General features: G+C 71.2%; 43 protein-coding genes, 1 tRNA gene, 2 rRNA genes and 11 pseudogenes (2 of these 57 running past the window's edge). 28 read left to right on the top strand and 29 right to left on the bottom strand.

The window, feature by feature from the left end:
• A protein-coding gene (locus LRS04_RS14605) for a hypothetical protein (protein ID WP_257816979.1) crosses the window boundary here: on the top strand, positions 1-213 show its 3' portion. The gene continues 21 nt to the left of window position 1, outside the view; the window shows 213 of its 234 coding nt (coding positions 22-234); its start codon lies beyond the left edge, outside the window; it ends in the stop codon at positions 211-213.
• A 45-nt stretch (positions 214-258) separates the two neighbouring features.
• Here the strand turns inward: LRS04_RS14605 and LRS04_RS14600 are convergent, their stop codons facing one another.
• A complete protein-coding gene (locus LRS04_RS14600; protein WP_257816978.1) occupies positions 259-2,118 on the bottom strand; it encodes a phosphoenolpyruvate carboxykinase (GTP) in 1,860 nt (619 codons plus the stop codon).
• 333 nt (positions 2,119-2,451) lie between these two features.
• On the opposite strand from LRS04_RS14600, the pseudogene LRS04_RS14595 reads away from it, so the two are divergent.
• From LRS04_RS14595 to LRS04_RS14560, 8 genes and pseudogenes are all read left to right on the top strand, one after another.
• Positions 2,452-2,643, top strand: a pseudogene (locus LRS04_RS14595) (RNA polymerase sigma factor); the annotation flags it as partial.
• Positions 2,644-2,753: 110 nt separating this feature from the next.
• A pseudogene (locus tag LRS04_RS14590) lies at positions 2,754-2,996 on the top strand (RNA polymerase sigma factor); the annotation flags it as partial.
• Between the two features lie 96 nt (positions 2,997-3,092).
• A complete protein-coding gene (locus LRS04_RS14585) occupies positions 3,093-4,076 on the top strand; it encodes a FecR domain-containing protein (RefSeq protein ID WP_257816977.1) in 984 nt (327 codons plus the stop codon).
• A 378-nt stretch (positions 4,077-4,454) separates the two neighbouring features.
• Positions 4,455-4,799, top strand: a pseudogene (locus tag LRS04_RS14580) (TonB-dependent receptor plug domain-containing protein); the annotation flags it as partial.
• Between the two features lie 77 nt (positions 4,800-4,876).
• Positions 4,877-6,529: a TonB-dependent receptor domain-containing protein gene (locus LRS04_RS14575; protein WP_308238345.1), complete on the top strand. Its 1,653-nt coding sequence runs from the start codon at positions 4,877-4,879 to the stop codon at positions 6,527-6,529.
• A gap of 96 nt (positions 6,530-6,625) precedes the next feature.
• Complete coding sequence (locus LRS04_RS14570) at positions 6,626-7,000, top strand: hypothetical protein (RefSeq protein WP_257816976.1); 375 nt, start codon at positions 6,626-6,628, stop codon at positions 6,998-7,000.
• Positions 7,001-7,115: 115 nt separating this feature from the next.
• On the top strand, positions 7,116-7,391 hold the full coding sequence (locus tag LRS04_RS14565; protein ID WP_257816975.1) for a hypothetical protein: 276 nt from the start codon (positions 7,116-7,118) through the stop codon (positions 7,389-7,391).
• Positions 7,392-7,503: 112 nt separating this feature from the next.
• A complete protein-coding gene (locus LRS04_RS14560) occupies positions 7,504-7,713 on the top strand; it encodes a hypothetical protein (RefSeq protein ID WP_257816974.1) in 210 nt (69 codons plus the stop codon).
• Here the strand turns inward: LRS04_RS14560 and nagE are convergent.
• The 5 genes and pseudogenes from nagE to LRS04_RS14535 all read right to left on the bottom strand — a co-directional run.
• Positions 7,710-9,416 (bottom strand): N-acetylglucosamine-specific PTS transporter subunit IIBC, encoded by a 1,707-nt coding sequence (gene nagE / locus LRS04_RS14555; RefSeq protein ID WP_257816973.1) that lies wholly within the window; start codon positions 9,414-9,416, stop codon positions 7,710-7,712. The two genes, LRS04_RS14560 and nagE, sit on opposite strands and share 4 nt — an antisense overlap.
• Entirely contained in the window at positions 9,413-11,887 is a 2,475-nt protein-coding gene (ptsP, locus tag LRS04_RS14550; RefSeq protein WP_257816972.1) for a phosphoenolpyruvate--protein phosphotransferase, read from the bottom strand. The genes nagE and ptsP overlap by 4 nt, the downstream gene beginning before the upstream one ends.
• Positions 11,884-13,962: a family 20 glycosylhydrolase gene (locus tag LRS04_RS14545; RefSeq protein ID WP_257816971.1), complete on the bottom strand. Its 2,079-nt coding sequence runs from the start codon at positions 13,960-13,962 to the stop codon at positions 11,884-11,886. The genes ptsP and LRS04_RS14545 overlap by 4 nt, the downstream gene beginning before the upstream one ends.
• 95 nt (positions 13,963-14,057) lie before the next feature.
• Positions 14,058-15,131, bottom strand: coding sequence for a TonB-dependent receptor (locus LRS04_RS14540; RefSeq protein ID WP_257816970.1), 1,074 nt, complete (start codon positions 15,129-15,131; stop codon positions 14,058-14,060).
• A 263-nt stretch (positions 15,132-15,394) separates the two neighbouring features.
• Positions 15,395-16,717: pseudogene (locus LRS04_RS14535) on the bottom strand (TonB-dependent receptor); the annotation flags it as partial.
• 261 nt (positions 16,718-16,978) lie between these two features.
• On the opposite strand from LRS04_RS14535, the gene LRS04_RS14530 reads away from it, so the two are divergent.
• From LRS04_RS14530 to LRS04_RS14515, 4 genes and pseudogenes are all read left to right on the top strand, one after another.
• Positions 16,979-17,725, top strand: a complete 747-nt coding sequence (locus tag LRS04_RS14530; protein WP_257816969.1) for a GntR family transcriptional regulator — start codon at positions 16,979-16,981, stop codon at positions 17,723-17,725.
• A 16-nt stretch (positions 17,726-17,741) separates the two neighbouring features.
• The gene (locus LRS04_RS14525) at positions 17,742-18,803 is read left to right on the top strand and encodes an SIS domain-containing protein (protein WP_257816968.1); all 1,062 of its coding nucleotides are present in this window, start codon (positions 17,742-17,744) and stop codon (positions 18,801-18,803) included.
• Positions 18,803-19,944, top strand: a pseudogene (gene nagA / locus LRS04_RS14520) (N-acetylglucosamine-6-phosphate deacetylase). Before LRS04_RS14525 ends, nagA begins: the two are co-directional and overlap by 1 nt.
• A 79-nt stretch (positions 19,945-20,023) precedes the next feature.
• Positions 20,024-21,550: a flavin-containing monooxygenase gene (locus tag LRS04_RS14515; RefSeq protein WP_374577203.1), complete on the top strand. Its 1,527-nt coding sequence runs from the start codon at positions 20,024-20,026 to the stop codon at positions 21,548-21,550.
• Here the strand turns inward: LRS04_RS14515 and LRS04_RS14510 are convergent, their stop codons facing one another.
• Entirely contained in the window at positions 21,551-22,303 is a 753-nt protein-coding gene (locus LRS04_RS14510) for a sulfite exporter TauE/SafE family protein (RefSeq protein WP_257816967.1), read from the bottom strand.
• A gap of 160 nt (positions 22,304-22,463) precedes the next feature.
• On the opposite strand from LRS04_RS14510, the gene LRS04_RS14505 reads away from it, so the two are divergent.
• The 4 genes and pseudogenes from LRS04_RS14505 to LRS04_RS14495 all read left to right on the top strand — a co-directional run bounded on the left by LRS04_RS14505 (position 22,464) and on the right by LRS04_RS14495 (position 25,785).
• Positions 22,464-23,807: a dicarboxylate/amino acid:cation symporter gene (locus LRS04_RS14505; RefSeq protein WP_257816966.1), complete on the top strand. Its 1,344-nt coding sequence runs from the start codon at positions 22,464-22,466 to the stop codon at positions 23,805-23,807.
• Positions 23,808-23,838: 31 nt separating this feature from the next.
• A pseudogene (locus LRS04_RS14500) lies at positions 23,839-24,748 on the top strand (ROK family protein).
• A 25-nt stretch (positions 24,749-24,773) separates the two neighbouring features.
• A pseudogene (locus LRS04_RS26925) lies at positions 24,774-24,935 on the top strand (NAD-dependent epimerase/dehydratase family protein); the annotation flags it as partial.
• Positions 24,936-25,011: 76 nt separating this feature from the next.
• Positions 25,012-25,785 carry an NAD-dependent epimerase/dehydratase family protein gene (locus LRS04_RS14495; protein WP_308238148.1) on the top strand — a complete coding sequence of 258 codons (774 nt, stop codon included), beginning with the start codon at positions 25,012-25,014 and terminating at the stop codon, positions 25,783-25,785.
• 3 nt (positions 25,786-25,788) lie between these two features.
• Here LRS04_RS14495 and LRS04_RS14490 read toward each other — a convergent pair whose 3' ends face one another.
• Positions 25,789-26,280, bottom strand: coding sequence for a thermonuclease family protein (locus LRS04_RS14490; protein WP_257816965.1), 492 nt, complete (start codon positions 26,278-26,280; stop codon positions 25,789-25,791).
• 121 nt (positions 26,281-26,401) lie between these two features.
• Here LRS04_RS14490 and LRS04_RS14485 point away from each other — a divergent pair, with 121 nt between their 5' ends.
• On the top strand, positions 26,402-26,857 hold the full coding sequence (locus LRS04_RS14485; RefSeq protein ID WP_257816964.1) for a hypothetical protein: 456 nt from the start codon (positions 26,402-26,404) through the stop codon (positions 26,855-26,857).
• Here the strand turns inward: LRS04_RS14485 and dgcA are convergent.
• The 6 genes from dgcA to LRS04_RS14455 all read right to left on the bottom strand — a co-directional run bounded on the left by dgcA (position 26,854) and on the right by LRS04_RS14455 (position 33,496).
• Positions 26,854-27,834 carry an N-acetyl-D-Glu racemase DgcA gene (gene dgcA, locus LRS04_RS14480; protein WP_257819122.1) on the bottom strand — a complete coding sequence of 327 codons (981 nt, stop codon included), beginning with the start codon at positions 27,832-27,834 and terminating at the stop codon, positions 26,854-26,856. The genes LRS04_RS14485 and dgcA overlap by 4 nt on opposite strands.
• A gap of 960 nt (positions 27,835-28,794) precedes the next feature.
• Positions 28,795-30,540: a hypothetical protein gene (locus tag LRS04_RS14475; RefSeq protein ID WP_257816963.1), complete on the bottom strand. Its 1,746-nt coding sequence runs from the start codon at positions 30,538-30,540 to the stop codon at positions 28,795-28,797.
• 198 nt (positions 30,541-30,738) lie between these two features.
• Positions 30,739-30,981, bottom strand: coding sequence for a hypothetical protein (locus LRS04_RS14470; RefSeq protein WP_257816962.1), 243 nt, complete (start codon positions 30,979-30,981; stop codon positions 30,739-30,741).
• A 132-nt stretch (positions 30,982-31,113) separates the two neighbouring features.
• Positions 31,114-31,641, bottom strand: coding sequence for a methylated-DNA--[protein]-cysteine S-methyltransferase (locus LRS04_RS14465; RefSeq protein WP_257816961.1), 528 nt, complete (start codon positions 31,639-31,641; stop codon positions 31,114-31,116).
• The gene (locus tag LRS04_RS14460) at positions 31,622-33,193 is read right to left on the bottom strand and encodes an AlkA N-terminal domain-containing protein (protein WP_257816960.1); all 1,572 of its coding nucleotides are present in this window, start codon (positions 33,191-33,193) and stop codon (positions 31,622-31,624) included. Before LRS04_RS14460 ends, LRS04_RS14465 begins: the two co-directional genes overlap by 20 nt.
• Positions 33,194-33,235: 42 nt before the next feature.
• Entirely contained in the window at positions 33,236-33,496 is a 261-nt protein-coding gene (locus tag LRS04_RS14455; RefSeq protein ID WP_257816959.1) for a hypothetical protein, read from the bottom strand.
• A 235-nt stretch (positions 33,497-33,731) separates the two neighbouring features.
• Between LRS04_RS14455 and LRS04_RS14450 the strand changes: the two genes are divergently transcribed.
• From LRS04_RS14450 to LRS04_RS14435, 4 genes are all read left to right on the top strand, one after another.
• A complete protein-coding gene (locus tag LRS04_RS14450) occupies positions 33,732-34,049 on the top strand; it encodes a hypothetical protein (RefSeq protein WP_257816958.1) in 318 nt (105 codons plus the stop codon).
• Positions 34,049-34,807: a hypothetical protein gene (locus LRS04_RS14445; protein ID WP_257816957.1), complete on the top strand. Its 759-nt coding sequence runs from the start codon at positions 34,049-34,051 to the stop codon at positions 34,805-34,807. Before LRS04_RS14450 ends, LRS04_RS14445 begins: the two co-directional genes overlap by 1 nt.
• A 32-nt stretch (positions 34,808-34,839) precedes the next feature.
• Positions 34,840-36,447: a hypothetical protein gene (locus LRS04_RS14440; RefSeq protein WP_257816956.1), complete on the top strand. Its 1,608-nt coding sequence runs from the start codon at positions 34,840-34,842 to the stop codon at positions 36,445-36,447.
• A gap of 181 nt (positions 36,448-36,628) precedes the next feature.
• Positions 36,629-37,102 (top strand): RcnB family protein, encoded by a 474-nt coding sequence (locus LRS04_RS14435; RefSeq protein WP_257816955.1) that lies wholly within the window; start codon positions 36,629-36,631, stop codon positions 37,100-37,102.
• Here LRS04_RS14435 and LRS04_RS14430 read toward each other — a convergent pair.
• The 9 genes and pseudogenes from LRS04_RS14430 to LRS04_RS14395 all read right to left on the bottom strand — a co-directional run bounded on the left by LRS04_RS14430 (position 37,087) and on the right by LRS04_RS14395 (position 47,327).
• Positions 37,087-38,295: a DUF885 family protein gene (locus LRS04_RS14430; protein WP_257816954.1), complete on the bottom strand. Its 1,209-nt coding sequence runs from the start codon at positions 38,293-38,295 to the stop codon at positions 37,087-37,089. The genes LRS04_RS14435 and LRS04_RS14430 overlap by 16 nt on opposite strands.
• An 85-nt stretch (positions 38,296-38,380) precedes the next feature.
• Positions 38,381-38,761 (bottom strand): annotated as a pseudogene (locus LRS04_RS28000) (DUF885 family protein); the annotation flags it as partial.
• 281 nt (positions 38,762-39,042) lie between these two features.
• The gene (locus LRS04_RS26920; RefSeq protein WP_308238147.1) at positions 39,043-39,858 is read right to left on the bottom strand and encodes an MFS transporter; all 816 of its coding nucleotides are present in this window, start codon (positions 39,856-39,858) and stop codon (positions 39,043-39,045) included.
• A gap of 124 nt (positions 39,859-39,982) precedes the next feature.
• Positions 39,983-40,321 (bottom strand): annotated as a pseudogene (locus LRS04_RS27995) (MFS transporter); the annotation flags it as partial.
• A 323-nt stretch (positions 40,322-40,644) separates the two neighbouring features.
• Positions 40,645-41,214 carry a hypothetical protein gene (locus LRS04_RS14415; RefSeq protein WP_257816953.1) on the bottom strand — a complete coding sequence of 190 codons (570 nt, stop codon included), beginning with the start codon at positions 41,212-41,214 and terminating at the stop codon, positions 40,645-40,647.
• Positions 41,215-41,442: 228 nt separating this feature from the next.
• A complete protein-coding gene (locus LRS04_RS14410; RefSeq protein WP_257816952.1) occupies positions 41,443-43,296 on the bottom strand; it encodes a transglycosylase domain-containing protein in 1,854 nt (617 codons plus the stop codon).
• An 872-nt stretch (positions 43,297-44,168) separates the two neighbouring features.
• A complete protein-coding gene (gene upp, locus LRS04_RS14405) occupies positions 44,169-44,798 on the bottom strand; it encodes a uracil phosphoribosyltransferase (protein WP_257816951.1) in 630 nt (209 codons plus the stop codon).
• Positions 44,799-44,809: 11 nt separating this feature from the next.
• Entirely contained in the window at positions 44,810-45,940 is a 1,131-nt protein-coding gene (locus LRS04_RS14400; protein WP_257816950.1) for a URC4/urg3 family protein, read from the bottom strand.
• Positions 45,941-45,947: 7 nt separating this feature from the next.
• Positions 45,948-47,327 (bottom strand): GTP cyclohydrolase II, encoded by a 1,380-nt coding sequence (locus LRS04_RS14395; RefSeq protein WP_257816949.1) that lies wholly within the window; start codon positions 47,325-47,327, stop codon positions 45,948-45,950.
• 172 nt (positions 47,328-47,499) lie between these two features.
• Between LRS04_RS14395 and guaD the strand changes: the two genes are divergently transcribed.
• Positions 47,500-48,801: a guanine deaminase gene (gene guaD / locus LRS04_RS14390; protein WP_257816948.1), complete on the top strand. Its 1,302-nt coding sequence runs from the start codon at positions 47,500-47,502 to the stop codon at positions 48,799-48,801.
• A gap of 9 nt (positions 48,802-48,810) precedes the next feature.
• A complete protein-coding gene (locus LRS04_RS14385) occupies positions 48,811-49,824 on the top strand; it encodes an adenosine deaminase (RefSeq protein ID WP_257816947.1) in 1,014 nt (337 codons plus the stop codon).
• 217 nt (positions 49,825-50,041) lie between these two features.
• Here LRS04_RS14385 and LRS04_RS14380 read toward each other — a convergent pair.
• A pseudogene (locus LRS04_RS14380) lies at positions 50,042-50,176 on the bottom strand (phosphorylase); the annotation flags it as partial.
• Positions 50,177-50,179: 3 nt separating this feature from the next.
• On the opposite strand from LRS04_RS14380, the pseudogene LRS04_RS14375 reads away from it, so the two are divergent.
• Positions 50,180-50,305, top strand: a pseudogene (locus LRS04_RS14375) (adenosine deaminase); the annotation flags it as partial.
• A 217-nt stretch (positions 50,306-50,522) separates the two neighbouring features.
• Here LRS04_RS14375 and LRS04_RS14370 read toward each other — a convergent pair.
• Positions 50,523-51,422: a 5'-methylthioadenosine/S-adenosylhomocysteine nucleosidase gene (locus LRS04_RS14370; RefSeq protein WP_257816946.1), complete on the bottom strand. Its 900-nt coding sequence runs from the start codon at positions 51,420-51,422 to the stop codon at positions 50,523-50,525.
• A gap of 106 nt (positions 51,423-51,528) precedes the next feature.
• Between LRS04_RS14370 and LRS04_RS14365 the strand changes: the two genes are divergently transcribed.
• Positions 51,529-52,848, top strand: coding sequence for an NCS2 family permease (locus LRS04_RS14365; RefSeq protein WP_257816945.1), 1,320 nt, complete (start codon positions 51,529-51,531; stop codon positions 52,846-52,848).
• 35 nt (positions 52,849-52,883) lie between these two features.
• Here the strand turns inward: LRS04_RS14365 and LRS04_RS14360 are convergent, their stop codons facing one another.
• Complete coding sequence (locus LRS04_RS14360) at positions 52,884-54,116, bottom strand: helix-turn-helix domain-containing protein (RefSeq protein ID WP_257816944.1); 1,233 nt, start codon at positions 54,114-54,116, stop codon at positions 52,884-52,886.
• Positions 54,117-54,278: 162 nt separating this feature from the next.
• On the opposite strand from LRS04_RS14360, the gene LRS04_RS14355 reads away from it, so the two are divergent.
• Together LRS04_RS14355 and LRS04_RS14350 are read left to right on the top strand one after the other, a co-directional pair.
• Positions 54,279-54,635, top strand: coding sequence for a PilZ domain-containing protein (locus tag LRS04_RS14355; RefSeq protein WP_257816943.1), 357 nt, complete (start codon positions 54,279-54,281; stop codon positions 54,633-54,635).
• A 52-nt stretch (positions 54,636-54,687) separates the two neighbouring features.
• The gene (locus LRS04_RS14350; protein WP_257816942.1) at positions 54,688-55,206 is read left to right on the top strand and encodes a hypothetical protein; all 519 of its coding nucleotides are present in this window, start codon (positions 54,688-54,690) and stop codon (positions 55,204-55,206) included.
• Between the two features lie 62 nt (positions 55,207-55,268).
• Here the strand turns inward: LRS04_RS14350 and LRS04_RS14345 are convergent.
• The 3 genes from LRS04_RS14345 to LRS04_RS14335 all read right to left on the bottom strand — a co-directional run.
• A tRNA-Met gene (locus LRS04_RS14345) sits at positions 55,269-55,345 on the bottom strand.
• Positions 55,346-55,400: 55 nt separating this feature from the next.
• A 5S ribosomal RNA gene (rrf, locus tag LRS04_RS14340) occupies positions 55,401-55,515 on the bottom strand.
• 76 nt (positions 55,516-55,591) lie between these two features.
• Positions 55,592-57,218, bottom strand: a 23S ribosomal RNA gene (locus tag LRS04_RS14335); it runs 1,166 nt beyond the window's last position.

Genomic DNA, 57,218 nt, shown 5'->3' with positions numbered 1-57,218 from the left:
TGGCGCGCGCACCGCGAAGCCGTCCACCTGGACCCCGCCGCCGCCGGCGCCGCCCTGGCGCGCCTGAAGGCCTGGAAGAGCGACCACGATCGCGACCGGGCGGCCCAGCCCGGTCCGTTCCTGAGGATGGCCTGGGACGGCGTGTTCGGAGATGAGGACGGCCGGGTCAGCGAGACGATCGCCGAGATCGAGGCCGCGCTCGCGCGGACCTAGCGCCAGACGAAAACGGGGAGGGGTCGCCCCTCCCCGCCTGCAGCCCTACTCGGCCGGCTCCATGGCCGGGCGCTTCGCCGGCTGTTCGCCGAGGCGCTCGACGAGGGCGTCGTACTCCTGCCAGAGCGCCTTGGGCGTATGCTCGCCGAACTTCTCGTAGAACGGCGGGATCAGGGCCGCTTCCTGGCGCCAGATCTCCTCGTCCACGGTGAGCAGCAGGTCGAGCTGCTCCCGGGTGAGGGTCAGCCCGTCCACGTCCAGGCTGCCGGGGGCCGGCAGGCGGCCGATCGGGGTGTCCACCGCCTCGGCGCGGCCTTCCACCCGGTCGAAGATCCACTTCAAGACGCGGCTGTTCTCGCCATAGCCCGGCCAGACGAACTTGCCGCGCTCGTCCTTGCGGAACCAGTTGACGAAGTAGATGCGCGGCAGCTTGGCCGGGTCCTTGGCCTTCGCGCCCATCTCCAGCCAGTGGCCGAAGTAGTCGCCCATGTTGTAGCCGCAGAACGGCAGCATGGCGAAGGGATCGCGGCGCAGCTCGCCGATGGCGTTCTCGGCGGCGGCGGTGCCTTCCGAAGCCACGTTCGAGGCCATGAAGACGCCGTGCTGCCAGTCGCGGGCCTCGTTGACCAGCGGCACCGCGGAGGCGCGGCGGCCGCCGAACAGGATGGCCGAGATCGGCACGCCGGCAGGATCCTCCCACTCGCCGGCGATCACCGGGCACTGGTCGGCCGGCACGGTGAAGCGGGCGTTCGGGTGGGCGGCGGGCGCGCCGCTCTCCGGCGTCCAGTCGCGGCCCTGCCAGTCGGTCAGGTGCGCCGGCGGCTCGGCGGTGAGACCTTCCCACCAGACGTCGCCGTCGTCGGTCAGGGCCACGTTGGTGAAGATGCAGTTGCCGTGCAGGGCGTCCACGGCGTTGGCGTTGGTGTCGACGCCGGTGCCGGGGGCCACGCCGAAGAAGCCGGCTTCAGGATTCACCGCATAGAGCCGGCCGTCCTCGCCGAACCGCATCCAGCAGATGTCGTCACCGACCGTCTCGGCCTTCCAGCCGTCGAGCGTCGGCTGCAGCATGGCCATGTTGGTCTTGCCGCACGCGCTCGGGAAGGCGGCGGCCACGTAGCGGACCTCGTTCTGCGGCGAGGTCAGCTTGAGGATCAGCATGTGCTCGGCGAACCAGCCCTCGTCGCGGGCCATCACCGAGGCGATGCGCAGCGCGAAGCACTTCTTGCCGAGCAGCGCATTGCCGCCGTAGCCCGAGCCGTAGGACCAGATCTCCCGGGTTTCCGGGAAGTGGACGATGTACTTGATCTCGTTGCAGGGCCAGGCGACGTCGGCCTGGCCTTCCGCCAGCGGCATGCCCACCGAGTGGACGGCGGGCACGAAGAAGCCGTCCTCGCCGAGCTGGTCGAGGGCCGCCTTGCCCATCCGGGTCATGATCCGCATCGATACGGCCACATAGGCGCTGTCGGTGATCTCGACGCCGATGGCGGAGATCTTCGAGCCGAGGGGGCCCATGCAGAACGGCACCACATACATAGTGCGGCCCTTCATGCAGCCCTTGAAGAGGTCCTTCAGGTCGGCCCGCATCTCGGTGGGATCGAGCCAGTTGTTGGTCGGGCCGGCGTCCTCCGGCTTCTCCGAGCAGATGAAGGTGCGGCTCTCGACGCGCGCCACATCGCGCGGATCGGATACGGCGTAGAAGGAGTTCGGCCGCTTGGCCGGGTTCAGGCGCTTGAGGGTGCCGGCGGCGACGAGCTCCCCGGTCAGCCGCGTCCACTCCTCCTCCGATCCGTCGCACCAGACCACGCGGTCCGGCTCCGTCATCTCGGCGATCTCGCGAACCCAGCTGACGAGTTTCGCGTGTTTCGTCGGCGCAGGCTCGAGGCCCGGGACGGTGCTAAGGCTCATTCAGTACAACTCCCTGGCCCCTGATCGCCGACCCTACCGGGATTTCGCGATCAAAACACTTCACCCACCGTACGCGGCGGGCCCCAGACCCGCCGACAGCCCCCCGCACATACGCGAGCCGCCCCACAACGCACGAAAGCGCCTTTGGATCAGGTATTTGCGATCACAAGGGCGCCACTCAAGTCCCGTCCATACAGCCCTCACCTTACGTTCCGCCAGCATGTATCGGCGCGAACCGTCTATGACACCGGTGGCAATTGTCCTGCGGACAGAAATTCGGACAATTCCGGGTACGCTTGGCGACGCAACGGTATTCAGGCACATCGTGCGACGGTGTCCGAGGGGCGATCAAAAGCGAATCTGCGGGGCGACGAGGATCCCCTCGTCCAGGCCTTTCTCGCGCGCCGCCCGAACCTGCTGCGGTTCTTCGCGGCCAGGGTCGGGCGCGCGGTCGCGGAAGATCTGGCGCAGGACCTCTATCTCAAGATCGCCGGCCGGCCGGCGGGCGCCGAGACCGACAACCCCACCGCCTTCATCTACCGGATCGCCACCAACCTGATGCTGGACCGCGCCCGCGGCGAGCAAGCGCGGCGGCCCGCGATGGGGCCTGGCGGCGCGCGGCCCACGCCAGCGTCGGCGGGGAGGACGTGGCCGACGAGGTCCCGCCCGACGAGGCGGCGGCGTCGCGCCAGCGGTTGCGCCAGCTCGTCGCCGCGGTCGGCGGGCTGCCCCCGCAGATGCAGCGCGCCTTCCGGCTGCACAAGCTGGAGGGCCTGAGCCACGCCCAAACGGCGGACGTCATGGGGATCTCGGTGAAATCCGTGGAGAAGCACGTCAGCGCGGCCGTGAAAGCCCTGACGGCGAAGCTCGGCGGATGAATCTACCTGAAATTGCAAAATTGGACCGGGGGGTGCGGCTGATCGGCGCCGTCAATTCAGGTGACGGGCTGCGCCGGGGGCGTGGCGGGAACGACCATGAACCAGGCTTGGACACACGGCGGGGAGGCAGTCAGGGCGGCGGCCGCCGACTGGCTCGTGCGCCTGCAGGCCGACGACCTCAGCGAGGACGACGCGCTGGCCTTCGACGCCTGGCTCGAGGCGTCGCCGGACCATGCCCGGGCGTTCGACGAGACACTGGGGGTCTGGACGGAGCTCGGCGGATCGGCCGACGAGGTGGAAACCGCGCTCCGCAGCGAACGCCGGGTGCGCCCGGCTCCGACCCGCCGGTTCTACCTGGCGGCCGGAGCGATGGCCGCGGCCGCCGCGGCGGCGGTGATCGTCATCCCGGCGCTGACGCCCGCCCCGGCTCCGATCGGCTATGAGACGGCTCGCGGCGAACGGGAGAGCGTGACGCTCGCCGACGGTTCGCGCATCGACCTGAACGCCGGCACCCGGATGACCGTGGCGCTCAGCCGCAACGAGCGCCGCGTGGAGCTCGCCCATGGCCAGGCGGTGTTCGACGTGGCCCCCGACGCCGGGCGTCCTTTCGTGATCGCCGCGGGCGACCGCACCGTGCAGGTGGTGGGCACCCAGTTCGACGTCCGCCGGCGCGACGGCAAGCTGTCGGTCACCGTGGCCCGCGGCGTCGTCGAGGTGAGGCCGGCAGATGGCGCGCAGGGTCAGGCCTTCCGGCTGCGGCCCGGCCAGCGGCTCGACCACGTCGAGGGCGCATCCGCCGCCAAGGTCACCGCCGCCGCGCCCGACGAGGTGCTGGGCTGGCGCGCCGGGCGGCTGGTCTATCGCGATCGGCCGCTGGCGGAGGTCGTCGCCGACCTGAACGACCAGTTCGCCACCCCGATCCGCATCGCCGACCCGCGTCTCGCCGAGACGCCCGTCTCCGGCGTCCTGGTGCTCGACGATCAGGACGCGGTCATTCGTCGTCTCGCCCTCCTGGCCCCGCTTGCGGCAGAACGTTCCGACACGGGCGTCGTGTTGCGTTACAAGGACGCCAGACGCTGATGGGGACCTGGGGCCATAGCCCGAGCGGGAGCGTATCTGACCTGTGTCGCGACGGCCGCGGGCGCCTGCCTGCTGGCCGGCCGGTCTGACGCGTCCGAAGCGCGCTACCGCTTCCAGATCCCGCCCAAGAGCTATTCCGACGCCCTGATCGACCTGGGCATCCAGGCCAACGTCTCGGTGGTGGGCACCTCGGCCTGCGGGACCGGCGGACCCGCGACCCTGTCGGGGACCTATTCGCTCAACGAGGCGCTCGGCCGGCTGCTGGCCGGCGCGCCCTGCGGCTGGCGGGTCGTCGACCCGCGCACGGTGCGGATCGCGCCCCCGGTCCCGGCCGCGCCCCAGGACCCGGTCCGAGCGCCCGCCCTCGTCGCCGAGCTGATGGTCACCGCGACCAAGCGCCCGACCAGCGTCGGACGCATCCCGGCCGGGGCCAGCGCCATCGCCCAGGATCAGCTCGAACTCACCGGAGCCACCGACATCGGCCGGACCACCAGCCAGCTCGCCGGCGTCATCACCACCAACCTGGGGCCGGGACGCGACAAGCTGCTCATCCGCGGCCTGTCCGATGGCGCCTTCACGGGCCGCGCCCGCTCGACGGTCTCGACCTACCTCGACGACGCACCGATCAACTTCAACGCGCCCGACCCCGACCTGCGGCTGACCGACGTGGCCCAGGTCGAGGTGGTGCGCGGGCCGCAGGGGGCGCTCTACGGTTCCGGCGCCCTGACCGGCATCTACCGGATCGTCACCAACAAGCCCGACCTGAACGAGGCCCACGCCGGCCTCGCCGGGACGCTGGCCTGGACCGAGGACGGCTCACCCAGCCGTGTGCTCGAGGGCTATGCGAATCTACCCCTGAAGGTCGACGAGGTCGCAGTGCGGGCGGCGGCCTATCACGAGATCCAGGGGGCTATCTCGACAACGTCGCGCTGGGCGAGAACAACGTCGACCGCACCGAACGCGACGGCGGACGGCTGGCCTTCCGGTTCCAGCTCTCCGACGCCTGGCAGGCCGACCTGTCGGCGGCCGGCCAGCGGCTGCGCTCCAACGACAGCCAGTACGTCAGCCAGGGCATGGGCCAGAACCGCGGCAACCGCGTGCAGGAGGCCCACAAGAACGACTTCGCGGTCGGCGCCTTGAACCTGCGGGGCGAACTGCCGTGGGCCAGCCTCACCTCCTCGCTGACCTATGTGCAGCACACCTACTCAAGCCTCTACGACGCCACGCCGGTGGCGATCGCCGGCGGAACCTATGCGAACCTCGGCGGCGACCTCGGCGTGTTCCACGAAACCGCGCGGGTGAGCATGTGGGTGGAAGACTTCGTGCTCCGTTCCTCGCGTCCGGGCCCGTTGGCCTGGCTGATCGGCGCCTACGCCACGAGCGCCATCGAGAAGACGCCCTCGATGATCGGGGTCCGCACGCCCGGCGGCCTGCGCACCGCCTATCGCGAGAACCGGCACGACAAGGTGCGCGAGCTCGCCCTCTACGGCGAGGCCTCCTACGGGTTCGGCGACGGCTGGACCGCCGCGGCCGGGGGGCGGCTGTTCGAAACGCGGGTGAAGACGCTGTCGGACGTCACTACCGTGGCGCCTGGCGTCTCCCGCGCCTTCGAGGGCGAGCGGCGCTTCTCCGACTTCTCGCCGGCCCTGTCGCTGCAGAAGGAGTTCGCCGGCGGCGAGCTCGTCTACCTGCTCTATTCCGAAGGCTTCCGGAACGGCGGCTTCAACACTGGCGGGATCCTGCCGATCCGCGCCTCGCGGCTGACCTTCGCCCCGGACCGCCTGCGCAACTATGAGGCGGGCGCCAAGCTCCGGCTCCTCGACCAGCGGCTCTCGGCCCGCGGCGCGGTGTTCTTCGACAAGTGGTCAAACCTGCAGAGCGACCAGTACCGGCCGTCCGGCGTCGCCTACACGGCCAACGCGGGCGATGCGCGCGTCCTTGGCTTCGAGGCGGAGGCCGCCTACGACTTCGACTTCGGGCTGCAGTTGCAGGCCAATCTGCTGCTGGCCGATTCCGACATGACCCGCACCAATCCGAACTTCTCCGACACAGCGCTGGTCGACGCCCTGCCCGGCGTGCCGGACGTGTCGGGGGGCATCCTGGCGGTCTATGAGCGGCCGCTCGACGGGAGCCTGACCCTGCGCCTGAGCGGCGAGGCGTCCTATGTGGGCGAGTCCACCGTGAGCTTCCTCAGCGTGCGGGCCTACGCCCAGGAGGACTATGTGAGGGGCCCGGCTCGCCGCGGAGGTCTACTCCAACCGGTGGTCGGCGATGATCTTCGTCACCAATCCGGCGGATTCGGCCGGCGACACCTTCGCCTTCGGCAATCCCTTCATCTATGGCGCGGAGGGGCGGCTCGTGACGCCGCAACGCCCCCGCACCCTCGGCGTCAGGCTCGCCGCAGACTTCTGACATCATCGACTGGGGGGCGATCGCGGCCGGCGGCGTCATGAGTCAATGAACGGGCTGTGAACCAAGTCCGCGCGGGAGGCTGGGGAGTCGCCGTGGTGAAGCTATCTGCGCTCGTGTGCGTCGATAATGACGCACCGTTGCTGGGCGAATGCCTCAAGGGGCTGGCGTTCTGCGACGAGGTCGTCCTCGTGGCCGACCGGGCGACTCCGCGCCTCCAGGAGATCGCCCGCCGCGCCGGCGCACGCCTGGTCGCCGGCATCTTCCCGCACGACAGCCAGCGCCGCACCGCCGGGGCCGAGGCCTGCGGCGGCGAATGGATTCTCGAGGTCGAGCCCGACGAGGCGGTGGACTCGGCGCTCGCCTGGGAGATCCGCGCCACACTTCAGATGCGCCCCGAAGGCGACTGGTTCGACGTTCCGGTGGCCAACCATGTGGGCGGCAGGCTCGTCCAGCGGGGCTGGGGGGCCCGCTGGGTCCGGCGCGGGCTGCGCGGCTCTACCGCCGCGGCCTGAAGCGCTGGAGCCCCCGGCGACTGGACGGCGGCACGCTGTCCGGGACGCCGGCGGGCGCGCTCAAGGGGCCCTGCGGCGGCACGCGGCGGCCGACACCGGCGCCTTGGTCGATCGCGTGAACCGCCTCGCGGCCCTCACCGCGGCCGCCCACGCCGAGGCCGGGTCGGCCCGCGCCTTCGCCGGTGGCGTGCCTGCGGGCCTCGCCGAGTTCGCGCGGAGCTATCTGCTGGCGGGAGGCTGGCGCGAAGGCCGGGACGGCTTCCTGCTCGCCATTCTGAGCGGCCTGCACCCCGTGCTCGTCGCCTCCCGGATGCGCGAGGCGCAGGACGGCCGTCGCCCGGCGGCGACGCCACGCCCGCTGACGCCCGTCCTCGAGCTCGGCGCGCGCTGACGCGGCCCCTGAGACGCGCCTCGGGCCTCTAACGGCGTTCGAGTCGCTGTTTCGCCCAATTGATACGAGAGCTTAGGTGCGTCATAGCCGTGGCGTGCCAAGGACGCGTCCCATGAGTCAATCTTCCGACGTCACCACCGACCTGTCGTCGCCCAAGGACCGGGCCGAGGGCTGGCGCATGGTGCAGAACGCCCCGGGTCCCGAGACCCCGGACACGCCCGATCGGAAGGGCCGGCAGAAGGGGATGGCGATCATCCTCGGCGCAGGCGCCACCTTCTGGGGCGCGGTCGGCGCCGTCGCCTGGTACCTGGTGAACCGCTAGCGCAGCGCCGCGGCGACGTCCGCCGCGCCGGGTCCGACGATGACGTGCAGCCGGTCTCCGGTTCGGACCACGCCCCTCGCCCCGGCAGCCTTCAGCTTCGCCTCGTCGACCGCCGCCCCGGCCGGAAGGGCCAGACGCAGCCGGCTGTCGCAGACCTCCACCCCCCATGGCCTCAGCGCCCTCAGCGCCGCGGCCAGACCGCCGCCGGCCGCAGAACCTGAAGCGAGGCTCGCCCGGATCTCGCCGGCCACCTGGTCGGCCTGCGGCCCCAGCACAACCTGCAGCGCCTCCGCCGACGGCCGCACGAAGCCCTTCGCCCCGAGCGCCCGCAACGCCGCCTCGTCGACCGCGGCCTGGTCCGTCACCACCAGGCGCAGGCGCGTGGTGCAGGCGTCCACGGAGGCGAGATTCGCCGCCCCGCCCAGCGCACGGGCGAAGGCCTCGCCCCGGCTGGCCGGCTGCGCCGCGGCGGGCGCAACGGTCGCGGGCGCGTCCTCGCGGCCGGGCGTCTTCAGGTCGAAGGCGCGGATCACCAGGCGGAAGAGGCCGTAATAGACGCCCGCATAGGCCAGCCCGATGGGGATCAACAGCCAGGGCTTCGTCGCCTTGTTGAAGTTGAGCACATAGTCGAACAGCCCCGCGGAGAAGCCGAAGCCGAGCTTCACGCCCAGCGCGTCCATCAGCGCCATGGAGACGCCGGTCAGCACCGCGTGGACCGCGTAAAGCGCCGGCGCCAGGAACATGAAGCTGAACTCGATGGGCTCCGTCACCCCGGTCAGGAACGAGGTCAGGCCGACGGACAGCAGCATCCCGCCCACCGCCTTCCGCCGCTCCGGCCGGGCGGCGTGGTACATGGCCAGACATGCCGCCGGCAGGCCGAACATCATCACCGGGAAGAAGCCGGTCATGAAGGCGCCGGCCGTGGGGTCGCCGGCCGCGAAGCGGTTGAGGTCGCCGGTCACCCCGCCGTGCTCGCCGATCAGGAACCAGGCGAGGTTGTTCAGGATGTGGTGCAGGCCGGTGACGATGAGCAGCCGGTTCAGCACGCCGTAGAGGAAGAGGCCGAGGGGGCCCAGGCCCAGCACGCCGGCGCTGAGCGCGTCCATGCCGCGCTCCAGCACGGGCCAGGCGAGGCCGAAGGCCAGCGCGAGGCCGACGCCGGCCAGTCCGCAGACGATCGGCACGAACCGGCGGCCGCCGAAGAAGGCGAGATACTCCGGCAGGCGGATCTCCGAGTACCGGTTGTAGAGCCCGCCGGCGATGAGGCCCGAAAGGATGCCGGCCGGGATCGAGAGCTTGCCGATCTCCTTGGCCTTCCAGGCCGCCGACGCCAGGGCCTCCGCCCCGGGCGCGACGCCTGCGAGGGCGTCGGGCGGCACCTGCAGGATGGCCTTGGCGCCCTCCGTCGCGACGAGAAAGCAGACGACCCCCGCGAGGCCCGCCGCGCCGTGGTTCTCGCGCGCCAGGCCCACGGCCACGCCGACCGCGAAGATCAGGCCGAGATTGCCGAAGACCGCGCCGCCGGCCGCCGCGAACACCTGGGCCAGGATGCCGAACGCCCCGCCGCCCAGACCGGCCAGGGCCGGCGCGCCCAGCAGGTCGGGCTGGCCCAGCCTGAGCATCAGGGCGGCCACCGGCAGCACGGCGATGGGCAGCATCAGGGCGCGGCCGAGGCTCTGCACCCCGCTCAGGCGAAGCTTCATGGCGGGGCTCCGAACCGTTGACGCGCGAGGGCGCGGACCTCTTCGGCGGCGGTGAGATCGAGCGCCGCCAGGGCCGCCGCCCGGCAATCGGCGATGTCGAGGCTGCGCAGCCTGGCCTTCAGTCCCGGCAGGGCGGCCGGCGCGGCGGAGAGGCTGCGCACGCCCAGGCCGACGAGCAACGGGGCCGCCAGCGGGTCCGACGCCAGGCCGCCGCAGACCGAGGCGGGCTTGCCGGCGGCGGCGCAGGCGTCCGCCACGCGGGCGATCAGACGCAGGACGGCCGGGTGCAGGCCGTCGAGGCGCGGCGCCAGCTCGGCGTGCTCGCGGTCCATGGCCAGCACGTACTGGGTGAGGTCGTTGGTGCCGAGCGAGAGGAAGTCGGCCTCGCGGGCGAGCTGGTCGGCCAGCAGGGCCGCGGAGGGCGTCTCGACCATCACGCCGAGCGGAACGGCGCGCCCGGGCGCGAGCTCGGCCAGCAGGCCGCGGACGGCGCGCACGTCGGCCACGTCGTTGACCATCGGCAGCAGGATGCGGACCGGCCCCTCGACCTCGAGGATCGCGGCGAGCTGGGTCCTGAGCAGGGCCGGCGCGCGCAGGCCCGCGCGCAGGCCGCGCAGGCCCAGGGCCGGGTTGGCCTCGTGCGGCGCGGGCGCGAAGGCCAGCGGCTTGTCCCCGCCGGCGTCGAGGGTGCGGATGGTCAGCGGCCGTCCGGCCAGCGCATCGGCCACCGCCTGGTAGGCGGCGGTCTGCTCGGCCTCGGTGGGCGCGTCCTGCCGGTCGAGGAACAGGAACTCGGTGCGGAAGAGACCGCAGCCCTCGGCCCCCTGCCCGACCGCCGGCCGGGCCTCGGCGATGGCGCCGAGGTTGGCCAGCATCTCGATGCGCGTCCCATCCGCCGTGCGGCCGGGTTCGGCCGCGGCGGCGCGATCGGCCTCGCGGCGCGCGGCGCGGGCCGCCAGCGCCCCTTGCGCGGCCTCCAGGGCGGCCCGGTCCGGCGCGACCCGCAGGCAGCCGGCGTCGGCGTCGAGGATCACCGTCGCGCCTTCGGGCGCGTTCAGGATGGCCTCGCCCATGGCCGCGAGCGCCGGCACGCCCATCGCCTGGGCGAGGATCGCCACGTGGGACGTCGCGCCGCCGCGCGCCGTGCAGAAGCCGGCCGGCTGCTGGCCTTCGAGCGCGATGAGCTGCGACGGCAGGAGTTCGTCGGCGACGACAATCGCCCCGCCGGGCAGCCGGGGCGCCGGAGCCTCCTCGCCGGACAGCGCGAACAGCACCTGGCGCTCGAGGTCGAGCAGGTCGTCGGCGCGTTCCACGAACCGGGCGTCGCCGAGGCCCTTCAGGGCGGCCACCGTTTCGCGCACCGCCTCGCGCCAAGCCACGCCGGCGCTGCGGCCGGCCGCGACCGCCGCCTCCGCCCGACCGCGGAGATCGGGGTCGGCGAGGAAGGCCTGGTGGGCGGCCAGGATGTCCCGCTGGCTCTGATGGCGTCCGGCGGCGGCCAGGCCCGCCGCGACCCGGGCCAGGGCGTCGCGCAGGGCGCCGGCTTCGACGTCGGAGCCGCGGCTCTCCTCCGCGACCACCGGCTCGGGCGCCGCCAGCCGGTGGGCGACGCCGATGGCGAGGCCCGGCGCCGCCGTCACGCCGCGCAGCACGCCGGGCTCGCTCGCCGCCGCCGGCATCGCCGCCCCGGGCGCGGCGGCGCCGAGCGTCGCCCGCTCCTCCGCCGCGATCGCCTCGAGCAGTTCGCGGATCGCCGCGATCGCCGCTTCGGCGTCCGGACCCCGGGCCGCGAGGCTCAGCGCCTGGCCGTGGCCGGCGCCAAGCGTCATCACCGCCACGGCGCTCCGCACGTCGGCCCGGCGGGCGCCGTGCACGAAGGCCAGTTCGGACCGGAAGCCCTGGGCCCGGGCCGCCAGCCGCGCGGCCGGACGCGCGTGGAGGCCGTGCGGCAGCGGGATCACCACGTCCACGGCGATCTCGGCGCCTTGCGCCTCGAGGGCGGCCGCGGCGCCCGCAAGCGGCCGGAGCCGCATCAGCACCTCCCCCGCCCTCACCTCGCGCCCCGTCACCGGGGCTTCGACGGCGAAGGCGTCGCCGTTGATCAGCACCACCGGCGTCAGCAGGCTGCGCGCCCGGCCGGCCACGAGATCGAGGTCGAAGCTCAGCAGCCGGTCGCCGGCCCGGACGCGGGCGCCCTCCGCCACGTGGGCGGTGAAGCCCTCCCCCGCGAGCGCCACGGTCTCGAGCCCCACATGGATCAAAAGCTCGGCCCCGGCGGCGGAGCGCAGGGTCACCGAATGGCGGCTGGCCGGCAGGCCGATCACCGTCCCGTCGAAGGGGGCCAGCACCTCGCCCTCCACGGGGTCGATCGCGACGCCGTCGCCGAGCATCCGGCCGGCGAACACCGGGTCCGGCAGCTCGTCCAGCGGCGCCGCCCAGCCGGCCAGCGGCGCTCCCACCGCGATCGTCACTTGCGGGGCTCCAGCCAGACGCCGCTCAGCGCCCACATCGGATCGACCTTCGGCCGGGCGAAGGTGAAGCAGAGGTCCTGGCTGCCGGTGGTGGGCGGCAGCTTCGCCTCGAGCGTGGTCACCGCCGGATTGCCGGCCGCGGGCTTCAGCGGGACCACGATCGGCTCGGCCTTGCAGCCGCCGACCCGGACCTCCAGCTCGCCTTCGGGCGTCCGGCTGTTCCCGGCCACGACCTTCTCGATGTCCTTGCCGATCTGGTAGTTGAACGGGAGCTGGCCCACGTCCACGCGGACGGCGCCGACGCCGGTCAGGTCGGCGCCTTCCCAGATCCAGCAGGGGTTCATGATGTCGGTCATGAAGGTGGCGCGCTCGCCCCGCACCGGCGCGTCGTCCTCCAGCGCGATGGCGATGTTCGTGGTGCACAGCTTGAGCTGGCGGCTGTCGCGGTAGAGCGGGTCGGCGATCGTCTCCGGGCCCTTGAACGGCGTCTCCGCGGCGGCGAACCCCAGCCGGCGGATGCGCGCGGTGGCGGGCTCAGCCCGGCGCATGAAGTCCGCGACGTCCCTGGTCCCCACCGGAGACCAGGCGCGCTCGGCCACGGCGAGGCCGCGGGGGAAGAGCATGTGGGCGGCGCGCGCCTCGGTGCGGATGTGCTCGACCCAGAGGTTGCCTTGCAGGCCCAGGACGTGGCGACGCTCGGCCTCGCTGAGCTGGGTCGGCATGGGGTCAAAGGCGTAGACGTCCTCCAGGCGGACCACGAAGTGGCGGCCCGGCGGCTCGTCGCTGCGGCGCGTCTGCCGGTTGTCGAAATAGAGGATCGGCGCCGGCGACAGCACCGTGTCGTGGCCGGCCTTGGCGGCGGCCAGCGCGCCGCCGATGCCGCGCCAGCTCATCACGGTCGCGCCCGGCGCAAGCCCGCCCTCCAGGATCTCGTCCCAGCCGATCAGCCGACGTCCCTTGGCGGAGAGATGCTTCTCCATCCGCTGGACGAACCAGCTCTGCAGAGCGTGCTCGTCCTTCAACCCGAGGGCCTTCATCTGGGCCTGGATGGTCGGCGAGGCCTTCCACTGGTCCTTCACCGCCTCGTCGCCGCCCACGTGGATGTAGGTGGACGGAAAGAGCTCCACGACCTCGTCCAGCACGTCCTGCAGGAAGCCGATGGTCCGCTCGTCGGTGTTGAAGATGTCCGGATAGACGCCCCAGTCGGACGGCACGGCGGTGCGCGAACCTGGTGCGGCCGCAAGGAACGGATAGGCCACCGACGCCGCCGAGGCATGGCCGGGCATCTCGATCTCGGGGACGATGGTGATCTGCCGCTCGGCGGCGTAGGCGACCAGCGCCTTCACCTCGGCCTGGGTGTAGACCCCGCCATAGAGCCGCGGCTTCCCCGTGGCGGGGTCGATGTCGCGGGCGGGCGCCTCGCCGGCCGGCACGCGCCAGCCGCCGACCTCGGTCAGCTTCGGGTACTTGCGGATCTCCAGCCGCCAGGCCTGGTCGTCGGTCAGGTGCCAGTGCAGCGTGTTCAGCTTGTGCGCCGCCATCACGTCGATCAGCGAGCGGATGAAGGCCGGCGACTGGTAGTGGCGGGCGCTGTCCAGCATGAGGCCGCGCCACTTGAAGCGCGGCGCGTCGTCGATGCGCATGCCCTGAAGGGTGACGGTCTTGCCCGGCTCGGCGGTCAGGAGCTGCCACAGCGTCATGGCGCCGTAGAACATGCCCGCCTCGGTGCGGGCGGTGACCAGCACGCCCTGCGAGCTGACCTCCAGGCGGTAGCCTTCCGGATCGGCGACGTCGCCACGGGCGAAGGTGATGACCGCGAGCCGGGGCGCCTGGGACAGCTTGAGCTTCGGGCCGCCCGCCCGCGCGGTGAGGTCGGCGAGGAACGCCGCCGTCTTCCGGTCTGCCGGATTGTCGATCTTCAGCGTGGCGCCGTCCGAGATGCGCAGGGCTCCGGCGGCTTCCGCCATGGAGACCGGCTTCGGCGTGATGTCGGGCGCCGCCTGGACGGCGCTCCCGAAGAGGATCCCTGCTGCGGCGAGCGCCGCTGCGATCCACGGACCGATACTCGCCCGCATCCTTCCCTCCGGCTCCCGGCGCAAACCCTACAATGGAAAAGGAAAAGGGCGCGGGAAAGTGGGGGAGCCGCGCCCTTCAAGTCAGGGGATGAGGATCAGAACTTCAGTCGGGCGCCCACGTAGAACACCCGGCCGTTGCGGTAGTAGGCCCGCGGCCGCGACTCGGTCCCGGAGTAGAACTTCAGGATCTCGTCGGTGAGGTTCACTGCGTCGGCGGTGAGCGCGATGTTCTCCGTCACGTTGAAGCTCGCGGACGCGTCGAGGCTCTTGCTGGACGCGCTGTTGAGCTGGGCCGCCCGGTCGATGTCGACGAAGTACTTGGACCGGTAGTTGTAGGACAGCCGCGCCGAGAACCGGTCGTTTTCGTACCAGCCGGTCAGGTTGTAGCTGTGCTTCGAGTTGCCCGGGATCGGGTCGCCGTTGTTCGCCTTGGCGTCGGAGTAGGTGTAGTTCGCCTGCACCCCGAAGCCGTTCCACACCGGCTGCTGCACGGCGACTTCCAGGCCCTGGTTGCGGCCGCCCGGGCCGTTGACCGGCCGGGTGATGTCGAAGCGGCAGTTGTAGAGCGCGCCCGAGATGCTGGTGCAGCGCGACAGGTCCGGCGTGTTGGTCTCGACCCGCTGCATCTCCTCGTTCGTCTCGTTCACGAGGTAGGACAGGATGTCCTTGTAGAAGACCGCGACCGTCAGGGCCGACTGGGGCGCGTAGTACCATTCGGCCGACAGGTCGAACTGGTTGGCCCGGTAGGGGTCGAGCTGCGGGTTGCCGCCGATGCCGGTGTAGATCGACGGCGTCACCGACACCTGCGGGGCGATCTTGGCGTAGTCGGGCCGGGCCATGACGCGCGCCGCCGCGAAGCGGACGACCAGGTCCTCGGACAGGTCGAACGCCACGTTGAAGCTCGGCAGGACGTCCGTGTAGTTGTTCTTGTAGGTCACCGGCGTGATGTCGCCGAACGGGTTGGGCGTGCCGCCGCCCGCGCCGACCAGCCAGCCGTCCGCCGTCTGCTCGGTGCGCACCACGCGCAGGCCCACGTTGCCGCGGTAGCCCTCGCCCTCGAAGGCGCCCATGGCGTAGCCGCCGAAGGCCTTTTCCTCGATGGTGTAGCTGTCGGTGGGCGACAGGAACTTGTAGTCGGCGCTGCCGGGGGTGGACGGCGTCCATTCCACCAGGGTCTTGGAGAGCAGGAGCTGTTCCAGCTTCTTGCGGTCCACCTGGCGGTAGGCCGAGAGCACGCCCCGCCTCGCGGATGCCCTTCAGGTAGTCGCCCGGCGTCACGTCGCCCGCCACGTCGGCGAGGCCGCAGATGTGGCCGCTGCAGAGGGCCGCCGGTCCACGGATAGAGCGAGCCGAGGCGGCCGGCGATGTGCAGGGTCTCACGCTCGTGGTCGGTGAATTTCACGCCGGCCTTGAAGCTGGTAAACGGACCGAAGTTGCGCGTGTGCTCGATGTCGCCGCGGACGTAGAACTCCTCGTCGGTGTTGCCGATGCTGTCGAGCGAGGTCCAGCCCAGCTCGTTCATCGCCGCCGCGTTGGTCGGGTCGAGGTTGGTGAAGGTGACCCGCGGAACGCCCTGGGTCAGGTCGAAGCTGAAGCCGGTGACGCCGATGGTTTCCCAGAACGGCTGGGCCTCGGTCTCGCCCTCGGCGTCGGTGTAGCCGATCTGGCCGTGCAGCTTCCAGGCGTCAGAGAGCTCGTAAGCCACGTCGAGGTCGATGGAGCGGGTCTCGGTGGACGCGATCCGGTCGATGGCGTCGAACACCGCGCCGAAGCCGCCGGTCTGGCCGAACGTCCCGCGGACGAGCGTGCCGTCGCGGACTTCCGTGCCGGTGAGCGTGGAGCCGGCGCCGACCTTGTTCGAACCCCAGGCCATGAAGTTCTGGTTGAAGTTGTCGGCGTCCATCTGGCTGTAGAGGCCGGTGAGGTTCACCTCGAGCTGGTCGGTCGGGGCGAACTGGACGGCGACGTTCACGCCCTGGCGGTCGCGCTTCTGCTGGAAGAACGACGAGCCGATCAGCGACGGGTAGTCGAGCGTGCCGAGCGTCCCGCCGAAGTTGTTGGAGCCGTAGCCCAGCACTTCCACGCCGTCGCGGCGCAGGTGGCGGACCTGCTTGATGAGGCCGACGAGCACGCCGAAGGTGTCGGCGTCGTTCTTCCACGACAGCATGCCCGAGAGCTGCGGGTCCCATTTGTCGGCGAGCTGGGCGTAGGCCATCTGGGCCGAGGCCTGGACGGTCAGGTTGTCGAGGTCGAGCGGCCGGCGGGTGACGACGTTCACCGTGCCGCCGATGCCGCCCTCCTCCAGGTCGGCCTGCGGGCTCTTCAGGACCTGCACCTGGCCGACGATCTCGGACGGCAGCATCAGGTAGTTGAAGGAGCGGCTGGCGTTGAGCTGGTCGAGGATGAACCAGTCGGCGGTGGCCACGCCATGGCCGTTCAACAGGGTGAGGTTGAGGTTCGGCGCGGTGCCGCGGATCGACACCCGCTCGCCCTCGCCGAAGTCACGGCTGATGGTGACGCCAGTGACCCGCTGCAGGCTCTCGGCCACGTTCTTGTCGGGGAACTTGCCGACGTCCTCGGCGGAGATGACTTCGATCACGCCGTCGGCGTTGCGCTTGGCTTCGATCGACTGCTGCAGCGAGGCGCGGATGCCGGTGACCACCAGTTCGTCCACCTCGGCCTGCGCGTGCGCCGCGCCGGTCCAGGCGAGCAAGGCGGCCAGGCTCGTGGACGCCGCGAGAACGGTTCGCTTCATGCCCATGGATTCTTCTCCCCTACGGCGGCCCATTGGCTCGCCCCCATGTGACCAATTACGTGCCAATACGCCGCACGACTCGGGCAAACTCCTCCCAAGGCACTCGGGAGCGGGGGCTAAGCTGTGACGGAAAAATGAACCGATGCAAGCGAAAAGAGGACCAATTGCAGTTCATTCGATAATTGGTATGGAATTGGTCAGACACGTGACCTATAGAGCAAGGGCCGCCATGGTGCGGCCTGTCATTCGGTCGGGGGCGCCGTGCCAGCGTTTGCAGAACTGATCGGGAGCCTGGATCCGCAAGCGAGGGGGCCGCTGTACCAGCAGCTCCAGCAGCAGATCCGCGTCGCCATCCAGAATCGCGTGCTGGCGCCCGACGAGGCCCTGCCGCCCGAACGGGACATGGCCGAGGAATTCGCGGTTTCCCGCATCACCGTGCGCAAGGCGCTGGACGGCCTCGTCGCCGAGGGCCTGCTGCTGCGCCGGCAGGGCGCCGGAACCTTCGTCGCCAGCCGCGTGGAGAAGAGCTTCTCCAAGCTGTCGTCGTTCAGCGAGGACATGATCTCCCGCGGGCGCACGCCGCGCAGCGAGTGGCTGCAGCGGACTGAAGCCGCCGTGACGCCGGAGGAGTCCATGGTCCTGGGGCTCAGTCCGGGATCGACGGTCTATCGCTTCCACCGCATCCGCTTCGCGGACGACCTGCCGATGGCGCTCGAGTACTCGACGCTGGCGGGCTACGCCCTGCCCTCGCTCCAGGCGGTGGGCTCCTCGCTCTACGAGGCGCTGGAAGCCGCCGGCAATCGCCCCACCCGCGCGCTGCAGCGCCTGCGCGCCGTGCTCTTCACGCCCGAACAGGCGGCCCTGCTCCGCGTTCATCCCGGGGACGCCGGGTTGCTGATCGAGCGGCGCGGCTTCCTCAAGGACGGCCGACCGGTGGAATTCACCCAGTCCTACTATCGCGGCGACGCCTACGACTTCGTGGCCGAGCTCAACGCCCTGACCTCGTAAGCCGGAAGGAGCCGAGTTGCCCCACGTGAGTCCCGAGGCGCCCCGCAACGACGCCCGTGCGTCCAGCCTGATGGCCCAGGAAGCGGCCGAGGCGCCGCGCGTGGTCGGCGACCTGCTGACGCGCAACGCCGAGGCTGTGGGCGAGCTCACCGCCGAGCTGCGCGCCCGGCCGCCGCGCCTGGTGCTGACCTGCGCCCGCGGTTCCTCGGACCACGCCGCCACCTACGCCAAGTACCTGATCGAGACCCGGCTCGGCCTGATCACCGCCTCGGCGGCGCCATCCGTGAGTTCCGTCTATGGCTCGGCGACCGACGCCGGCGACGTGCTGGCGATGGCCATCAGCCAGTCCGGCGCGAGCCCGGATCTGATCGCCACGGCCGAGGCCGCCAAGGCCGGCGGCGCGACCCTGGTCGCCCTCGTCAACGCCCCGAATTCGCCGCTCGCGGCCATCGCCGACGCCGAGCTGCCGCTGTGGGCCGGGCCGGAGCTGTCGGTGGCGGCCACCAAGTCCTACCTCGCCGCGCTCGCGGGCATCGCCCAGGTCGTCGCCGCCTGGAGCGAGGACGCCGCTCTGGAGGCCGCGCTGGCCGACCTGCCCGCCAAGATGGCGGCCGCGCGCCAGTGCGACTGGTCGCCGGCCCTGGAGGTCCTGGAGGACGCCCAGAGCCTCTACGTGCTTGGCCGGGGCCCCGGCTTCGCCGCCGCCCAGGAGGCGGCGCTCAAGTTCAAGGAGACCTGCGGCCTGCACGCCGAGGCGTTCAGCGCCGCCGAGGTCCGCCACGGTCCGATGGCCCTGGCCCGCGACGGCTTCCCGGTTCTGATCCTGGCCCAGGACGACCAGACGCGCGAGGGCGTCGAACAGCTCGCCGCCGAGCTGGCCGCGGCCGGCGCGAACGTCCTGCTGGCCGGCGGGACCGCGCCCGGCGCCATCGCCCTGCCCTCGGTCGCCGCCGACCCGCTGCTGCAGCCGGTCCTGCTGGCCCAGAGCTTCTACGGCATGGTCGAGCGCCTCGCCCGCGAGCGCGGCTTCGACCCCGACCGGCCGCCCGGCCTCGCCAAGGTGACGAGGACCGTCTGATGTCTGTCGCGCTCACAGGCGGCCGCATCCTCAACGGCCGGGGCATCGCCGAGGGCATGGGCGTCGTCCTCGACGGCGGCCGGATCGCCGCTGTCCTGCCGGAGGCCGAGGCCCTCGCGCGGGCCGATGCTCGTCACGATCTGGCCGGCGGCCTGCTGGTCCCGGGCTTCGTGGACACCCAGGTGAACGGCGGCGGCGGGGTGCTGTTCAATGACGATCTCAGCGTCGACGCGATCGCCGCGATCGGCGCGGCGCACCGGAAGTTCGGGTCGACCGGCTTCCTTCCCACCCTGATCAGCGAGGACCTCGCCGCCATCGACCGGGCCATGCGCGCCGTCGAGCAGGCGATCGCGCAGGGCGTGCCGGGCGTGCTGGGCGTCCACGTGGAGGGCCCTTCCTCAGCCCGGCCCGGGCGGGCATCCACGACAAGGCGAAGTTCCTCACGCTCGACGCGGCGGCCATCGAGCTCCTGAGTTCGCTGCAGGCCGGCAAGACGCTCGTCACCCTCGCGCCGGAAGCTACCGATGCGAGTTGCATCGCCCGGCTGACCGCGGCCGGCGTGGTCGTCGCGGCCGGCCATACCGACGCCACCTACGAGGAAACTCAGGCGGCTCTGGCCTCCGGCATCAGCGGCTTCACCCACCTCTTCAACGCCATGTCGCCCCTGCAGAGCCGGGCGCCGGGCGCGGTTGGGGCGGCCCTGGAGGACCAGGGCGCGTTCTGCGGAATCATCGTCGATGGCCGCCACATCCACCCGGCGGTGCTGCGGCTGGCCCTCCGCTGCCGGCCGCTCGACCGCTTCATGCTCGTCACCGACGCCATGCCGAGCGTCGGCCTGACCGACAAGACCTTCGTCCTGCAGGGCCAGACCATCACCGTGCGGGACGGCGTCTGCGTCGCGCCGGACGGCACGCTCGCCGGCTCGGACCTCGACATGGCGCGCGCGGTCCGCAACGCGGTGGAGATGCTGGGCGTCGACCTTGCCGACGCGCTGCGGATGGCCAGCCAGGCGCCGGCCCAGTTCCTCGGTCTCGACCACGAGCTCGGCCGCATCGCGCCCGGCCTGCGCGCCGACCTCGCCCTGCTGGACGACGCGGGCCAGGTCGTGACCACCTGGATCGGCGGTCAACTTCCCGCGTGAGCCGAATATGGCGGCTTGATTCCTTATCGCCGATCAGTTTCGCTTGATCCCGATCAAGGAGGCGTCCGTCCGCGACCCCATGGTGGCGGACAGAGATCGCCCGCAGGGAGGTGGCGGAATGGGCAGCGTGGAGCACTTCGACGTCGTGGTCGTGGGCGCCGGGATTTCGGGCATCGGGGCGGCCTACCACCTCACGCACCAGTCGCCGGGCAAGAGCTTCGTGGTGCTGGAGGCGCTGGAGAGCTTCGGGGGCACCTGGCTCACCCACAAGTATCCGGGCATCCGCTCGGACAGCGACCTCTACACCTTCGGCTACCGCTTCAAGCCCTGGGTCGGGCCGCCGATCGCCACGGCGGCCGAGATCCTCAGCTACATGGGCGAGGTGATCGCCGAGAACGACCTCGCCCGGCACATCCGCTACCGCCACAGGATCATCGGCGCGAGCTGGTCCAGCGAGACCAACCTGTGGACTGTAGAAGCTGTCCGCGGCGATACCGGCGAGACCCTGCGGTTCACCGCCGGCTTCCTCTGGATGTGCCAGGGCTACTACCGGCACGACACGGGCTACACGCCCGACTGGCCGGGCCTTTCGGACTTCAAGGGCAAGGTCATCCACCCTCAGACCTGGCCGGACGATCCCGGCATCGCCGGCAAGAAGGTGGTCGTCATCGGCTCGGGCGCCACGGCGGCCACCCTGATCCCCAACATCGCCGACGACTGCGCCCACGTGACCATGCTGCAGCGCTCGCCGACCTACTTCTTCCCGGGCCGCAACGTCGACGAGCTGGCCGACACCCTGCGCCAGCTGCAGATTGACGAGACCTGGATCCACGAGATCGTGCGCCGCAAGCGGCTGCACGACGGCGCGCTGTTCACCCGGCGCAGCTTCGAGGAGCCGGAGGCCGTGAAGCAGGAACTGCTGGCCGGCGTGACGGCCCTCGTCGGCCCCGAGCTCACGGCCGAGCACTTCACGCCGCGATACCGGCCGTGGCGCCAGCGGATCGCCTTCGTGCCCGACGCCGACCTGTTCCGGGCGGTCGCGGCCGGCAAGGCCTCCGTCGTCACCGACGAGATCGAGCGGTTCGAGGCGGACGGCATCCGGCTGAAGTCGGGCAAGCTCCTGGAAGCCGACGTGGTGATCACCGCCACCGGCTTTGAGCTCAGCGTCATGGGCGACATCCCGTTCAGCGTCGACGGCCGGCCGGTCGACTGGGGCGACACCCTCACCTATCGCGGGATGATGTTCACCGGCGTGCCCAACCTCGTGTGGGTGTTCGGCTATTTCCGGGCGAGCTGGACGCTGCGCGCCGACCTGATCGCCGACTTCGTCTGCCGGCTGCTCGCCCACATGGACGACAAGGGCGTCTCGAAGGTGATGGTGGAGCCCGCGGAGCCCGGCGTGCCCCGGCTCTCCTGGATCGACCCGGAGAACTTCAATCCGGGCTACCTGATGCGCGGCCTCGACAAGCTGCCGAAGCGCGCCGACGCCCCCGAGTGGCAGCACAGCCAGGACTACTGGGGCGAGAAGGACGTCTTCCCGCTGATCGACCTCGATGCGCCGGAGTTCGCCTATGGCGGGGCCCGGGTGAAGCAGGCGGCGGAATAGCTAGCCGGCGATCGCCTTCCAGAGGAGCTGGACCCCGACGGCGGCCATCAGGATGTAGATGAGAGTGTAGAACCGCTCGGCCTCGATCCGCTTCACCAGCCAGACGCCGGCGAAGGTGGACGCGATCGCCACCGGCATCAGCACGCCGGCCGTCAGCAGGTTCGTAGGCGTGAACTGGCCGAGCGCCACATAGGCGGGGACCTTTATCCAGTTCACGAGCGCGAAGAAGATGGCGGTGGTGCCGATCAGGCTGGCCGGCGTCAGGCCGCGCGGCAGCACCCACATCTGGAACGGCGGGCCGCCGGCGTGGGCGATCTGGCTCGTGAAGCCGGCAATGACGCCGAAGATCGCGCCGACCCAGCCCGGCGAGTTGGCCGGGGCCGCGATCCGGCCGCCGCGGGAGAGCCACAGGCGGTGCAGGGCGAAGAGGATCGAGATCGCTCCCAGCACGCCCAGCACCGCAGTGGCCGACACCTTCGCGGCCAGCAGATAGCCGGCGACGATGCCGGCAATGGCGCCCGGGACCATCACCAGCAGGATGCCCCGGTCCCAGTCGCGCCGGAACGCCCAGACGCTGACCATGTCCTGGACGATCAGGATCGGCAGCAGGATGGCCGCCGCCTGCACCGGCGAGATGGCCAGCGCCAGCAGGGGCATGGACATGGCGCCCACGCCGGAGAACCCGCCCTTGGCGAGGCCCATGAGCACCACGGCCGGGATCGCCAGGGCGTAGAACAGGGGATCGGTCAGCATCGCCTCCCGGCCTAGCGGGCGCTCGCTTGCCCGGCAACCGGCGCCGCTTCCGCTGGCTTTCCGGCCGCCTCAGGCGTTCTCATGACGGCTGCAGAATTTCGGCGGCGCTTGAATTCCGACTTGCGCGCTAGAGAAAGTGGACCGGCAGCAAGGAAAGCCCATGGCCGACGCCCGTCCGTCCCGCTTCATCTCGAGCTTCGGCTGGCAGGTCCTGGCCGGCATGGTGCTCGGCCTGGCGCTGGGCCTGTTCGCCCGCAACCTCGGCGCCGAGGAGGGCGAGCCCGGCTTCGCGCTCGCCGAGACGCTGCGGATCGTGGGCTCCAGCTTCGTACAGCTCCTGCGCGCCCTCGTCCCGCCGCTGGTGTTCACGGCCATCGTGGCCTCGATCGCCAACCTCCGTGAACTGCAGAACGCCGCCGGCCTCGTCTGGCGCACGCTCCTGTGGTTCGCGATCACCGCCCTCATCGCCGTCGGCATCGGCATCGCGCTGGGCCTCGCGCTGCAGCCCGGCCTGCACACGGCCGTCGCGGCGGACGCCGCCAAGGCGCCGTCCACCACGGGGAGCTGGCTCGACTTCCTGACCGGCCTGGTGCCGGCGAACTTCCTGGGGCTGACGGCCTCGACCAAGCTCGCCGACGGCTCGGCGACCACCACCGTGTCGTTCAACGTCCTGCAGATCCTCGTGATCTCGCTGGTGATCGGCGCGGCCGCCCTGAAGGCCGGCGAGGCGGGCCGGACCTTCCTCGCCTTCAACGCCTCGGCGCTGGCGGTGGTGCGCAAGGTGCTCTGGTGGGTGATCCGGCTGACGCCGATCGGCACCATCGGCCTGCTCGGCAATGCGGTCGCCAAGTACGGCTGGGACGCGCTGGGCCAGCTCGGCCAGTTCACGCTCGCGATCTACATCGGGCTCGGGCTCGTCCTCTTCGTCGTCTATCCGGCGCTGCTCGCGGTCCACGGCCTGAACCCGCTCCGGTTCTTCCGCGCCGCCTGGCCGGCGATCCAGCTCGGCTTCGTCTCCCGGTCCTCGATCGGCACCCTGCCGGTGACGGAGGCGGTGACCGAGACGGGCCTGGGCGTGCCCCGCGCCTACGCCGCCTTCGCGGTCCCGCTCGGCGCGACGACCAAGATGGACGGCTGCGCGGCGATCTATCCGGCGATCTCGGCGATCTTCGTGGCCCAGTTCTTCGGCGTGCCGCTGCATGCGACGGACTATCTGCTGATCGTGCTGGTCTCGGTCCTCGGCTCGGCGGCGACGGCCGGCCTCACCGGGGCGACGGTGATGCTGACGCTGACGCTGTCGACACTCGGCCTGCCGCTGGAGGGCGCCGGGCTCCTGCTCGCCATCGATCCGATCCTCGACATGGGCCGCACCGCGGTCAACGTCGCGGGCCAGGCGCTCGTCCCGACGATCGTCGCCAAGCGCCAGGGCCTGCTGGACCAGGCCGCCTACGACGCCGGCCGGACGCCCGCCGAGGTCGGCAGCCCGGAGGCCGTCTCGGCCTAGGCGGGGGCGGCGCGCCGGCTATAACGGGCCGATGATCCGGCTCGGCGTGGATTTCGGGGGCACCAAGATCGAGGCCGCGGCGCTCGACGCCGGGGGCCGCTTCCTGTCCCGCCGCCGGCTCGCCAACCCCGGCCGCTACGACGAGGCCCTGGCCGCCGTCCGCACCCTGATCGCCGAGGTGGAGGCCGAGGCCGGCAAAGGCGGTCCCGTCGGGGTCGGCGGGCCGGGCTCGATCTCGCCGGCGACGGGCCTGATCCGCAACGCCAACTCCACCTGGCTGAACGGCCGCGCCTTCCGGGAGGACCTGGAGATCTGCGCTTTGCCGTCCGGTCCGCTACGCCAACGACGCGAACTGCCTGGCGCTGTCCGAAGCGACCGACGGCGCGGCGGCCGGGGCCGCGTCGGTGTTCGGCGTGATCCTCGGCACCGGGGTCGGCGGCGGGCTGGTGCTGGGCGGACGGCTCGTGGAGGGCGCCAACGCCATCGCCGGCGAGTGGGGCCACATCCCCCTCCCCTGGCCGGGCGACGGCGAGCACCCAGGTCCCGCCTGCTGGTGCGGCCAGCGGAACTGCCTGGAGACCTGGATCTCGGGCCCCGCCTTCCGGCGCAACCACCGCGAGGCCACGGGCCGCGACCTCGCCCCCGACCGGATCGCCGAGGCCGCCCGCGCCGGCGACCGGGACGCCGCCGCCGCGCTGGACCGCTACGTCGACCGCCTGGCCCGGGGGCTGGCGGTCATCTGCAATGTCGTCGACCCGGAGGTCTTCGTGCTCGGCGGCGGGGTGTCGAACATCCCGGACCTTTACGACCGCCTGCCCGCCGCGGTCGCCGCCCGGGTGTTCTCCGACCGGTGGCAGGCGCGGTTCGTCCCGGCGCAATGGGGCGACAGCTCCGGCGTCCGCGGCGCCGCGTGGCTGTGGGACGGCCCATCGCCTCCATAAGGCATCCGTGCCATAGACGCGGGCCATGGCGATCCTGGTCACCGGCTCGGCCGGCTTCATCGGCTTCCACCTGGCGCAGCGGCTGCTGGAGCGCGGCGACGAGGTCGTCGGCCTCGACAACCTCAACGCCTACTACGATCCCTCGCTGAAGGAGGCGCGCCTCGCGATCCTGGAGGCGACGCCCGGCTATCGCCACGCCCGCCTCGACCTCGCCGACCGCGAGGGCGTCGCCGCCCCTGTTCGCCGAAACCAAGCCAACCCATGTGGTCCACCTCGCCGCCCAGGCCGGCGTCCGCTACAGCCTCGAGAACCCGCACGCCTATGCGGAGTCCAACCTCGTCGGCTTCCTGAACATCCTCGAGGGCTGCCGCGCGGTGCAGCCGGCCCACCTTCTCTATGCGTCCACCAGCTCGGTCTACGGCGCCAACGGCAAGCTGCCGTTCAACGTGCACGACCACGCGGTGCACCCGATCACCCTCTATGCGGCGACCAAGGTGGCCAACGAGGCCATGGCCCACGCCTACGCCCACCTCTTCCGCATTCCCTGCACCGGCTTCCGGTTCTTCACCGTCTACGGCCCCTGGGGCCGGCCGGACATGTCGCCGATGAAGTTCGCCAAGGCGATCGCCGAAGGGACGCCCCTCGACCTCTATGGCGCCGGCAAGATGCAGCGCGACTTCACCTACGTGGGCGACATCGTCGAAGGCCTGGTCGCCGCGCTCGACCGACCGCCGCAGCCCAATCCCGACTGGGACCCGAAGGCGCCCGATCCCGCGACCAGCGGAGTCGCACCCTGGCGGGTGCTGAACCTCGGCAACAGCCGGCCCATCGACCTGATGCGCTACATCGCGGTCTTCGAAGAGAAGCTCGGGAAGAAGGCGGTGCTCAACATCCTGCCCATGCAGCCCGGCGACGTGACCAACACCGAAGCGGACGTGGCCGAGACCATGGCGGCGCTCGGCTATGCGCCGAACACGCCTCTGGAGGTCGGCGTCGGCCGCTTCGTCGACTGGTACCGCGAGTACTACAAGGTCTGAGGCCTAGCGGCCGAAGTCCATCAGCGAGCGCATGGGCGGCGCGCCGGGCTCGTTCGTGCTGATCGGTTCGCACCACCCGAAGCGGTAACGGTCCGAGACCGCGGCCAGGCCCCGTTCGGCGAGGGCGTCGCTGAGGTCCAGCCTGTCGACCGTCACATGGGTGATGGTCCGGTTGTAGGCGTCCTTGGCGGCGCTCGGCGCGACAGTGATCTCGCTGCCCTGCTGGATGATCTCGCGCATCCTCGCGGTCGCTTCGCGGGCGGCCAGCGCCTCGGCCCAGCAGCGGGCGTCGGGGATCGGCTGGGGCGCCCAGACGCCGGCCAGTCGGATGTGCTGGCCATCGACGACCAGGACATCGGCGTTCAGCACCTTGACCCGCTCGGTGAGCGCCGGCTCGGGCGGCCGGGGCGCGGCCTCGGGCGGCGGTTCCGGCCTGTCGCAGCCGGCCAGGGCCGCGGCGACGGCCAGCGGGAGAAGGACGAGGCGAAGGCGCATGCTTCACCGCACATAGTGCATGGGCCGGGGCCGGCAAGACCGGAGGAAGGCTCCGGAGAACACCCGATACCGCCGCGGCCGGCGGGCCTGCCTAATCCGCACGCAGATTCAGGAGGCCTCCGTGCTCTCGAAGACCTTTCGCCTCACCGTCATCGGCCTGGCCGCCGGCGCGATCGCGGTTCCGGCCATCGCCCAGCCGCCGCCGGCGCCCGGCCTCAGCGTCTACCCCGCCAAGGGCCAGAGCCAGTCGAAGCAGAACCAGGACCGCAGCGAGTGCAACACCTGGGCGGTGAACCAGACCGGCTTCGATCCGGCGCTCGCCCAGGCGCCGCCGGAACAGAAGGGCGCCCGGGCGCGCGGGGCCCTTGCCGGGGCGGCCGTCGGCGGTCTGGCCGGTTCGCTCGGCGGCGAGGCTGGCGGCGGGGCTGCGGTCGGCGCGGCGACCGGCGTCGTCGTCGGCGGCTCCCGCCAGCGACGGGCCAACCGCGAAGCCAAGGCCCGGCAGGAGGCGAACCTGCAGGGCTACAACAATGCCCTTGCCGCCTGCCTCAAGGGGCGTGGATACACGGTCAACTAACCCCAGAGTTCCGGCGGCGGCGCCTCGATCAACGAGCCCGAGATCGGCAGGCCGGGTTCGCGGTCGCGCGCCAGCAGCAGCGGTCCGTCGAGGTCGACCACCCGCGCGCCCTGAGCGACGATCATGGCGGGCGCCATGGCCAGCGATGTCCCCACCATGCAGCCGACCATCAGCTCCAGCCCCAGCGCCCGGGCCTCGGCCGCCGTCGCCAGCGCCTCGCTGAGGCCGCCCGCCTTGTCGAGCTTGATGTTCACGTAGGCGTAGCGCCGCGCGCAGGCCGCGAGCTCGGCGCGGGTGTGCAGGCTCTCGTCGGCGCAGAGCGGCACCGGGCTCGCCCAGCCTTCCAGCGCGCCGTCCTCGCCGGCCGGCAGCGGCTGCTCCACGAGCTGGACGTCGAGCCGCGCGAGGTCCGGGGCGAGCCGGGTCAGGTCGGCGAAGGTCAGGCCCTCGTTGGCGTCGACGATCAGCCGCGTGCGCGGCGCCGCCTGCCGGACGGCCTCGATCCGGTCGAGATCGTCCGGCCCGCCGATCTTCAGCTTCAGCATCGGCCGCCGCGCGTTCGCCCGCGCGACCGCGGCCATGGCGTCCGGGGTGTCCAGGCTGAGCGTGAAACACGTCTTCACCGGATCGAGGCGGTCGCGGCCGGCCAGAGTCCAGGCCCGCACGCCCGCCTGCTTGGCCTCCAGGTCCCAGAGCGCGCAGTCCAGCGCATTGCGCGCCGCGCCCGCCGGCATCAAGCCCTGCAGCAGGTGGCGGCCGGCGCCGGTCTCGATGGCGCCGCGCATGGCCACGATCTCGGCCAGGACGCCGTCGACATCCTCGCCGTAGCGGGCGTAGGGCACCGCCTCGCCGCGTCCGACATGCTGGCCGTCGGTGATCTCGGCGACCACCACATGAGCCTCGGTCTTGACGCCGCGCGCGATCACGAAGGCGTCGCGCAGCGGCCACCGCTCGTCCCGGGCGGCGAGACGCCTCAGGCCGTGTCCCCCACCGCGGCGTCGAGAAGGAGGTAGATCCGCCCGGCGTCGGAGCCGAGCAGCTCGGCCATCAGGAAGCCCTCGGGATCGCGTACCACCGCGTCGTCGACCAGCGCCTGGTGGCGGCCGATATAGGTTGCGACCCGGGCCTTGAGGGCCTCGTCGGTAAAGAGCCGCCGGACGATCCGGCGGGTCGCGGCCGGGGCGAGCTTCTTGACCACCTGGCGGGCGCCGTCTAGGTCGCCGGTCTGGACGGCCGCGGCGATCTCGTCGATCCGCGCCTTGGGCAGCAGCTTGGCGGGATCGACACCCATGCCGGCCAGTTCGGCGGCGAGCCCGGCCTGCAGATCCGCCCCCTCTCCCGGACCGCCGTCCACCGAGGCCAGCAGGTCCTTCCAGGTCCACCCATCGCCCTTGGTCTCGGCCGGGGGCGGGCCGCCGGCGGCCTCGAACACCTGGCTGAACTCCTCGTCCGTCGCCGTCGGCGTCAGTTTCAGGCGCGGGCGCAGCCCCAGGCGCGCGGCCAGCGCGCCGGCTGGATGCTCGGGCTCGGGTTCGGGCTGGGCCTGCGTCTTCCGTCCCTTGGCCGGCTTCTTCGCGGGCTCGGCGATCTCGTCGAGGATCAGGTCCTCGGGCGCGGCGGCAGGCTCCGGCGCAGGCGCGGGCGCGGGCGGCTCGGGTTCGGGAGCCGGCGGCTGCGCACGAGGGGTCTGGGTGAAGGCCGCCGAGGCGGAGAAGGAAGGCGGCGCGGCCGGGCGCGGCGGCGGCACGGCGGCCAGCGGCGCAGGCGCCAGCGGCGGCGGTGGGGACGCGGCGACCGAGCCCATCAGCCGCACCGCCTCGCTCAGCATCTCGAAGTTGCGGCGTACGCGCTCCTGGAAGGCGGCGTCGATGGCCTGGGCCTCCTCCGCCGTGCGGCGGGCGGCGGCCATCAGCTCGTCCATGCCCTGGACGACGGTCTCACGCACCTGGGCGGCCTGACCCTGCGCGGCGGCCGGCAGCAGGCTCACCCGGCTCTCCAGCTCGCCCAGCATCTGTTCCAGCTCGCCGAGCGTCGCGCGGGCGGCGGCGGCGCCCTCCTCCAGCTTCTTCGCCGTCGCCTTGCCGGCCTCCTCGACCATCTGGGACGACTGCTCGACGAGCGCGCGGGCCTCGGCCAGCCTCGCCTCGAACACCTGGTTGGCCTTCTGGCCGGCGCTGAAGGCGGCTTCGGAGAGCTGGTCCACCTGCTCGCGGGCGGTGGCCGCGTGGCTGGCGGCGGCTTCGCGCGTCTCCTCGGCGGCGCGGGCGAGCGCGTCGATCGCCGCGCGGGTCTGGGGACTCGAGCTGCAGGCGCTGTTCCGCGGCCGCGGACGACACGGCGTCCAGCGACTGCAGGGTCGACTGACCGAACTCCTCGCGTTCGGCCCGCGCGGTCTCGGCGAGGTCGCGGAACTGTTCGGCGGCGTCGGCCATCAGGGCCTTCAGCGTCTCTGAGCCGCGCATGGCGCGCTCGTTCATCTCGGCGGCCGAGAGCCGGGCCTGGCTGATGAATTCGCCGAGTTGGGCCGCGTGGGCCTCCGCCTCCGCCGCGAACCCCGAATGGTCGGCCTTCAGCGCCTGGGACAGGGTGACGAGCGCGGTGCGGTGGCCGATCAGCCCGCCCTCCACGGCCTTCACCTGGTCGGCGACACCGGCGCCGGCGGTCTCCAGGCGGGCGATGTGGCGCGTCAGGTCCTCGCCGGCGGTGCGCGCGGCGTCGCCCACCTCGCCCGCAGCGGCGGCCAAGTCGGCGGCCCGGGCCGCCATGACGCCTTCGGCCTCGCGGAGCTGGGCCTCGGCGACGTCGGCGGCCTCGGCGACCATCCGGGCCTGATTGCCGATCGCCTCGGTGATCTTGGCGACGCGGTTGTCCAGGGTCTGGGCCAGTTCCTGCTCGACGATCCGCAGGCGTTCGCCCGCCGCGTCGCTCGCCTCCACGACCCTGAGGGCCTGAGCGCCGATGGTGTCGGCCACCTGCGCGGCGCGGGCGTCCAGGCTGTCGGCCAGGGTGGCGATCTCGGTCCGCTCCTTGCCGAGCGTGCCGGCCAGGTCCTGGGCCGTGCGCACCGAGGTCCGGGTGGCGTCGGTCAGACGAAGCGTCTCGTCGGCGACCGCCTGGCGCAGCGCCATGAGGGTCTCGCGCGCCTGGTCGGCGGCCAGCCCCGCGGCGGTGATCTCGTCCCGGACCGCCTGCACCACATGCCCGGCCCGGGCGGCGGCGACCATGGCGGGCGACAGCATGTCCTCGGCCATGGCCTTGGCGCGGCGCGCCTCGGCGCCGAGCTTCTGGCCCTGACGGATCATGTAGGCGCAGCCCCAGACGAAGATCGCCGGGCCGATCGCCAGCAGGGCGAAGACGGCGAGGGCGAACATGTCCTCAGTCAGCGGCGCGACCCGGTTGCGGTAGCCCACGGCGAACGCGATGGGGCCCACGGCCCAGAGGACGGAGACGGCGAGCGCGGTCAGGTAGACCGGCCAGGCCGGCGGCGCACGGAAGCCATCGGCGGCGTCGGCGAAATCCTCGGTGCGGCGCGCCGGCGGCTGGATCTCGGCGCGGGCGACCTCGCCGCGCGAGGCCGGCGGCTCCAGCGGCGCGGCGGGCATGGTCTCGACGGCTTCCTGGGCAGGCGCGAGCAAGGGATCGTTGATCGGCTCGGGCTTGGCGGCGGCCGGCTGGCCGGTCACGCCGAAATCCGCCGGCGGCTGGCGTCTCCCGATCCTCATACGCGGCCGTCCCCTTCGCTCACGCGCGGTGGCCCCCCACCTCCGCCCGCGAAGGATTACCCGGCTGCCGCGCGGACGCAAACAGCGGCCTGTGGAAAAGGGCGAATCAGTCGCGGATTGTCACGTCGACGCAAGGAGTTGCGCCGGCCACTTCCCGCCCTAGGCGCGGACGACGGCCTGGCGCTGGAGCGGCTTGCGGGTCTCGGGGCAGTCCGAGCTTGCCGTGCCGGTCGACATCTTCTCGATGCGGGCGGCGGTCTTTCGCGGCGTCCGGGCGATCACGCGTTCGGCCGGAGCCGGACGGTCGATCTGCAGCGGCTCCACGGTGACGCCGAAATGGGAGAAGGCCACGGCGGAAGAGTGCATCACCACGGCGGCGACCACGTCCGTCAATGCCGACATCGGTTCCTCCCGCCCTCGATGCGATCCCGTCGACCATGGTTATACGGGAAGCGGCACCGTGATGCGACCTCTGCGAGCATGAAATTTTGGAAAGGTTCGGGCCGGATAGCCGTCCTTTCCGGCCAGGTCTCATCAGGCGGCAAGTTCCTTCCGGACACCCTCATGCGCCAGCAGCCACTGCTTCCGGGGCAGGCCGCCGCCGTAGCCGGTGAGGGAGCCGTTCGTCCCGATCACCCGATGGCAGGGCACCACCACCGCCACCGGATTGGCTCCGTTGGCGAGGCCGACGGCGCGCACGGCGGTCGGGCGGCCGATGCGTTCGGCGAGACCGCGGTAACTCAGGGTCTCGCCGGCCGGGATGCTGCACAGCGTTTCCCAGACCTTGAGCTGGAACGGGGTGCCGGACGCCTTCCACGGAACCTTGTCGAGGGCGGCGGCGTCGCCCGCGAAATAGGCCTCGAACGCGGGTCGGAGCGCCGAGCGGGCTTCGACGAGCCGCGCCTTGGGATAGTGCCTGGCGATCCAAGCCAGCATCTTCGGCTCGTAGTCGGTCCAGTTGAAGGCGCGGAGCACGCCCTGTTCGTCGGTGACGAGCAGCGCCGTGCCGATCGGAGTCGGGAGGCGGTCGAGGGTGAGCGTTTCAGGCTGCGCGGCGGGCATCGGTCTTGGTCCTCTTGGCCTTGATGGCTTGGGTCTGGGGCTGGACCGCGTCGGCGGCCCAGAGGTGCTGGGCGGCATAGGCGCGCCAGGGACGCCACGCCTGGGATCGGGCGAGCAGCTCCGGCGCGGTCGGCCGGCGGCCCTCCCCGTCGGCGAGCGCCCGCTGAAGGGCGATGTCGCCGTGTGGAAAGGCGTCGGGCTCGCGGAGCTCTCGCAGCGCGATGTACTGCGCCGTCCACTCCCCGACCCCCGGCAGGGCCGAGAGCGCCGCGATCGCGCTCTCGAGGTCGGCGCGAGGCGTGAAGATCGCCCGGTCGGCGGCGACCGTGCGGGCGAGAGCCTCCAGGGCGGCGCCACGGGCCCGGGGCATGCCCAGCGCCGCGATGTCCTGGCCGACGAGGCGCTCCGGCGTCGGGAAGACCCGCGTCAGACCGAGCTTGGCCGCGACCGGGTCGTCGATCGGCGCGCCGTAGGCTGTCACCAGCTTGGCGGCGAGGTTGCGGGCCGCGACCACCGTGATCTGCTGGCCGAGGATCGCCCGGACGGCCAGCTCGAAGCCGTCCCAGGCGCCGGGCGCACGCAGGCCCGGCCGGGCGGCGATCAGCGGCGCGAGCGCCGGATCCTGCGACAGGTGCTCGCCGATCAGGCCCGGGTCGGCGGCGAGGTCGAACACCCGGCGGATGCGGGCGATCACCGCCGGCAGGGCCTGGACCTTCGGGAAACGGATCTCGGCGACGAGGAAATCCCCCTCGCCCGGCGTCACCGTGACGACGCCGCAGACGCCGTCGACCTGCAGGGTGCGGGCATAGCGGCGGGGCGTCACGACCTCGACGCCCGGGATCGCCCGGGCGGCGAGGAAGCCTTCGATGGCGTCCCAGTCGTACGGCGGGCGATAGGGCAGTCTCACCGTGATCCCCCCGGCCGCGGAGGACTGTTCGGCCGCCTGGCTCCGGCGCAGGTGGCCCGGCGAGCGGCCGAAGAGTTGCTGGAACGTCTCGTTGAACCGCCGGACGCTGCCGAAGCCCGCGGCCAGCGCCACCTCGCCCATCGGCAGATGGGTCTCGTGGATCAGTTGCTTGGCGAGCAGGACCCGGCGCGTCTGGGCGACGGCGACCGGCGAGGCCCCGAGGTGCTGCTTGAAGAGCCGGCGGAGCTGGCGCTCGCCGACGCCGAGCCGGCTCGCGAGGGTGTCGACGTCGCCGGCGTCCATGGCCCCGGCCTCGATCAGGGCGAGCGCCCGGCTGACCGTGTTCGACGTCCCGCGCCAGGCGCCGAGGTCCGGGGAGCTTTCCGGCCGGCAGCGCAGGCAGGGACGGAAGCCCGCCTCCTGGGCCGCGGCGGCCGTCGGGAAGAACGTCATGTTCTCCGCCTTAGGCGGCCGGGCCGGGCAGATCGGCCGGCAGTAGATGCCGGTCGTCTTCACGCCGCCGAAGATGCGACCGTCGAACCGGGGGTCCCGGGTGAGGAAGGCTTGGCGGCAGGCGTCGAAGGTCATGTCCATGCCGCAGAGGATGCGCGGCGCGGCCCGCGAAGTCTCGCGGTTTTCGGACACACATGACGCCGTGGTGGCGGTTTTCGGACGGCGATCCCGCGGTCAGCGCCGACGAGAGTTCCAGAGCACCGGCGCAGCTCCCTCGCGGCTCCAGGCCCCCAGCCAGCGGACCCGCGTCGGACTGACGAAGCCCACATGCACCTCGATCGTCGGCCGCCCGTCGGCCCGGGGCGCGGCGAGCAGGATCCGCCGGGCTTCGTCGATCGCCGCCAGGTCGTCGGCGAGCAGGAACAGGTGCTCCACAGGCGCGCGGCCCTCCGCCGCGACCTTGATCGCGTAGCTCCTGAGCGTCCTGGGCTCCATCCATCCAGCTAGCCGGTCAACCGGCGCCTTGAACCCCCCATTTGGAGGAGAGGCGCGGAAATGTTTCGGCCACAGGAAAGGCGCCGTTCCGCCCGACGGGTGCAACCCGACGGACACGGAGCGACACACGACAGCGAAGCTGGCGTGATCCCTTCCGGGCGTCGCGAGTTACTGCGCCGGAGTCGTGCGGCGCGCCAGGGCGCCTTCGGCTGCCCACCGAGGAGAGATCGTGAGAGTGACCGAGTTGACCCCCGCGCGCGGCAACTTCCGGCTGGCCCTGCTGGCCTGCGCCGCCGTCGTCGGACTGGCGACCGCCGCCGGGGCCCAGGAGGCCGCCGCGCCCGCCGACGACGTGGACGCCGTCGTGGAGGAACTGGTCGTCGTCGCCGAGACCCGGGAGCAGCCGGGCGCCGTCGTCGGCGACATCCCGCCGGAGATCCAGCTCGGCCCGCGCGAGATCCGCGCACTCGGCGTCAGTTCGGTCACCGAGCTCCTGGACGCCCTCGCCCCGCAGATCGGCAGCGCCCGCGCGCTGGCGGCGGCCGGCCGGTGATGCTGGTCAACGGACAGCGCATCTCCAGCTTCACCGAGATCCGCGACCTGCCGACCGAGGCGATCCTCCGCGTCGACATCCTGCCCGAGGAGGTCGCGCTGAAGTACGGCTACCGCGCCGACCAGCGGGTCGTGAACTTCGTTCTCCGGCCGCGCTTCCGCGCCATCGTCGCCGAGGGCGCGGTGAGCGTGCCCACGGCGGGCGGCCGCGCGGTCTACGACGGCAGCGCCAATGCCCTGAACATCCAGCGTGACACCCGCCTGCAGGTGAACGTGAAGGCGTCGCACACGACCCCGCTCAAGGAGAGCGAACGCGACATCCTCGATAATCCCGACGACCAGCCCTACGACGTGGTCGGCAATGTGACCGCCTCGCCCTTCGGCGCCGGCGAGATCGATCCGGCCCTGAGCGCCGTCGCCGGTCGGCCGCTGACGGTCGTCGGCGTGCCGTCCAGCGGACTGACCCTGCAGGACTTCGCCGCGACGCCGCAGCGCACCACGGACGAGTCGCCCTACCGCACACTGGCGGGCGAGCAGAGCACCGCCTCGCTCAACATCGTCTACACCCGCCCCCTGGGCGAGGGCGTCGGCCTGACGGTCAACGGCGTCCTGGAGAACAGCCAGGGCGAGAGCCTGCTGGGCCTGCCCGACCTCAGCGTCACCGTGCCGGCGGGGACGCCCTATTCGCCGTTCAGCCAGGCGGTGGACGTGCAGCGCTTCGCCGGCCTCAGTCCCCTCACCCGGTCCACGGACTCCTGAACGCCCACCTGGGGGTCACCGCCAACGGCGCGGTGAGCGGCTGGCGCTGGACCCTGACCGGCAACGCCGACCGCACCGAGAACCAGAGCCTGACCACCACCGGCGTGGCGACGACGGCCCTGCAGGAGGCGGTCAACGCGGGCCTCATCAATCCCTTCGCCGCCCTGCCCTCCGACCTCGTTCTCTATCGCGCGCCGGACCAGGCGAAATCGATCGCCACCGGCGCCGACGCAGAACTCCTGCTCAATGGACAGGCCGTCGAGCTGCCAGCCGGACGGATGAATTTCGCGCTCACCGTCGGCGCCGAGACCAACCAACTGGAGAGCCGCTCGATCCGCGGCATCACCGGCCTGCGCTCCTACGCCGACCTGTCGCGCAACATCGGCCGGGCCCAGGCCAATGTCGACGTGCCGCTGACCCGGCGCGGCCAGTTCCTGGACGCGGTCGGCGACCTCTCCGTCAACTTCAACGCCGAGGCGGCGGAGCTGTCGGACTTCGGGACGCTGACGACGGTGGGCGGCGGGCTGAACTGGTCGCCGGTCGACCGGCTGAGGTTCATCGTCTCGTTTACGGCCGAGGACGGGGCGCCGACCATGGCCCAGCTCGGCAACCCGGTGGTGACGACCCAGAACGTCCGGGTCTTCGACCAGGTGACCGGCCAGACGGTCGAGGTCACGCGCATCGAGGGCGGCAATCCCGACCTCATCGCCGACAACCGCGAGGTCTTCAAGCTCGGCGCCAACTGGAAGCCGTTCGACAGCCAGGACCTGAGGCTGCGGGCCGACTACACGAAGTCGCGGACGAGGGACCTGATCTCCGCCTTCCCCTCGCCGACCGCCGAGATCCAGGCGGCGTTCCCCGAGCGGTTCGTGCGCGACGACAGCGGGCGGCTGGCGGTCGTGGACGTCCGGCCGGTGAACTTCGAACGCCAGGACAGCGAGCAGATCCGCTGGGGCTTCAACTACAGCCGGCCGCTGCGCGCCACGCGCCAGCCGCAGCTGTCGCCCGAGGAACAACGCCGCTTCGCCGAGCGCCGGGCCCAGTTCGAGGCGCGGCGTCAGCAGGGCCAGCAGGGCCAGCCGACTCCCGAGGGCGGTCCGCCGCCGGAAGGGCCGCCGCCGTCCGAGAGCGGCGGGCCCAGGCGGCCGGCGGCGGTGGCGGCGGTCCTCGCTTCGGCGGCGGCGGCGGCGGTCGCGGCTTCGGCGGTCCGGGCGGACGCGGCGGCGGCGGACCGGGCGCGGGCGCCCTGCAGTTCGCGGTGTTCCACACCTGGCGTCTGCAGGAGGAGATCTTCATCCGGCCGGGCGTCGCGCCGTTGGACCTGCTGGACGGCTCGTCGATCGGCAACTCGGGCGGCACGCCGCAGCACGAGGTCGAGGTCCAGGCCGGAGCGTCGCGCAACGGCCTCGGCGCCCGCCTCGTCGCCCGCTGGCAGAGCGGCACGGAGGTCAACGGCGCTCGGTTCGGCGGCGAGGACCTGGAGTTCTCGGACCTCACCACCGTCAACCTGCGGATCTTCGCCGACCTCGGCCTGCAGCCGATCGCCAGGGGCCGGCCCTGGCTGCGCGGCGCGCGGGCGACGCTCTCCATCGACAACCTGTTCGACGAGCGGATCGAGGTGCGCGACGCCGCCGGGCTGACGCCGATCAACTACCAGCCCGACCTGATCGACCCGGTCGGCCGGACGGTGCGGGTCAGCTTCCGCAAGCTGTTCTTCTGAGGGCGGACGCTCCGTTCAGGGAGGTGAATTGCGGCTGAACGGGCCATCCCCGGTCCGTTCAGCCAAGGGCGCTCACAGTGGCTCCAACCTTGGAGACCGCCATGAAGAAGACCCTTCTGATCGCCGCCGCCGCGGCCATGACCTTCACCAGCGTCGCGGCGACCGCCCAGCCCTACGGCCACTACGGCCGCGGCGGCTACGACGCCCGCTACCGCGACTCCGACCGCGACGGCCGCCCGGACCACCGGGAGTGGAACCGCGACCGTGACCGCGACGGCCGCCCCGACCAGTACGACCGCTACGACAACCGCCGCGGCGACCGCTACGGCTACTCGAACCATCGCTGGAGGACCGGCCAGCGCTACCCGTACTACAACAACCGCGGCTACTACATCAGCGACTACCGGGCCTACCGGCTGCCGCCGCCGCGCGCCGGCTACCGCTACTACCGGACCGACAATGGCGACATCGTCATGGCCGCGATCGCCAGCGGCATCATCGGCCTGGTGATCGGCAGCGCGCTGAGCGACAACGACCACCGCGACTATCGCCGCGACTACTACGGCCGCTGGTAGCAGCAGCAGCCAGGGCGGCGGCGCGCGCCGCCGCCCTCCCCGCTCAAGGGAAGATGGTCTTCACGGTGTTCTCGAGGACCACGAGCGGCATCGGCCCCTGCCTGAGCACGTCGTGGAAGGTCTTGAGGTCGAAGCGGGGAGCCGGCGCGGGCCTTGGCCTCCTCACGGATGCGCACCCACTCGGTGTGGCCGATCTTGTAGCTGCAGGCCTGGCCCGGCCAGATCGCGTATCGCTCCACCTCGCGCTGGGCGCGGGAGCGGACGAAGCCGGTCTTCTCGACCATGTAGTCGATGGCCTGGTCGCGGCTCCAGCGCCTGGCGTGCATGCCGGTGTCGACGACGACGCGCACCGCGCGGAACTGCAGCGACTGCAGGAAGCCGATCTTGCCCAAGGGGTCTCCCTCGTAGGCGCCGAGCTCGTCGGCGAGCTGTTCGGCGTAGAGGCCCCAGCCCTCGCCGTGGGCGGCGAAGCCCATGCCGAGCTGGCGGACGCGCGGGATGTCCTTGGACTCCAGGCTGATCGCCCCCTCCCATTGGTGGCCCGGCAGGGCCTCGTGGTAGGTCAGGGTCGGCAGGGTGAACTTCGGCCATTCGGCCGTGTCCTTCAGGTTGATGTAGAACCGGCCGGGCCGTGAGCCGTCGAGCGTCGGCAGGGTCGCGTAGCCGTTCGGCGCGCCGTCCTCGATCTCCGGCGGCACGCGGACGATCTCCACGGGCGTCTTCGGGAGCGTCCGGAAGGCCAGCGGCATCTTCGCCCGGATCGCCTCGGTCTGCTCGTTCAGCGCCTTCAGGAGATCGGCCCGGCCCGCGTCGGTGTTCGGATAGAGCTGGTCGGGCCGCTTCGAGAGCTGAGTCACGCGCTCGCCGACGGTCCCCGCGGTCAGGCCCTGGGCCCGCAGCAGGGCGTCAATCTGGGCTTCGAGCTCGGCCACCTGCCTGAGGCCCAGGGCGTGGGCCTCGTCCGGCGTCAGGGTCGTCGTGGTCTGGAAGGCGAGCGCGCCGGCGTAGAACGCCTGGCCGTCGGGCAGTTTCCAGACGCCGGGATCGGGCTTCGCGTGGGGCCGGAGCTCGGTGACGGCGGCGATCTGGCGGTCGAGGGCCGGATAGACCTTGGCCTGGACGATGGCGGCGGCCCGCCGGCCCCAATCGCCGGCGATCTTCGCCTCGCCGGTGCGCCGGGTCAGCGAGGTCACGAGGCCGGCCGCCTCGGGCGCCCGGCCCGCGGAGTCGCTTGAGCTGGGCGAGCGTCGCATCGAGGGCGAAATCGGGCGCCAGCACGCCGTTCGCCGCGTCCGCGCGGAAGTCGGCGGTGTTGGCGTCGAGGGCGACGGCGAAGCCTTCGAGCCGGGCCAGGTAGGCCTCGGCGTCGGCGGCGGTCTTCACTGGATGCTCGCTGTCCAGGAAGTCCGGCGTCGACTGGTACACGCCGGAGAGCTGGCTGATCACATAGGGCGAATAGGGCGGGTACCAGCCGCCCCCTTCGCCGAACTGGAAGCGCTCGCCCCCCTCGGCGATCGTCCTGTAGGCGTAGGTCACCACCTCGAGGTCGGCCTTGCCGGCCGGCGACAGCTTCGCGGCGTCGATCGTGGCCAGCCGGGTGAGCCGGGCGCGGCGGGCGGCGACCCAGCGCTGGCGGCCGGCGCGCGAGACGTCGCGGGACTGGCGCCGCTGGGCGGCGCGCTTGCCGACGTCGAGCCCCAGGGTCGTGGCGAACTCGGGGTCCTCGTCGAGGTCCTCCTCCCAGAAGGCGTCGAGCAGGGCGCGGAGCCGGGCGTCCTCGGGCGTGGACGGCTGAGCCTGGGCCGGCAGGCCGGTGGCGGCCACGAACGCGAGCGCAGCCGAGCTGCGCAGGAAGATGCGACGATCCATGATCATTTCCCCTGACCGCCCGAGGCGGCGTTTGCGCGAAGCTAGAGGCGGAGGCGCCGGCGCGGCAAGCGTCAGGCCGTGTCGTAGGTCCGGCGCAGCGCCATCAGCGCCAGGAAGCTGATCAGGGCCGCGGCGCTGAGGTAGAGGCCGACAAGGCCCAGGCCGCCGCGCTCCGCCAGCCACTGGGCGGCGATGGGGGTCAGGCCGCCGCCGATGATGCCGCCGACGTTGAAGGCGATCGAGGCGCCCGTATAGCGCACCCGGGCCGGGAAGAGGCTCGGCAGGAAGGCGCCCAGCGGCCCGTACACCAGGCCCATCATGACAAGGCCGAGCGAGAGGAAGGCCCAGATCAGCAACAGCGAGCCCGAGCCCATCATCGGGCCGAGCAGCAGGCCGGTCAGGACCGTCAGCACGCAGCCGATCATCAGGACGCGCCGCGGCGAGGTGGCGTCGGCCCAGTAGCCCGCGGCGACGATCCCGGCCGCCATGAAGCCGATGGCGCCGAGCTGGACGCCGAGGAAGGTCTCGCGGCTGTAGCCCAGCGTGCTCGTGCCGTAGCCCAGGGCGAAGGCGGTGGTGATGTAGAAGATCGCGAAGCAGGCGACGACGGCGAAGGTGCCGCCCAGGGTGGCCAGGGTGTGCCTCCGGAACAGCTCGGCGAACGGCACGGCCGGGGGCGGCGCCTCCTTCACCGCGGCCGAGAAGGCCGGGGTCTCGGTGAGCTTGAGGCGGACCCAGAGGCCGACGCCGACCAGGACGACGCTCAGCAGGAACGGGATGCGCCAGCCGAAGGTCTCGAACTGCTCCGGGGTGAGTACGACGCCGAGGATCAGGAAGAGGCCGTTGGCGGCGAGAAAGCCCACGGGCGCGCCGAGTTGGGGGAACATGCCGAACCGCGCGCGCCAGCCGGGCGGGGCGTTCTCGACGGCGAGCAGCGCCGCCCCCGCCCCACTCGCCGCCCAGGCCGAAGCCCTGGCCGAAGCGCAGGACGCAGAGCAGGAACGGCGCGAGCCAGCCGGCCATCTCGTAGGTCGGCAGGAAGGCGATGGCGACCGTCGAGCCGCCCATAAGGAGCAGGCTGGCCACGAGCGTCGACTTCCGGCCGATGCGGTCGCCGAAGTGGCCGAAGAAGGCCGCGCCGACCGGCCGGGCGAAGAAGGCGAGCGCGAAGGTGCTGTAGGCCAGCATGAGCTGGGCCGAGCCCGAGGACGGCGGGAAGAACAGCTTGCCGAACACCAGCGCCGCGGCCGTGGCGTAGATGTAGAAGTCGTAGAACTCGACCGCCGTCCCGACGAGGCTCGCCGCCAGGATCCGTCGGTTCGACGCCCCGCCCGCAACTGCTGTGGCCATGTGTTCCCCCTGTCGGGATGGGTTTAGCGGCGCGGGGCGGTTTGGGAACCACGGATTTCGCGGGTGCTGGCCGGCGGGCCTGGGTGCGGTCCGGGTTTGGAACCACAGAAAAGCACGGAAGGACACAGAAGGGGCGAGCCCGCCCGAGGTTGGTGAGATGGCGGGCGTGACTCGCGCGCCTGGAAGGCGCGCATGGTGATGGAGGCGCCTAGCCATCCCGTGGCCCGCCTTCTGTGTGGTTCTGTGTGGTTCTGTGGTTCGCGCGCAGCGCGGTCGCTGAGTCAGCCTGGATCCCGGCTTTCGCCGGGATGAGCGGAGGGGGGTTAGCTGGAGTCGGCGGTTGCGGGCTCGGGCCCGGCTCGTTCGCGGCCGCGGATGTCGTAGATGAGGGTGGGGTCGGCGCCGATGGCGTCGCAGGCTTCGATGACCAGGAGGTCGAAGTCGCGGGTGAGGAAGTCGGGCTTGGCTTCCTCGGCGTCGAGGAAGGCCTCGAGCCTGTCCCACATGGGGTCTTCGGGCGGCGGGCGGTCGGGCTTGTCGATCCCGTCGTCGGGGAGGTTCCAGTCGGCGCCTTCGTGCTCGGACCAGAAGCAGTCGCCAACCTGCTCCCAGACGTCCTTCCGGCGCTGGTCGGCGGCGACCTCGTGCAGGTCGGCCTCGGCCTTCGCCCTGGCTTCGGCGAGGTCGGCTTTCTCCTGAGCCTTGAAGTGCAGCTCGTCCTTGTAGCGGACCAGCTTCAGCTCCAGGGCCAGGGTCTGGCGCAGGCCGCGGCTCACCCGGTGGAAGGCGGTGGCGAGGCGGACGGCGTCCTCGGGGCTCTCGGCGTTCAGCGCCCGCTGCTGCAGGTCGCGGCAGAGCTCCAGGCTCATCCCCGCGAGCGCGCGGAGCGTCACGGTGTGACGGTCTTCTCCGATTTGGACTGCATCGTCGGTCATGAGAACGAAAAGAGAACATCCCAGAGCTGCGGAGTCAAGGTTTTTCGGCTGCAGGCCCTCTCCCTACCCTCTCCCTCTCGGGCTGCGCCCGGGGAGAGGAGTGGGGCGGCGAGGTCGGGCTTCACCTCCTCTCCCCCGCGAAGCGGAGAGGGAGAGGGTAGGGAGAGGGCTTCCGGACGCGACGCGTCACAGAGACAGGGACGTCAGACCTCGGGGGCGGCGTCCTCGGGGTCTTCGGGCGGGGTGGGGGCGCTGGCCGGAATGGTGTCGGCGAGCGGCGGCGCAGGGGGCCGGGCGGCCGGCGGGGATGGCCTGGACCGGGAGGCGCTTCACGCCCGCGGACATCACCGACTGCCACATGACGGCCGGCGCACCGCCGCCGGTGATCCGGCCCATGGGCGCGTTGTCGTCACGGCCGAGCCAGGTGCAGGCGGCGAGACCGCCGGTGTAGCCGCAGAACCAGGCGTCCTTGTAGTCCGACGTCGTGCCGGTCTTGCCCGCCACGTCCTGCCCCGGGACCGCGGCGCGCGTGCCGGTGCCGGACGTGATCACGCTCCGCAGCATGCGGTTCATGTTGGAGAGCGCGGGGTTGGCCACCACCGGCGTCCAGACATGGGGCGCGCGCTGGTAGATCACCTTGCCGCCGGCCGTGCGGACCCGCTCGATGCCATAGGGCTGAACCTTCGAGCCGCCGTTCGCGAAGACGGCGTAGGCGGTGGTCATCTCCAGCGGGGTGACGAGGCTGGTCCCGAGCGCCATGGCGGGGTCGGTGTTGACCGCAGATTGGACGCCCAGCCGCCGCGCGGTCATGGCGACGTTCTGGCGGCCGACCATGTCGGCGAGGCGGGCCGCCACGGTGTTGGCCGAGGAGGCGACGGCGCGCTCCAGGCTGATCTGGCCCTGGAATCCCTCGTCGTAGTTCTGCGGGCTCCAGTTGGCGATGGTGACGGCTTCGTCCACCACCGGATTGTCCGGGCTCCAGCCCTGTTCGAGCGCGGTGAGATAGACGAACGGCTTCCAGGCCGAGCCGGCCTGGCGCTTCGCCGACGCCGCGCGGTTGTAGGGCGCCTTGGCGTGGTCCGTGCCGCCGACCATGGCCCGCACGCGGCCCGCGCCGTCCATGGCGACCACGGCGGCCTGGAGCTGCGGCGCGGTCGCCGCGCCCCTGCGGGCGGCCGTCTCGGCGCTGCGCTCGAAGGCGGCGTCGAGGGTGGTCTCGATGACCAGGTCCTGCTTCGGATTGCCGACGATCTTCCGCGCGTCGGCGTCGACCCAGTCGAGGAAGTACTGCGCCGCGCCGTTAGGGGCGGTCTTCCAGACCTTCGGCGTCGTGGCCCAGGCCTGGGCGCGCTGGGCCGGGGTGATGGCGCCGGTGTCGACCATGGCGTCGAGGACGAGCCTGGCCCGGGCGCGGTTGGCGTCGGCCTCTTCCACGGGGTGATAGTTCACCGGGCTCTTCAGGACGCCCGCCAGCATGGCGGATTCCATGATGGTGAGCTTCGCCGCCGGCTTGTTGAAGTAGCGCTGGGCGGCGGCCTCCAGGCCGTAGGCGCCCGAGCCGAAATAGACCCGGCTGAGGTAGAGGCCGAGGATCTGCTTCTTGGAATAGGTCCGCTCGAGTTGGATCGCATAGACGAGCTCGGTCGCCTTGCGCTCGATCGTGCGGTCCTGGGAGAGGTAGAGGTTGCGGGCGAGCTGCTGGGTGATGGTGGACGCGCCCTGGCTGGCGCGGCCGTCGGTGGCGGCGACCACGACGGCGCGGGCGATGCCGCGCGGGTCGAAGCCCTCGTGCTCCCAGAACCGGCGGTCCTCGATGGAGACGAAGGCGGCGGTGACGTGGGCCGGCAGGCGGGCGATGTCCACCGGCGGGGCGAAGCGGCCGCCGCGCACGCCGATCACCTGGCCGGTGCGGTCGACGTAGGTGATCTGGGCCTCGCGCCGGATCGGCGGAAGCTGGGGCAGTTCGCCCATGGGCAGCTTGGGGGCGGCCAGGGTCGGACCGGCGGCCAGGATCGAGGCTGAAGCAAGCAGGGCGAACAAGCGACGTCTCTCCATGAACGGCGCTCCCCCAGAGACGCCGATCGACACGCAAGCCCCATGTGCCTGCGCGCCCAGGCCCCGCCAACATAATTCGCCGTAATGCAGGGCAAGCGCGAGGCGGCGTGCAGTCGCGGTGCAGACGCTTCACCGCCTTCGTCTTCCTGGGCCTTGTGCCTGGGATCCCTTGCGCCGCAGCAGTGGAGGCAGGGATCCTGGGCACAAGGCCCAGGATGCCGTCAGGGGTGACGCCCGAAAAGAAAGGCCGCGCTGCGAGCGCGGCCGGAAGTTAGGGGAGGAAACGCCCCAAACGGGACGCCCAAGGAGTGACCGATCGGACGGGGCCCGCCAACCGGTGTCATGACATCCGAGGGTCAAGTTCCGTAGGCTGCACAATTTTGCGGCACGGACTGCCTCCACCCCTCTGCGCGGGTCTGCATCGTCTGTGCACGAGGTCACAGCGAGGCCCTGCAGAACTGCATATCGGGTCTGCACTTACTGGCATTGAAGCGTGGCCGTGGGCTCACATATGAGAGCGGTCCGCAAAGACGCCGAAACCCGAAACAGACTTAGCCGTTAGACCGCCATGACCCAGACGCACCAAACCCGGAGGCATTCCCCCCAACCGCACGCGGCTGATCGGCCGCACGGTGCTCTGGTCCGTGGCCGGCTTCGCCATCGCGCTGAAGCTCACCCTGCCGATGGTGGGGATCTGAACCGCTCATTCCTCCCCTTCATGGGGAGGGTGGACGGCGCGGTCCGCGCCGGACGGGTGGGGACGTGTGGGCTGGAACGCTGAGTCAGCGCTTGAACGCGAGTTCCCCACCCCGGCCGCTCCGCGGCCTGCCCCTCCCTTGAAGGGGAGGGATGACGAGCTACTTCGTGCCGTACATCCGGTCGCCGGCGTCGCCGAGGCCCGGCAGGATGTAGCCATGGTCGTTGAGGCGCTCGTCGAGGGCGGCGGTCCAGACGTGGACGTCCGGATGATGGCCCTGGAAGTTGGAGATGCCTTCCGGCGCGGCCAGCAGGCACGCCATGCGGATGTCCTTCGCGCCCGCCTCCTTCAGCCGGTCGACGGCGGCGATCGCCGTGTTGCCCGTGGCCAGCATGGGGTCGACTATCACCACCAGGCGGTTCTCAAGATCGCCGGGAGTCTTGAAGTAGTACTCGACGCAGCCGAGCGTGACCGGGTCGCGGTAGAGGCCCACGTGGGCGACGCGCGCGGCGGGCACCAGCTCCAGCATCCCCTCCAGCATGCCCATGCCCGAGCGCAGGATGGCGGCGAAGACCAGCTTCTTGCCGGCGATGGTCGGCGCGCTCATCGTCTGGAGCGGGGTCTCGATCTCCACCGTCTCCAGCGGCAGGTCGCGGGTGACCTCGTAGCAGACCAGGCTGCCGATCTCCTTGAGGAGCTGGCGGAAGCTCTTGGTGGAGGTGTCCTTCTTCCGCATCAGGGTGAGCTTGTGGCTCACCAGCGGATGGTCGACGACCGTGACGCCCTTCATCTCGTATCCCCCTAGAATACCGTGCCGTCGCTGCGGATCTTCAGCGGCGGGCCGCCGTCGGCGCGCAGGCGCTTGGCGATCACCCGCCCGGCCGCCCAGGAGCCGCCCTCCAGCACCCGGGCCAGCGGGAAGGCCTCGGCGGAGACGCCCAGGCGGTCGCGCACCAGGGGCGCCAGGCGGTCCAGCAGGGCGACGGTGAGCGCCCGCCAGCCGACGACCAGCGGGCCGTCGACGGGATGCTCGCGGTCGATGTCCGCCGGATCCTTGAGCACGAGGACGCCGGTGTCCACGAAGAGGCCGCCGTTGCGGTATTCGGCGAGGCCGGTGAGGCCGTCGATGTCGGTGACCTCGATGCCGGCCCACTGCAGGGGCTCGATCAGGGAGTAGCTCATCCACTGGGAGAGCTTGTGGATCGGCACGAAGCCATCCACCGCCGGATGGCGCCAGCAGTCGCCGAGCGGCACGCCGTCCAGGGTCAGGCGTCCGGGCCAGATGGGGCCGAGCTCGGCCAGCAGGACCTCGAGGATCACCGGCGCGGCCAGGCGTCCGCCCGCGGCGCGGCCGGCCATCCGGTCGAACAGTCGCGCGGGCTTGCCGACCGTCTCGCCCAGGCGGCGCAGCAGGGCGGCGCGGCCCTCGACGCCGACCAGCGGGTTCTCCGGCGTGACCTGGAAGTGTTCGGCCACCTGGGCGGCGGTGACGGCGGAGAGGTCGTCCAGCGCGCCCGCCTGCCACATGCGCAGCGACGCGACGCCGAGGCCCTCCGAGCGGGAGAGCTCCGCGCCGGTGGCCGCGTCCCGGTAGCGCCAGCCGGGGCCGGCGCCCGCGTCCAGCAGCACGGACGGGATGACCATGTCGAAGGCGGCGCGGCCGAGGTCCCAGGGCTCGGTGGGCTTGGTCGCCTCCGCCCAGAGGTCGCGGCCGTTCGCCGTGAAGTGCCGCCAGCGGGCGTGGAACGGCACCTTCAGGTCGGGATAGTTGGCCCGCACGGTCTCCGTCGTGAGGTCGGCGGCGGCGTCGAGCTTCGACAGGTCCACGCGCCATTCGGCGAGGCCGTCGTCGAGGGCGATCTCGAGCAGCTCGTGCGCGCGCTCGCGGACCGCGGCGGCGGTGAGGAGGTCGGCGGCCGTGGTCAATTGCATCTACCGCTCATCCCCGCGAAAGCGCGGACTCAGGCTCTTTATGTTCATTCCGGACACGCCGGCGCTCCTGACGAAAAACACCTGGGTCCCCGCTTTCGCGGGGATGAGCGGTGTTGAAGGTGGCGATGCTCAGAACTTGTCCAGGTCGCGGCCGACGACCTTCTTGAGGTCCTTCTTCGACGGCGGCTTCGTGGGCGTGAAGTAGCCGGCGGCCTTCTTGGCCTCCATCTCCACGGAGGCGTCGGGGGGGACGAGCCAGTCGGGGATCGGCACCCGCTCGCCGATCTCGATGCCGCCCGCGACGAGGGCGTCGTACTTCATGTTGGACATGGAGACGAACCGATCGATGCGGCGGATGCCCAGCCAGTGGATGATGTCGGGCATGAGCTGCTGGAAGCGGGCGTCCTGGACGCCGGCGACGCATTCGGTGCGCTCGAAGTAGGTGGCGGCCTGGTCGCCGCCGGGCTGGCGCTTGCGGGCGTTGTAGACGAGGAACTTGGTCACCTCGCCGAGCGCGCGGCCTTCCTTTGCGGTTGTAGACGATCAGGCCCGTGCCGCCGTTCTGGGCGCTTTCCACGCACTCCTCGATGCCGTGGGTCAGGTAGGGCCGGCAGGTGCAGATGTCGGAGCCGAAGACGTCGGAGCCGTTGCACTCGTCATGGACCCGGCAGGTCAGGCTGACCTTGCGGTCGCCGAGCTTCGAGGCGTCGCCGAAGATGTAGAGGGTGATGCCGCCGATCGGGGGCAGGAAGACCTTCATGTCCGGCCGGGTGACCAGCTCGGGATACATGCCGCCGGTCTGCTCGAAGAGGGTGCGGCGCAGCGTCTGCTCGTCCACCTCGAACCGCTCGGCGATGCCCGGCAGCCACCAGACGGGATCGATGGCCGCCTTGGTCACCGAGACGTCGCCGTGCTCGTGGATCACCTCGCCGTCGACCTTCAGCCGGCCCTTGGCGATGGCGTCGTGGATCTCCGGCAGGTCGATGCGCGCCTTGGTGACGGCGATGGTCGGGCGGATGTCGACGCCTTCGGCGAGCTCGGGCGCGAAGTCCTCGGCGATCCGGTGGCCCCAGGGGTCGAGGCTGACGATCCTGCCGGCCTCGCTCCACTGCGGATGCGGGCCGATGTCGACGACGGGATGGGTGTTGTGCAGCTCCGGCCGGGCCAGCGGGTTCATGGCGCCGGCGGAGATCGCCAGCGCCCGATAGACCGAATAGGCGCCGCCGTGGGCGCCGATGGCGTTGCGGTCGGAGCCGGCGTTGGCGGTGGCGACCACCGGGCCGCGCTCGCGGGCGGTGGGCGCGTCCCAGACGATGGGGAAGCGGCTGGGCGCGCCCGCACCGGGGTGCGAGGTGAGCCGGATGTGGGATGTCCTGTTGCCGGACATGTGTGCGGATGCCTCCAGAGTCGGAAAGGCCCTGCCGCCGGATCGCCGGCGCAGGGCCTTTGAGAGCGAACTGTGATCCTACACATGGGAGTTGGCAAGAATTCCTCAACGCCGGCGGGCGGTTGGCGGCGGGGAGGTTGCGTTTCGGGCAAAGCGTGAGCATCACCGGCGGGTGAGCACGAACCGCCAGGCCTACCGCGCGAGCCTCCTGCACCTGCTGGACGATCCGGCCGTGGCCGGCGACGGCGCCGTCGTGTGGCACGAGGACGGTCTGCTGCTGGTCGAGGACGGCCATGTGGCGGCGGCCGGCTCCTTCGAGGACCTGGCCCCCGCCCTGCCCGACGGCGTGGCGGTGGAGCATCTGCCCGGCAAAATCCTGACGCCGGGGTTCGTGGACGCCCACATCCACTATCCCCAGACCGACGTGGTGGCCGCCTGGGGCGCGCAGCTTCTGGACTGGCTGACCGAGCACACCTTCCCCGTCGAGCAGGCCTTCGAGGACCGGGCGCACGCCGACGCCGCCGCCGCCTTCTTCCTGGACGAGCTGCTGCGCAACGGCACGACCAGCGCGCTCGTGTTCGGCACGGTGCACCGGACCTCGGTGGACGCGCTCTTCGAGGCGGCGCTCGCGCGGAATATGCGGCTGATCGGCGGCAAGGTGCTGATGGACCGCAACGCGCCGGCCGCGCTCTGCGACACGGTGGAGAGCGGACGCGCCGACACCGAGGCCCTGATCCGCGCCTGGCGGGGCCAGGGACGGCTGGGCTACGCGGTGACGCCTCGGTTCGCGGTGACCTCCTCCGACGCCCAACTGGCCATGGCCGGCGAGCTGGCCGCGGCGCACCCGGATATCCTGATCCACACCCACATGAGCGAGAACCTGGAGGAGATCCGGGCCGTCGAGGGGCTGTTCCCCGGCCACGGCAGCTACCTCGGGGTCTACGAGCGCTTCGGCCTGGTGACCGACCGCTCGGTCTTCGCCCACTGCGTCCACACCACGGCGGACGACCTGCGCAAGCTGACCGAGGCCGGGGCCACGGCGGCGTTCTGCCCCTCCTCCAACCTGATGCTCGGCTCGGGCCTGTTCTCGCTGAGAAAGGCCTGCGGCTGCGGCACGCGGGTGGCGCTCGGCACCGACGTGGGCGCGGGCGCGAGCTTCTCCCTGCTCCACGCGATCGGCGAGGCTTACCGCGTCGGCCAGCTCCAGCACGAGCCGCTCGATCCGCTGGAGGGGCTCTACCTGGCGACGCTGGCCGGCGCGCGGGCGCTGAAGATCGACCACCGGGTCGGCAACTTCGAGGTCGGCAAGGAGGCGGACTTCGTGGTGCTCGACCCGGCCGCCACGCCGCTGCTCGCCCGGCGCACGGCCGCCGCCCAATCGTTGCGCGACAGGCTGTTCGCGCTCTCGATCCTCGGCGACGACCGGGCGATCCAGCGCACCTACCTGATGGGCAGGCTCGCCCACGCGCGGTAGGTTCGGGCCATGACCGACCTCTCCGCCTTCATCCGCGGCCTGCCCAAGGCCGAGCTCCACCTGCACATCGAGGGCAGCCTCGAGCCCGAGCTGATGTTCGAGCTCGCCCGCCGCAACCGGGTGGCCCTCCCCTTCAAGACGGTCGAGGAAGTGCGCACGGCCTACGCCTTCTCGAACCTGCAAGACTTCCTCGACATCTACTACCAGGGCGCGCAGGTCCTGCTGACGGAAGAGGACTTCCAGGACCTGGCGATGGCCTACTTCCGCCGCGTCGCCGCCGACGGCTGCCGGCACGTGGAGCTGTTCTTCGATCCCCAGACACACACCGACCGCGGCGTGCCGTTCCAGGTGGCGGTCGACGGCCTGCTGGCCGGGATGAAGGCGGCCGAGGGGGCGTTCGGGATCACCTCGAAGCTGATCCTCTGCTACCTGCGCCACCTCGACGAGGACGCCGCCTTCGCGACGCTGAAGGCGGCCGAACCCTGGCTCGACCGGATCACCGGCGTGGGTCTGGACAGCTCCGAGGTCGGCCATCCGCCGTCGAAGTTCGCGAGGGTGTTCAAGGCGTCGCGCGAGCGGGGACTGAAGCTCGTCGCCCACGCCGGCGAGGAGGGCCCGCCCGAGTATGTCTGGGAGGCGCTGGACATCCTGGGCGTCGACCGCATCGACCACGGCAACCGCTCGCTGGAGGACGCCCGACTGGTGGAGCGGCTGGCCCGCGAGGGCATGACGCTCACCGTCTGCCCGCTCTCCAACCTGAAGCTCTGCGTGGTCGACGACCTGAAGGTCCATCCGCTCAAGCGGATGCTGGGGCTGGGCCTGCATGCCACGGTGAACTCCGACGACCCGGCCTACTTTGGCGGCTACCTCGGCGAGAACTGGACCGCCTCGGCCACCGCCGTCGGCCTAACCCGCGACGAGCTGGTCACGCTGGCCAGGAACAGCTTCGAAGGCTCGTTCCTGGGCGAGGCGGAGAAGGCGCAGTACCTGGCGGCGGTGGACGCCTACGTGGCGGCGAACTGAACCGCTCCACGAACCACACGAACAGGGAAGAACCACGGAATACACGGACCACACGGAAGGGGAGACGCCGAGCTAGGAGAGATTTGCGCGCCGGGCGCGCGCGAGTGTTCTCGCGGCATCGCCAGGTCGCTCGACTTGCTGCGACCTTGTCCGTGTATTCCGTGTGGTCCGTGGTTCAGTCCCGCGCGCAGCGCGCGTTCGTATGGCTCGTGGACGGCTAAGGCAGCGCCTTCACGAACGCCCGGACGACGGCGGCCGAGTTCTCGGAGGCGAGCGTCAGGAAGGTCTGGATCTGGTTCGGGCCCTCGTCGCCGCCGGCCAGGTCGGAGAGGCTGCGGAAGGCGATGAACGGCACGCCGTCGGCCTAACCCGCGACGAGCTGGTCACGCTGGCCAGGAACAGCTTCGAAGGCTCGTTCCTGGGCGAGGCGGAGAAGGCGCAGTACCTGGCGGCGGTGGACGCCTACGTGGCGGCGAACTGAACCGCTCCACGAACCACACGAACAGGGAAGAACCACGGAATACACGGACCACACGGAAGGGGAGACGCCGAGCTAGGAGAGATTTGCGCGCCGGGCGCGCGCGAGTGTTCTCGCGGCATCGCCAGGTCGCTCGACTTGCTGCGACCTTGTCCGTGTATTCCGTGTGGTCCGTGGTTCAGTCCCGCGCGCAGCGCGCGTTCGTATGGCTCGTGGACGGCTAAGGCAGCGCCTTCACGAACGCCCGGACGACGGCGGCCGAGTTCTCGGAGGCGAGCGTCAGGAAGGTCTGGATCTGGTTCGGGCCCTCGTCGCCGCCGGCCAGGTCGGAGAGGCTGCGGAAGGCGATGAACGGCACGCCGTTGGCATAGGCCACGTGGGCGACGGCGGCGGTCTCCATGTCGAGCACCTTCGCCTGGAAGGTCCGCGACACGTGTTCGCGGAACGCCTTGTTGTCGACGAACACCGGGCCGGAGACGCCGGCCCCGCCGATGACCACCTTCGGCTGGTGCGCCAGGCAGCGGTCGGCGGCCTGGCAGCGCTTCAGGGGCACGGCCGGCGCGATCCGCCGTGCGGTCTCCAGCAGGGCCGGGTCGGCGGCGAACCAGAACCGGCGCTCCGGCTCGGCCTCGCCCCGGGCGATTTGCACCGGCCCGGCGACCATCATGCCGTAGCCGGGGAAGGTCTCCGGCGGCCAGGGCCCGCGGACGTAGCCCTCCGGCCCCTCGCGCAGGAAGGCGCCCTCCAGGTACTGGCCCCATTTGTCGGCCACGACCACGTCGCCCACGCCGAGGCCCGGATCGACGCCGCCGGCGACGCCGGAGAAGACGACCCGGCTGATGGCGAAATGGTCGATCGCGGCCTGGGTGGACATGGCCGCGTTGACCATGCTGACGCCCGACAGGAACAGGACGACGGGCTTGCCCTCCATCGTCCCGGTCACGAACCGAACGCCGGCCGCGGTGTGGGTCTGCTCGACCGCGGTGGCGGCGAGCAGCGTCGGCCATTCCGGCGCATAGGCGGACACGACGGCGATGCGCGGCGTGGCGTCGAGCCGCCCGGCGGCGGCGGCCGGCGCGGCGGCGAGCAGGACGGCGATCAGGATGAGCAGCGCACGCATGGAATCCCCCGGAAATCCGCGCGCAGGCTAGCGCCCCGCCGCGGCGCTTGCCATCGGCGCCGGGTGCGGCTGAACTGCCGGCAGCTTCGCGGAGGGGGGCCGGCGCGTGCTCGAACGATTCTTCCAGCTTGCCGAGCGGGGGACCAGTGTCCGGACCGAGGTCCTGGCCGGCGTCACCACCTTCCTGACCATGGCCTATATCGTGGTGGTCAACCCGACGATCCTGGGCCAGGCGGGCATGCCGGTGGCGGGCGTGGCCGCCGCCACCTGCCTCGCCGCCGCGATCGGCTGCTTCCTCATGGGGCTGCTGGCCAACTATCCGATCGCGCTCGCGCCGGGCATGGGACTGAACGCCTATTTCGCCTTCACGGTGGTCGGCGCCATGGGCGTGCCCTGGCAGACGGCGCTGGGCCTCGTGTTCATCTCCGGCGTCGCCTTCCTGATCCTGACCTTCGCGGGCGTGCGCCAGCTGATCGTCAACGCCATCCCCAAGAGCCTGTTCGCGGCCATCGCCGCCGGCATTGGCGTGTTCATCGCCTTCATCGGCCTGCGCAGCGCCGGGATCGTCGCTCCGAACGAGGGCACGGTGGTGGGGCTGGGCGACCTGACGAGCCCGACGGCCCTGCTTGCCATCCTGGGCCTGACGATCATCGCCGCCCTGCAGGTGCTCCGGGTGCGGGCCGGCATCCTGATCGGCATCGTCGTCACCGCCATCCTCGGCTGGACGCTCGGCCTCGCCCAGTGGAACCCCGAGCCCTATTCGGTCGAGGCGATGACCTCGACGGCCCTGCAGCTCGATATCCCCGCCGCGCTCGGCATCGGCGGCCGCGGCTTCGGCCTCGCGCTCCTGGAGATCCTGTTCGTCTTCCTGTTCGTCGACCTGTTCGACAATGTCGGCACCCTGGTCGCCGTCTCGAAGCGCGCCGGGCTGATGCGGCCGGACGGCACGATCCCCCGGCTGAACCGCATCCTGTTCGCCGACGCCGGCGCGACGATCGCGGGCTCGCTGGCGGGCACGAGCACGGTGGTGAGCTACATCGAGAGCGCGTCGGGCGTTTCGGCGGGCGGCCGGACCGGGCTGACGGCGGTGGTCGTCGGGCTGCTGTTCCTCGTCACCCTGTTCGTCGCGCCCTGGGTGCAGCTGATCCCGGCGGCGGCGACCGCGCCGGCCCTGATTCTGGTGGGCGCGATGATGATGGCCCCGCTGGCCGAGGTCGAATGGGAGGACCCGGTGGTCGGCATCCCGGCCTTCCTGACGCTGGTGACCATCCCGCTGACCTTTTCCATCGCCAACGGCCTGGCCATGGGCGTTGTGGCCTATGCGGTGCTGAAGCTGGTCGCCCGGAGGGCCGGCAAGGGCGACTGGCTACTCTACGGCCTGGCCGCCCTGTTCCTCGCCCGCTTCGCCTACATGTCGGCCGGCTGAGGACGAGCGCCAGGGGGAGAGCTTTCGGCGCGGCTTCAGCCCGCCGGGAAGGTCGCGCCGCGCGGCGGGCCGGACCAGATCCGGCGCGCGTCGAGCGGCGAGCTCAGCACGAGACGGCCGGCGATGCTGGCGCGCCGCACGCCGTTGGCCTCGAAGAGGGCCTCGACGCCCCCCGCCCCCGTCCCGCCGATCGCCTTCAGCACGTCGGGCCGGACGGCGGCCTCGGCGGCCTGCATCAGGCCCACGTCGCGCATGCCGGCGATCACCACCACGCGCGAACCCTCCGGACCGGCGAAGCTCGCCAGATAGCCGTAGTCGCGCTGGGTCTCCGGGCCGCGCGCCGGCCCGCCTTCCTGGCTGAGAAAGGTCTGGCCCGAGCGCTGGTCGACGAGCTCGTCCCAGGTGTCGCCCACCCGGAAGCGGGAGCCCGCGAAGACGGGATCGCGCAGCGGCCCGAGGCCGCTGAGGTAGCCCAGGTAGACGATGTCGTTGCGCCGGAGCATCTCCGAGGTGAGGTCCGAGGCGGTCACCAGCTGCGGCGGCGCGTGGCTCGGACCCAGCACCGGGACGACGGTCTGCAGGGCGTGCGCCACGCCCACCGGCAGGTAGTAGAGGTCGAGGTCCCGGTAGCGGGCGGCCGCTGTCGGATTGTCCATCCGGTAGGCCTCGAGGTCCTCGTGGGAATTGATCCCGTATTCGCGGATCAGCCGGCCGCCGCCCGTCGCCGGATCCACGTCGCCGAAGATGTAGTAGTCGCCGACCACCACGATCAGCGGCCGCTCCGAGCGCGTCAGCGTCGCCCAGGGCTCCAGGCGCCGCACGGGGCCGTGCGGATCGGCGCCGCCCCGCCACACGAGGGCCAGGACGAGGACATTCAGGGCGACCAGCGCCGCGGCGGCGGCGGCCCAGGGCCAGCGCCGGCGGCCCGGCGGCCGGGCCGCCACGCTCCGCGGCTCCGCCACCAGGCGGTACTCGCCCTTGGGGATCCTCAGGATCGCGGGCTCGGCCGCGCCCTCCCCGGCATAGAAGGCGTCGAGCTTGCGGCGCAGGCGGTGGACGGCGACCCGCACGGAGGCGTCCTGCCCGCCGTCGAAGCCGGGATCGCGGCCGAACACCGCGAGCGCGATCTCCACCTCCTTCGGCCGCGCGCCGGCGGCGGAGGCCTCGACCAGGAAGTCGAACAGGCGCACGAGGAGCCCGGAGCGGCCGAGCGCGCCGGCGGCGCGCACCCGCGCGGCCTGCTCGACAATGGCGTCGGCCCCGCTCAAGCCGCTCTCCGTGAGGTTCCGTGGAGGGCTTCTTAGCCGCTTCGCCGCGGCGAAAGCAAAACGCGGCTTTCGCAACCGCAGGACGAGAAATCGCCACCTTGGTGAGAATTGCTTAGCCACGATGTGGCATGGTCCGCGCGCAATCAGGACCGGAGACCTTCAGTGACGGGCGAGTTCGCCGATCGTCGGGCCCACCCGCGGGTGGTCGTCAATGCGCCGGCGCGCCTCTTCTGGGGGCCGAAGCTGGCGCATTGGGCGGACGGCGTGATCTACGACCTTTCGACCGGCGGGGCGAAGGTCGAGGTCTCGGGCATGTACACCCTGCCCCGGCGCCTGGTGCTGCTGCACTACGCCGAGGACGCCGCCTTCGAGGCCATTTTGCGGTGGCGGCGCTGGGACACGGCGGGCCTGGCCTTCGAGGCGCGCCACGACCTGACGCAGCCGGTCGACAGCTGGCTGGCCGACGTCCAGACCGTCTGGCAGGGCCTGGCGGCGGGCTTCAAGCCCACGGCCGGCTAAGGCCGCGGCCTCGTCTGGCCCTGCGTCCCGTCCGGTGGCATGAGCCCCGGACATGATCGTGCTTCCCCTTCTTGCGGCGGTGGTTGCCTCCGCCGCGTCCGCCGCCGGCGTCGAGCGCCTGAACGCCGACCTGTTGGCCAGCGACAGCGCGACCGCCGTGCTCCAGCGGATCTGCGACGCGCGCGGCGGGGGCAAGATCGCGGCCCGGCCGTCCGCCAACCGGCCTGAGCCCGCCCCGCCGGCCTGGGTCCGCGCCGCGCTGAAACCCTCGGGCGGCGAGCCGGTCTGGTATCGCCAGGTGGAGCTGGCCTGCGGCGCGGACGTGCTCTCGCGCGCCGACAACTGGTACCTGCCCGCGCGCCTGACGCCCGGGATGAACCGGGCCCTGACGACCACGGCAACACCCTTCGGCGTGGCGGTGCGCGGCATGGGCTTCACGCGCAGGACCCTCGGCGTCGAGCGGCTGGCCGGCTCCCGCGACGTGCTGCGCCATCGAGCGGTGCTAAGCGGCGCCGACGGGCGGGCCTTCAGCGTGGTGCGCGAGACCTATTCGGCCGAGGCGCTGAAGTAACGCCTGAGTATAGGCCGCTAACGAAAACGGCCCCGCATTTCTGCGGGGCCGTTTCAGTATTTTGGGTGCGGGGACAGGATTTGAACCTGTGACCTTCAGGTTATGAGCCTGACGAGCTACCGGGCTGCTCCACCCCGCGGCAGGTGGTGATGTGGATTGAAGGGTTTGGATGGACTGGCTGATCCGCTTTGTAGACCTGGCGGCGACCTACTCTCCCGCGCCTTAAGACGAAGTACCATCGGCCCAGGGGGGCTTAACGACCGAGTTCGGAATGGGATCGGGTGGGGACCCCCCGGCATAGCCACCAGGTCAACGAAGCGGATCAGTGTGTTTGTGAAGACGTGTCTGGAGCGACAAATCAGAGCGCTCATGAGTTTTGATAAGAACGATCAAGCCGATCGAGCGATTAGTACCAGTAAGCTCCATGCCTCGCGGCACTTCCACACCTGGCCTATCAACGTGGTGGTCTACCACGGCTCTCAGCGAAGCCTTGTTTTGAGGTTAGTTTCCCGCTTAGATGCTTTCAGCGGTTATCTATTCCACACTTAGCTACCCTGCTGCGCGGCTGGCGCCACGACAGGTCCACCAGAGGTGTGTCCATCCCGGTCCTCTCGTACTAGGGACAGATCCTCTCAAGCTTCGTACACCCACGGCAGATAGGGACCAAACTGTCTCACGACGTTCTGAACCCAGCTCACGTACCACTTTAATCGGCGAACAGCCGAACCCTTGGGACCTGCTCCAGCCCCAGGATGTGATGAGCCGACATCGAGGTGCCAAACTTTGCCGTCGCTGTGGACGCTTGGGCAAAATCAGCCTGTTATCCCTAGAGTACCTTTTATTCGTTGAGCGATGGCCCTTCCACGCAGAACCACCGGATCACTATGGCCGACTTTCGTCTCTGCTCGACTTGTCAGTCTCGCAGTCAGGCGGGCTTATGCCATTGCACTCGACGACCGATTTCCGACCGGTCTGAGCCCACCATCGCGCGCCTCCGTTACACTTTGGGAGGCGACCGCCCCAGTCAAACTGCCCGCCACGCCATGTCCCGGACCCGGATAACGGGCCGCGGTTAGACGTCAGCAACAACAAGGGTGGTATTTCAAGGATGGCTCCACCGAAGCTGGCGCCCCGGTTTCATAGCCTCCCACCTATCCTACACATGTTGCTGCTAACGCCAAGGCGAAGCTGCAGTAAAGGTTCATAGGGTCTTTCCGTCTGACCGCGGGAACCCCGCATCTTCACGGGGAATTCAATTTCGCTGAGCCTATGCTGGAGACAGTGGGGAAGTCGTTACGCCATTCGTGCAGGTCGGAACTTACCCGACAAGGAATTTCGCTACCTTAGGACCGTTATAGTTACGGCCGCCGTTTACCGGGGCTTCAATTCGGAGCTTGCACCCCTCCTTTTAACCTTCCGGCACCGGGCAGGCGTCAGACCCTATACTTCGCCTTACGGCTTCGCAGAGCCCTGTGTTTTTGATAAACAGTCGCTACCCCCTGGCCTGTGCCACTCAGTCCTGCTTGCGCAGGGTGAGTCACGCTTATCCCGAAGTTACGCGTGCAATTTGCCGAGTTCCTTCAGCATAGTTCTCTCAAGCGCCTTGGTATGCTCTACCAGTCCACCTGTGTCGGTTTCGGGTACGGTCTCTGTTGGAGTTATTTCCAGGAACTCCTTCACTGCCGGGAGCAATCCAGTAAGCCCCGACAATTTACGGAATTCGTCACTTCCAACTGGCCCAGGAATATTCACCTGGTTCCCATCGACTACGCCTTTCGGCCTCGCCTTAGGGGCCGGCTAACCCTGCGCAGATTAGCTTTACGCAGGAACCCTTGGACTTTCGGCGAGAGTGTCTCTCACACTCTTTGTCGCTACTCATGTCAGCATTCTCACTTCCGATACCTCCAGCCAGCCTCGCAGCTGACCTTCACAGGCTTACGGAACGCTCCGCTACCGCTTGCAGTAAACTGCAAACCCATACCTTCGGCGCACGGCTTGAGCCCCGTTACATT

The sequence above is a fragment of the Phenylobacterium sp. J367 genome, from assembly GCF_024699985.1.
Taxonomy (GTDB): domain Bacteria; phylum Pseudomonadota; class Alphaproteobacteria; order Caulobacterales; family Caulobacteraceae; genus Phenylobacterium.
Note: the sequence above shows the minus strand (reverse complement) of the source record. Positions and strands in the feature narration are given on the sequence as shown.

What these genes read in the sequence shown, in the direction of transcription:
- LRS04_RS14600 (WP_257816978.1), bottom strand. Translation starts at nt 2,118, where the DNA reads ATGAGCCTTAGCACCGTCCCGGGCCTCGAGCCTGCGCCGACGAAACAC.
- LRS04_RS14585 (WP_257816977.1), top strand. Translation starts at nt 3,093, where the DNA reads ATGAACCAGGCTTGGACACACGGCGGGGAGGCAGTCAGGGCGGCGGCC.
- LRS04_RS14560 (WP_257816974.1), top strand. Translation starts at nt 7,504, where the DNA reads ATGAGTCAATCTTCCGACGTCACCACCGACCTGTCGTCGCCCAAGGAC.
- nagE (WP_257816973.1), bottom strand. Translation starts at nt 9,416, where the DNA reads ATGAAGCTTCGCCTGAGCGGGGTGCAGAGCCTCGGCCGCGCCCTGATG.
- LRS04_RS14545 (WP_257816971.1), bottom strand. Translation starts at nt 13,962, where the DNA reads ATGCGGGCGAGTATCGGTCCGTGGATCGCAGCGGCGCTCGCCGCAGCA.
- LRS04_RS14515 (WP_374577203.1), top strand. Translation starts at nt 20,024, where the DNA reads ATGGTGGCGGACAGAGATCGCCCGCAGGGAGGTGGCGGAATGGGCAGC.
- LRS04_RS14510 (WP_257816967.1), bottom strand. Translation starts at nt 22,303, where the DNA reads ATGCTGACCGATCCCCTGTTCTACGCCCTGGCGATCCCGGCCGTGGTG.
- LRS04_RS14505 (WP_257816966.1), top strand. Translation starts at nt 22,464, where the DNA reads ATGGCCGACGCCCGTCCGTCCCGCTTCATCTCGAGCTTCGGCTGGCAG.
- LRS04_RS14490 (WP_257816965.1), bottom strand. Translation starts at nt 26,280, where the DNA reads ATGCGCCTTCGCCTCGTCCTTCTCCCGCTGGCCGTCGCCGCGGCCCTG.
- LRS04_RS14470 (WP_257816962.1), bottom strand. Translation starts at nt 30,981, where the DNA reads ATGTCGGCATTGACGGACGTGGTCGCCGCCGTGGTGATGCACTCTTCC.
- LRS04_RS14465 (WP_257816961.1), bottom strand. Translation starts at nt 31,641, where the DNA reads ATGCCCGCCGCGCAGCCTGAAACGCTCACCCTCGACCGCCTCCCGACT.
- LRS04_RS14455 (WP_257816959.1), bottom strand. Translation starts at nt 33,496, where the DNA reads ATGGAGCCCAGGACGCTCAGGAGCTACGCGATCAAGGTCGCGGCGGAG.
- LRS04_RS14445 (WP_257816957.1), top strand. Translation starts at nt 34,049, where the DNA reads ATGCTGGTCAACGGACAGCGCATCTCCAGCTTCACCGAGATCCGCGAC.
- LRS04_RS14435 (WP_257816955.1), top strand. Translation starts at nt 36,629, where the DNA reads ATGAAGAAGACCCTTCTGATCGCCGCCGCCGCGGCCATGACCTTCACC.
- LRS04_RS26920 (WP_308238147.1), bottom strand. Translation starts at nt 39,858, where the DNA reads ATGTTCCCCCAACTCGGCGCGCCCGTGGGCTTTCTCGCCGCCAACGGC.
- upp (WP_257816951.1), bottom strand. Translation starts at nt 44,798, where the DNA reads ATGAAGGGCGTCACGGTCGTCGACCATCCGCTGGTGAGCCACAAGCTC.
- LRS04_RS14400 (WP_257816950.1), bottom strand. Translation starts at nt 45,940, where the DNA reads ATGCAATTGACCACGGCCGCCGACCTCCTCACCGCCGCCGCGGTCCGC.
- LRS04_RS14395 (WP_257816949.1), bottom strand. Translation starts at nt 47,327, where the DNA reads ATGTCCGGCAACAGGACATCCCACATCCGGCTCACCTCGCACCCCGGT.
- LRS04_RS14385 (WP_257816947.1), top strand. Translation starts at nt 48,811, where the DNA reads ATGACCGACCTCTCCGCCTTCATCCGCGGCCTGCCCAAGGCCGAGCTC.
- LRS04_RS14370 (WP_257816946.1), bottom strand. Translation starts at nt 51,422, where the DNA reads ATGCGTGCGCTGCTCATCCTGATCGCCGTCCTGCTCGCCGCCGCGCCG.
- LRS04_RS14350 (WP_257816942.1), top strand. Translation starts at nt 54,688, where the DNA reads ATGATCGTGCTTCCCCTTCTTGCGGCGGTGGTTGCCTCCGCCGCGTCC.